The sequence below is a fragment of the Fodinibius sediminis genome, from assembly GCF_900182555.1.
GTDB lineage: Bacteria > Bacteroidota > Rhodothermia > Balneolales > Balneolaceae > Fodinibius > Fodinibius sediminis.
Genome location: NZ_FXTH01000013.1, coordinates 57672 through 115342 on the forward strand (window position 1 = coordinate 57672; position 57671 = coordinate 115342).

General features: G+C 49.3%; 50 protein-coding genes and 1 tRNA gene (2 of these 51 cut by a window edge). 37 read left to right on the forward strand and 14 right to left on the reverse strand.

The features are described 5' to 3' along the window. From FN808_RS14080 to FN808_RS14105, 8 genes are all read left to right on the forward strand, one after another. Positions 1-830, forward strand: the 3' portion of a protein-coding gene (locus FN808_RS14080) for a RagB/SusD family nutrient uptake outer membrane protein (RefSeq protein WP_142715253.1). The gene continues 658 nt to the left of window position 1, outside the view; only the last 830 of its 1488 coding nucleotides appear in the window; its start codon lies off the left edge, out of view; the stop codon is at positions 828-830. 304 nt (positions 831-1134) lie between these two features. Continuing rightward, entirely contained in the window at positions 1135-1272 is a 138-nt protein-coding gene (locus tag FN808_RS18955) for a hypothetical protein (protein ID WP_185958418.1), read from the forward strand. Between the two features lie 538 nt (positions 1273-1810). After that, on the forward strand, positions 1811-3367 hold the full coding sequence (locus tag FN808_RS14085) for a sulfatase family protein (RefSeq protein ID WP_221930060.1): 1557 nt from the start codon (positions 1811-1813) through the stop codon (positions 3365-3367). A 1070-nt stretch (positions 3368-4437) separates the two neighbouring features. Beyond that, on the forward strand, positions 4438-7188 hold the full coding sequence (locus FN808_RS14090) for a DUF1553 domain-containing protein (RefSeq protein WP_142715254.1): 2751 nt from the start codon (positions 4438-4440) through the stop codon (positions 7186-7188). Positions 7189-7200: 12 nt separating this feature from the next. Further along, the gene (locus tag FN808_RS14095; protein ID WP_142715255.1) at positions 7201-8685 is read left to right on the forward strand and encodes a DUF1501 domain-containing protein; all 1485 of its coding nucleotides are present in this window, start codon (positions 7201-7203) and stop codon (positions 8683-8685) included. 114 nt (positions 8686-8799) lie between these two features. Next, the gene (locus FN808_RS19135; RefSeq protein ID WP_221930061.1) at positions 8800-9240 is read left to right on the forward strand and encodes a sugar phosphate isomerase/epimerase; all 441 of its coding nucleotides are present in this window, start codon (positions 8800-8802) and stop codon (positions 9238-9240) included. A gap of 97 nt (positions 9241-9337) precedes the next feature. Then, positions 9338-9724 carry a hypothetical protein gene (locus FN808_RS19140; protein ID WP_221930062.1) on the forward strand — a complete coding sequence of 129 codons (387 nt, stop codon included), beginning with the start codon at positions 9338-9340 and terminating at the stop codon, positions 9722-9724. Positions 9725-10230: 506 nt separating this feature from the next. Beyond that, positions 10231-10602, forward strand: a complete 372-nt coding sequence (locus FN808_RS14105; protein ID WP_142715256.1) for a c-type cytochrome domain-containing protein — start codon at positions 10231-10233, stop codon at positions 10600-10602. A gap of 752 nt (positions 10603-11354) precedes the next feature. On the opposite strand, the gene FN808_RS14110 is transcribed toward FN808_RS14105, so the two are convergent. The 3 genes from FN808_RS14110 to FN808_RS14120 form a co-directional block, all read right to left on the reverse strand. Further along, a tRNA-Leu gene (locus tag FN808_RS14110) sits at positions 11355-11439 on the reverse strand. Between the two features lie 170 nt (positions 11440-11609). After that, entirely contained in the window at positions 11610-12167 is a 558-nt protein-coding gene (locus FN808_RS14115) for a DUF4168 domain-containing protein (RefSeq protein ID WP_185958419.1), read from the reverse strand. A 112-nt stretch (positions 12168-12279) separates the two neighbouring features. Next, on the reverse strand, positions 12280-12645 hold the full coding sequence (locus FN808_RS14120; protein WP_142715258.1) for a DUF3127 domain-containing protein: 366 nt from the start codon (positions 12643-12645) through the stop codon (positions 12280-12282). 192 nt (positions 12646-12837) lie between these two features. Between FN808_RS14120 and FN808_RS14125 the strand changes: the two genes are divergently transcribed. Further along, positions 12838-14076 (forward strand): glycosyltransferase family 4 protein, encoded by a 1239-nt coding sequence (locus FN808_RS14125; protein ID WP_142715259.1) that lies wholly within the window; start codon positions 12838-12840, stop codon positions 14074-14076. 76 nt (positions 14077-14152) lie between these two features. Beyond that, positions 14153-14341 carry a hypothetical protein gene (locus tag FN808_RS14130; protein ID WP_142715260.1) on the forward strand — a complete coding sequence of 63 codons (189 nt, stop codon included), beginning with the start codon at positions 14153-14155 and terminating at the stop codon, positions 14339-14341. A gap of 519 nt (positions 14342-14860) precedes the next feature. Here FN808_RS14130 and galE read toward each other — a convergent pair. Beyond that, the gene (gene galE, locus FN808_RS14135) at positions 14861-15868 is read right to left on the reverse strand and encodes a UDP-glucose 4-epimerase GalE (protein ID WP_142715261.1); all 1008 of its coding nucleotides are present in this window, start codon (positions 15866-15868) and stop codon (positions 14861-14863) included. Between the two features lie 59 nt (positions 15869-15927). Continuing rightward, positions 15928-16296: an acyl-CoA thioesterase gene (locus FN808_RS14140; RefSeq protein ID WP_142715262.1), complete on the reverse strand. Its 369-nt coding sequence runs from the start codon at positions 16294-16296 to the stop codon at positions 15928-15930. Between the two features lie 520 nt (positions 16297-16816). Here FN808_RS14140 and FN808_RS14145 point away from each other — a divergent pair. From FN808_RS14145 to FN808_RS14180, 8 genes are all read left to right on the forward strand, one after another. After that, the gene (locus FN808_RS14145) at positions 16817-17272 is read left to right on the forward strand and encodes a dimethylsulfonioproprionate lyase family protein (RefSeq protein WP_142715263.1); all 456 of its coding nucleotides are present in this window, start codon (positions 16817-16819) and stop codon (positions 17270-17272) included. A gap of 31 nt (positions 17273-17303) precedes the next feature. Further along, positions 17304-18464: a Gfo/Idh/MocA family protein gene (locus FN808_RS14150; protein ID WP_221930063.1), complete on the forward strand. Its 1161-nt coding sequence runs from the start codon at positions 17304-17306 to the stop codon at positions 18462-18464. Positions 18465-18637: 173 nt separating this feature from the next. Further along, positions 18638-20035, forward strand: a complete 1398-nt coding sequence (locus FN808_RS14155; protein ID WP_142715264.1) for a glycoside hydrolase family 88 protein — start codon at positions 18638-18640, stop codon at positions 20033-20035. After that, positions 20032-20802, forward strand: coding sequence for a 3-ketoacyl-ACP reductase (locus FN808_RS14160; RefSeq protein ID WP_142715265.1), 771 nt, complete (start codon positions 20032-20034; stop codon positions 20800-20802). The genes FN808_RS14155 and FN808_RS14160 overlap by 4 nt, the downstream gene beginning before the upstream one ends. A gap of 47 nt (positions 20803-20849) precedes the next feature. Next, positions 20850-22412 (forward strand): SLC13 family permease, encoded by a 1563-nt coding sequence (locus FN808_RS14165; RefSeq protein WP_246068366.1) that lies wholly within the window; start codon positions 20850-20852, stop codon positions 22410-22412. 21 nt (positions 22413-22433) lie between these two features. Next, positions 22434-23657, forward strand: a complete 1224-nt coding sequence (locus tag FN808_RS14170) for a DUF6807 domain-containing protein (RefSeq protein ID WP_142715266.1) — start codon at positions 22434-22436, stop codon at positions 23655-23657. Between the two features lie 155 nt (positions 23658-23812). Beyond that, a complete protein-coding gene (locus FN808_RS14175; protein WP_185958420.1) occupies positions 23813-26566 on the forward strand; it encodes a c-type cytochrome in 2754 nt (917 codons plus the stop codon). Positions 26567-26803: 237 nt separating this feature from the next. Continuing rightward, positions 26804-29077: an alpha/beta hydrolase family protein gene (locus FN808_RS14180; RefSeq protein ID WP_142715268.1), complete on the forward strand. Its 2274-nt coding sequence runs from the start codon at positions 26804-26806 to the stop codon at positions 29075-29077. A 51-nt stretch (positions 29078-29128) separates the two neighbouring features. Here FN808_RS14180 and FN808_RS14185 read toward each other — a convergent pair whose 3' ends face one another. The 4 genes from FN808_RS14185 to FN808_RS14200 all read right to left on the reverse strand — a co-directional run bounded on the left by FN808_RS14185 (position 29129) and on the right by FN808_RS14200 (position 32150). Beyond that, on the reverse strand, positions 29129-29620 hold the full coding sequence (locus tag FN808_RS14185) for a hypothetical protein (RefSeq protein ID WP_142715269.1): 492 nt from the start codon (positions 29618-29620) through the stop codon (positions 29129-29131). 68 nt (positions 29621-29688) lie between these two features. After that, entirely contained in the window at positions 29689-30315 is a 627-nt protein-coding gene (locus FN808_RS14190; RefSeq protein WP_142715270.1) for a tetratricopeptide repeat protein, read from the reverse strand. Positions 30316-30366: 51 nt separating this feature from the next. Continuing rightward, the gene (locus FN808_RS14195) at positions 30367-30990 is read right to left on the reverse strand and encodes a class I SAM-dependent methyltransferase (RefSeq protein ID WP_142715271.1); all 624 of its coding nucleotides are present in this window, start codon (positions 30988-30990) and stop codon (positions 30367-30369) included. Beyond that, a complete protein-coding gene (locus FN808_RS14200) occupies positions 30987-32150 on the reverse strand; it encodes a BtaA family protein (RefSeq protein WP_185958421.1) in 1164 nt (387 codons plus the stop codon). Before FN808_RS14200 ends, FN808_RS14195 begins: the two co-directional genes overlap by 4 nt. 231 nt (positions 32151-32381) lie before the next feature. On the opposite strand from FN808_RS14200, the gene FN808_RS14205 reads away from it, so the two are divergent. From FN808_RS14205 to FN808_RS14225, 5 genes are all read left to right on the forward strand, one after another. Then, positions 32382-32609, forward strand: coding sequence for a hypothetical protein (locus FN808_RS14205; protein WP_142715273.1), 228 nt, complete (start codon positions 32382-32384; stop codon positions 32607-32609). A gap of 70 nt (positions 32610-32679) precedes the next feature. After that, positions 32680-33799, forward strand: a protein-coding gene (gene prfB, locus FN808_RS14210) for a peptide chain release factor 2 (RefSeq protein WP_142715347.1) whose coding sequence is annotated in 2 segments (ribosomal slippage) — positions 32680-32739 and positions 32741-33799 — 1119 coding nt in all. Because the reading frame shifts where the segments join, the coding sequence is not laid out codon by codon here. Continuing rightward, a complete protein-coding gene (gene coaE, locus FN808_RS14215; RefSeq protein WP_142715274.1) occupies positions 33796-34404 on the forward strand; it encodes a dephospho-CoA kinase in 609 nt (202 codons plus the stop codon). Before prfB ends, coaE begins: the two co-directional genes overlap by 4 nt. Before the next feature lie 48 nt (positions 34405-34452). Beyond that, on the forward strand, positions 34453-35484 hold the full coding sequence (gene fbp, locus FN808_RS14220) for a class 1 fructose-bisphosphatase (protein WP_142715275.1): 1032 nt from the start codon (positions 34453-34455) through the stop codon (positions 35482-35484). An 11-nt stretch (positions 35485-35495) separates the two neighbouring features. Further along, entirely contained in the window at positions 35496-36254 is a 759-nt protein-coding gene (locus FN808_RS14225; RefSeq protein ID WP_142715276.1) for an SGNH/GDSL hydrolase family protein, read from the forward strand. A gap of 46 nt (positions 36255-36300) precedes the next feature. Here the strand turns inward: FN808_RS14225 and FN808_RS14230 are convergent, their stop codons facing one another. After that, on the reverse strand, positions 36301-36795 hold the full coding sequence (locus FN808_RS14230; RefSeq protein ID WP_142715277.1) for a DUF192 domain-containing protein: 495 nt from the start codon (positions 36793-36795) through the stop codon (positions 36301-36303). 284 nt (positions 36796-37079) lie between these two features. On the opposite strand from FN808_RS14230, the gene rimP reads away from it, so the two are divergent. From rimP to FN808_RS14270, 8 genes are all read left to right on the forward strand, one after another. Further along, a complete protein-coding gene (rimP, locus tag FN808_RS14235; RefSeq protein ID WP_142715278.1) occupies positions 37080-37541 on the forward strand; it encodes a ribosome maturation factor RimP in 462 nt (153 codons plus the stop codon). A gap of 24 nt (positions 37542-37565) precedes the next feature. Further along, complete coding sequence (gene nusA, locus FN808_RS14240; RefSeq protein WP_142715279.1) at positions 37566-38819, forward strand: transcription termination factor NusA; 1254 nt, start codon at positions 37566-37568, stop codon at positions 38817-38819. Between the two features lie 116 nt (positions 38820-38935). After that, complete coding sequence (infB, locus tag FN808_RS14245) at positions 38936-41845, forward strand: translation initiation factor IF-2 (RefSeq protein ID WP_142715280.1); 2910 nt, start codon at positions 38936-38938, stop codon at positions 41843-41845. Between the two features lie 35 nt (positions 41846-41880). Beyond that, positions 41881-42255, forward strand: coding sequence for a 30S ribosome-binding factor RbfA (gene rbfA / locus FN808_RS14250; protein WP_142715281.1), 375 nt, complete (start codon positions 41881-41883; stop codon positions 42253-42255). A 65-nt stretch (positions 42256-42320) separates the two neighbouring features. Continuing rightward, entirely contained in the window at positions 42321-43256 is a 936-nt protein-coding gene (locus FN808_RS14255) for a bifunctional riboflavin kinase/FAD synthetase (protein ID WP_142715282.1), read from the forward strand. Positions 43257-43353: 97 nt separating this feature from the next. Then, positions 43354-43623: a 30S ribosomal protein S15 gene (rpsO, locus tag FN808_RS14260; RefSeq protein ID WP_142715283.1), complete on the forward strand. Its 270-nt coding sequence runs from the start codon at positions 43354-43356 to the stop codon at positions 43621-43623. 170 nt (positions 43624-43793) lie between these two features. After that, complete coding sequence (gene pnp, locus FN808_RS14265; protein WP_142715284.1) at positions 43794-45914, forward strand: polyribonucleotide nucleotidyltransferase; 2121 nt, start codon at positions 43794-43796, stop codon at positions 45912-45914. Between the two features lie 91 nt (positions 45915-46005). After that, the gene (locus FN808_RS14270; protein WP_142715285.1) at positions 46006-47265 is read left to right on the forward strand and encodes a M16 family metallopeptidase; all 1260 of its coding nucleotides are present in this window, start codon (positions 46006-46008) and stop codon (positions 47263-47265) included. Between the two features lie 96 nt (positions 47266-47361). Here the strand turns inward: FN808_RS14270 and FN808_RS14275 are convergent, their stop codons facing one another. The 3 genes from FN808_RS14275 to FN808_RS14285 form a co-directional block, all read right to left on the reverse strand. Next, positions 47362-48087 (reverse strand): TorF family putative porin, encoded by a 726-nt coding sequence (locus FN808_RS14275; RefSeq protein WP_142715286.1) that lies wholly within the window; start codon positions 48085-48087, stop codon positions 47362-47364. A 156-nt stretch (positions 48088-48243) separates the two neighbouring features. Beyond that, positions 48244-49587: an ammonium transporter gene (locus tag FN808_RS14280; RefSeq protein WP_142715287.1), complete on the reverse strand. Its 1344-nt coding sequence runs from the start codon at positions 49585-49587 to the stop codon at positions 48244-48246. Between the two features lie 377 nt (positions 49588-49964). Further along, the gene (locus FN808_RS14285; RefSeq protein WP_142715288.1) at positions 49965-51278 is read right to left on the reverse strand and encodes a pyridoxal phosphate-dependent aminotransferase; all 1314 of its coding nucleotides are present in this window, start codon (positions 51276-51278) and stop codon (positions 49965-49967) included. Positions 51279-51593: 315 nt separating this feature from the next. On the opposite strand from FN808_RS14285, the gene FN808_RS14290 reads away from it, so the two are divergent. From FN808_RS14290 to FN808_RS14305, 4 genes are all read left to right on the forward strand, one after another. Further along, positions 51594-53090 carry an asparagine--tRNA ligase gene (locus tag FN808_RS14290; protein ID WP_142715289.1) on the forward strand — a complete coding sequence of 499 codons (1497 nt, stop codon included), beginning with the start codon at positions 51594-51596 and terminating at the stop codon, positions 53088-53090. A gap of 29 nt (positions 53091-53119) precedes the next feature. Next, positions 53120-54187, forward strand: coding sequence for a DNA polymerase III subunit delta (holA, locus tag FN808_RS14295; RefSeq protein ID WP_142715290.1), 1068 nt, complete (start codon positions 53120-53122; stop codon positions 54185-54187). A gap of 62 nt (positions 54188-54249) precedes the next feature. Next, positions 54250-54864 (forward strand): sigma-70 family RNA polymerase sigma factor, encoded by a 615-nt coding sequence (locus tag FN808_RS14300; protein WP_142715291.1) that lies wholly within the window; start codon positions 54250-54252, stop codon positions 54862-54864. Positions 54865-54918: 54 nt separating this feature from the next. Further along, on the forward strand, positions 54919-55164 hold the full coding sequence (locus FN808_RS14305; protein ID WP_142715292.1) for an anti-sigma factor: 246 nt from the start codon (positions 54919-54921) through the stop codon (positions 55162-55164). Here FN808_RS14305 and FN808_RS14310 read toward each other — a convergent pair. Continuing rightward, a complete protein-coding gene (locus FN808_RS14310; RefSeq protein ID WP_142715293.1) occupies positions 55148-56116 on the reverse strand; it encodes a phosphoribosylaminoimidazolesuccinocarboxamide synthase in 969 nt (322 codons plus the stop codon). The genes FN808_RS14305 and FN808_RS14310 overlap by 17 nt on opposite strands. Before the next feature lie 178 nt (positions 56117-56294). Between FN808_RS14310 and FN808_RS14315 the strand changes: the two genes are divergently transcribed. Continuing rightward, the gene (locus tag FN808_RS14315) at positions 56295-57272 is read left to right on the forward strand and encodes a phytoene/squalene synthase family protein (protein ID WP_142715294.1); all 978 of its coding nucleotides are present in this window, start codon (positions 56295-56297) and stop codon (positions 57270-57272) included. A 94-nt stretch (positions 57273-57366) separates the two neighbouring features. Continuing rightward, positions 57367-57671, forward strand: partial view of an esterase family protein gene (locus tag FN808_RS14320; RefSeq protein ID WP_142715295.1) — the start only. It continues 409 nt past the right edge of the window; only the first 305 of its 714 coding nucleotides appear in the window; its start codon is at positions 57367-57369; its stop codon lies beyond the right edge, outside the window.

A 57671-nucleotide genomic window follows, 5' to 3' on the forward strand; every position in this document is an offset into this window, starting at 1 on the left:
CCTATCTGTATGCTGGAAACTATGCCATGGCTGAAACAGCATTGGATAAAGTCATTAACTCCGGGGAATATTCGTTGGTCGATGATTACTCCCAGTTGTGGGTGGCCGACAATAATCCGGAGTCGATATTTGAAGTTCAATATGCTGATATCGGTGGAAGCACATGGTCGGGTCAGGACGGACCTGGGGTCAACGAATCCAACCTTCGATTACGGTTGAATTTACCACAGGGCCGAGGGGGCTTCGCAAATCTGCTCCCTACGCAGGATCATGTAGATGAATACGAGGAGTATTCCGGACCGTCCGCAATCAACGGCAGGGATCCCCGCCTGTTTTATAATGTTTTCAGGGAAGGGGATCCATTTGGTGACACGCAATACAGTGAGAACTGGACGCCTTTGGGGTATACCATGAAAAAGGGCATGTTACCCTATACGGGTCCCGAGGATGCCAACGATCGAAATATCCCCATTATTCGATTGGGAGATGTCATCCTTATGGCTGCAGAGGCAGCGAATCAAAATGATAAACCCGGGAAAGCGATCGAGTATTTGAACCGGATACGGAACCGGCCAAGCGTGGATATGCCTGAGTATCCTACAGCAGAGTATCCCGTTAGCAATAAGCAGGAAATATTCGAAGCCATTGTTCATGAAAGAAGGGTGGAACTGGCTTTTGAATACCAGCGGCTGCACGATTTGAGGCGGTGGGGACTTGCTGAGGAGGAACTGGGACCGCTGGGGTATCAGTCTCCCAAACATCGCTATTTCCCCATTCCACAGTCGGAAGTGGACATCAATTCAGAACTGGATCAAAATCCCGATTACTGACCTCCTTTGCAATTTGCATTGGGGAAGAAAGGAGCGACAGATTAATGTCTTTTGCGTTGAACAACTGCGAGCTCCCTTTTTGGGACCACTCAAAGGCAGGGGATTTCGGTTAAGGTAACCGTTTACGGAGGGGGTACTCCGGAACTTTGTGAGATGGCCTGTGATTGTAACCGCATTTCCCCAGGTCAGCTTGTTGGTTGGTATTGCCCATAAATTAAGGTATGAAAGCGGGGCATAATACTGTGGGAGTGTCGTGTTGAGGGGGGCGATGCTTGCCCTGCGATGCACCTGCCTGTATGTAACTATGACTCAGCTGATGACAGAGGTTGCCGCTTTTTCCCACGGCACCTTGCAGGGTATTATGTACCGGGTTCAGCTATGCAAACAGGCGTTTGAGACGGGCTCTTTCTGGCCGTGGGATTGGTTTAACCATGATGCCTAACTCCCTAAATCTGGCCAAACAATGAAAAGGAGAGGATATTTAACAGGTAAAGCTTGTGACATAACAAGCAGTTTGTTGGGGAATGACTGGTGTAAAGAGAATTCTAATGGACCATCATCTTCTTCCGTATCGGTATTAGGACATAAGCAGCATAACGTATCTATAACAAAATCAATCAATTGTATGGATGCGGCGTTTTTTTAATATTGACGCTACTGTTTTTTTTCGCTGGGGGGTTTGGGGTCAATTAAAGGTGACTTCCGCTCAGGGAGATGCAGATATTTTAACTAATACTGGAGACAAGGCTCCTTTCGCGTTAAATAATGGGGGCTGCTGCGTGTGGGGAGAAAGGGTTGTCAAGGGTAGACCATATGGTTTATATCAAATGGCCCAAAGAATCCGCTCATTCCCAACAGTGCCATTGAGGTCTGCATAGCTTTCGTTAGAAGAGAAACAGCTTGCTGACTTAATTGGGAGTCTTGACTGCTGGTACGCTTGTAATACAAGTTGTGATACTTTTATTTATTAAAGCCAAAATATGATGTTGTTACCCTTAGAAAAGGCTGGAGTACTGTTGGCAGTATTCCTTATTCAGACATTCAGCGTACAAGCACAAGCAAACCATAAGTCTTCTCCCAATATTGTGATCATCCTGGCTGATGATTTGGGATACGGAGACGTATCCTCCTATAATGAGAACGCTGCTTTTACCACTCCCCATATTGATCAACTGGCAGAGCAGGGGGTTCGGTTTACCGATGCCCACACCAGTTCTTCAGTCTGTACACCCACACGTTATGGATTGTTGACGGGCAGGTATAACTGGCGATCCGAATTGAAGCAAGGGGTGTTGAGCGGCTACTCCAGGTCTCTGTTAACGAAAAATAGGCTGACGCTGGCCGATCTGCTCCGCAAGGAAGATTACCGGACCGCGTTCATTGGAAAATGGCATCTGGGATGGAACTGGCAACTGGAGAAGCAAAACAAGAATATTGACAAGCTAGATAGCAGACCGGAGGTGGACTTCAGTCAACCTATTTCAATGGGACCCGGGGACCATGGGTTTATTTATTCGTACGGATTTTCGGGCTCCCTGGACATGCCCCCTTACGTGTATGTGGAAAACAGCCGGCCGACAACCATTCCGAAAGATACGACCGTAAATTATGATGAAAAAGGATTTTGGCGAAAAGGGCTGACGGGATCAGATTTCAGTCATACCGATGTGCTGCCGCATCTAACGGAGAAATCCATGCAGTATATCCGGAAACAGGCGGATAATCAGCCTTTTCTGCTATATTTTGCTCTTCCCGCTCCGCATACCCCTATTTTACCGACCACGGAATTTATCGGGACCAGCAATGCCAACCTCTATGGCGATTTTGTCCTGCAAGTAGATGGTGTGGTGGGACAAATAACCCAGGCATTGGAAGAAGAAGGTATTTTGGAAGAAACACTGATTATTTTTGCAAGCGATAACGGCGCCTCACCGCGCGCAGACTTCGAAGAACTTGCGAGAGCCGGTCATGACCCGAGCTATATTTACCGTGGCCATAAAGCCGACATCTATGAGGGCGGGCACCGGATCCCGTTTATCGCCCACTGGCCCGAGATGATAGAGGAAGGATTCATCACTGATGAGACGGTCAGTACAGTTGACATTATGGCTACTGTGGCAGATATAGCAGGAACTTCGCTGCCCGACGATGCGGGAGAGGATAGTTACAGCTTTTTGCCTGTTTTATTACATAAAAACTATAGCAAACCGCTGCGGGAGGCGACGGTTTTTCATTCTATTTCCGGCCGTTTTGCCCTCCGGAAAGGACCGTGGAAGCTTATCCTGTGGCCGGGTTCCGGTGGCTGGAGCTTCCCGAGAACGAAAGAAGATCTCCAGGGACGACCGGATTTTCAGCTGTACAACTTAGAGGAAGACCCCGGCGAGGAGCACAACCTTGTTGACCAGTATCCCGGAAAAGTAAAGGAGCTAAAAGCGCTGATGGAAAAATATGTCAAGGAGGGACGAAGCACACCGGGCGATCCCCGGCCAAATGACGGGGATCAACAGTGGCCCCAGCTTGAGTGGATGGATAAATAAATCTTGCCAAGCTGAAGGTATTAGTTCAGGTTTTTCTTTTGTGATTTGGCCACTACCTGTTGACAAGAGTTATGGTAACAGTTGATTTCCCCCAGTTTGTGAAGGAGGAGATCTGCTGCAGGGTTTTTAAATACAGCACATTAAAAAGTGAATCCTATGTAATATTAAAGTCGTTCCTCTCTGTCACCGGCCCGCATGAGTTTGCCTGGTGAACACTGTGACTGAAAATAACCTATTGTATGAGACGGCCTTGTTGGTTGATAAAAGATGTATTTTAGACCGAATGGGCTTTGTTTTTTAATTTTAAGTATCGTTATAATTAACAGGGATTTCTGTTTTTGAAGGAGATGATATTCCAAAGCCATCGGATGGCGAAATGAAATGTGTTATACGGGCAGTATTTTTTTGCTTCCATCGAGGTGTTAGTGCTGCTATATCTTCATTTTCGGTGGAACGGCATCTATTGAACTAAAACAGGGATTGGTTAGTCCGAATATTTCGAATATAGTATTACTTCTAACCTACTGGTGAACAGGTAATTAAAGTATAACATGCATTATGACGCCGATAAATACGCATGAATATAGAATGAGATGTATAAAGACAGTTTCCAGGGGTTTTTTGGGCAGGCCAGGAACCTCCTGTTTTATAAGTAAATAATATGCTCATATTAAGATCAATTATAATTTATAGATTTAAGGGCATATATAATTATATATCAGATGAAATATTCAGAAAAACCTCGTTGGTACCTATGGATGAATAAGTATTGGACTGGGACAAATCTTAAAAAGACATATTGTTCCATAAATATTTATATAATAGATAATCAGAATCGATGAATTATCATGCATTGATGCTAAAAGGGTTTCATATTTAATAGCCTTTTATGAGATGGGTTGATTTTTTTTGAAGGGTAGATTATTTGATTATATAGTGATTCTGTAATTATGAAATAGAGGCCTAAGCGGTAGTACAGTAACCCAACGGGAAATCAGTAATCGTCTGTAAAGATGGTTATATAGAGGAAAAGGGTAAGGGCTGTCAAACTTGATGCAATACAATAAATTATGATAGGGATTCCGTCGGATCAAAAATATGGTATTTATCTTTTCCTGGGACTTGCTGTCTTATGCAGTGGGATTTATACGTTTGTCGGACCTGAAGAACAGGTTGATTACAACAGGGACATCAAGCCCATTTTCAATAAGAACTGCATTACCTGCCACGGAGGGGTAAAAAAATCGGGAGAATTCAGCCTGCTTTTCCAGGAGGAGGCCTATAGTAAAAATGAGTCGGGGAAACGGGCGATTATACCGGGAAATCCCGGGGAAAGTGAAATGATCCGTCGCATCACGCATCATGATCCAGAGGTGCGTATGCCCCCGGAGGGGGATCCGCTGCCTGAAAAACAGGTTGCATTGCTGAATAGATGGATCGAACAGGGCGCACAATGGGGGGACCATTGGGCCTATCAGAAGCCGGAGGCCGCAGAGCCGCCAAAGGTCGATGGTAACTGGCCCAAAAATGGGATCGATCGGTTTGTACTTCAAAAATTGAACGAAAAAGAACTCGAACCATCTCCGCGTGCGGATAAACGAACCCTGCTGCGAAGGGTGACGCTTGATTTGACCGGGCTCCCGCCTACGCGGCAGGAAGTGGATGATTTTTTGAATGACCATAGCCCGGATGCCTACGAGAAGGTGGTTGATCGACTCCTTGATTCACCGCATTATGGAGAGCGCTGGGCGGCTATGTGGATGGATCTGGCTCGTTATGCTGATTCCAAGGGATACGAGAAGGATGGACATCGCAGCATCTGGCAATACCGTGACTGGCTGATCAAGGCCTTTAACGAGGACAAACCGTTTGATGAGTTTACAATCGAGCAGCTGGCGGGCGACTTGCTTCCCGATCCCACTAAAAGTCAACGTATTGCGACGGCCTTTCATCGCAATACAGTGAATAATGATGAAGGGGGGACGAATGACGAAGAGTTTCGAGTGGCAGCCGTCATCGACCGGGTAAATACTACCTGGAACGTTTGGCAAGGGACGACAATGGAGTGCGTGCAGTGCCATGCCCATCCGTATGATCCCATTCGTCATGAGGACTTCTATAAATCGTATGCCTATTTTAATAATTCTGCTGATGAGGATGTCCCCAGCGAAGCACCTAACCTCAAAACATTTGACCGGGAAGAGGATCAGCAGCGACTGGATGACATAAAGCAGTGGATTGACAAACAGATCAAAAATCCGGAGGAATCAACGAAAAAAGTTCAAGATTTTACGAACCTGATTCGCCTGATGGAACCAAAGATTCACGCTCACTCATTCGACCAGATCAAGAACGGAACCATTACCTCTTCCAACAGTTATCTGGCCGTGGAGCATGGTGGACATGCCCGGATCGCGGATGTGGATTTGACCGGCAAGGATCGCATGTTTATCAGCTACCGGACCAGCAGGACAACCGGCAATGTGAAGATTCATAAAGGGGGGCCAGAGGGAGAGATAATCGGTCGGTGGGATGTCCGGGAGGATGACGGACCACGGGATTTTGATATCACTTCTATTCCCATCACTCCACAAACAGGGAAGCATAACCTCTATTTTGTATTCACGGATCCCGGAAACAAGGGATATGTCAATAATATTGAATGGGTGCTATTTCACCAGTCGCTTCCCGGCAAGAGTAAAGCGGGCTATGAAGAGACCCGGGAGAAATTTAGTTCACTGCTCAATACAAATGAGGTGATTGAGACACCGGTGATGGTTGAGCTTGAGGGTAATCATGCTCGAACAACCCGCATCTTTGAGCGGGGCAACTGGATGGTTCATGGAGATACGGTTCGTCCAGGGGTACCCGAGGTCTTGAATCCCATGCCGGACGAATATCCGGAAAATCGGCTGGGGCTGGCACGCTGGCTGGTGAGCGGGGAAAATCCACTTACGGCCCGGGTGACCGTAAATCGGCTTTGGGCCAAGCTCTTTGGGACAGGTATCGTAGAAACCGTCTCTGACTTTGGCTCACAGGGCTACTTGCCCTCGCATCCAGGGCTGCTCGACTGGCTGGCCCTGCAGTTTATGAACAATCATGATTGGAGCTTCAAGAAACAGTTGAAACAGCTGGTGATGTCGGCGACCTATCAACAGGCCTCCGATATATCGCCTGAACTGCGGGAGCTTGATCCTGATAACCGATTATTGGCTCGAGGTCCAAGAATACGGCTTACAGCTGAACAGGTTCGCGACCAGGCTTTGGCCGTGGGGGGATTATTGAGTGATAAAATGTATGGACCCAGTGTGATGCCACCGCAGCCAGATGGATTGTGGCAGGTGGTCTATAGTGGACTTCAATGGAAGACAAGTGAGGGGGAAGACAAGTATCGACGTGCATTATATACCTACTGGCGACGGACCAATCCCTATCCCTCCTTGATCGCTTTTGACGCTCCAAGCCGGGAAGTATGCGTAGCGCAAAGGGTCAATACGAATACACCCCTTCAGGCCTTGGTTACCTTGAATGATCCGGTTTATGTGGAGGCTGCCCGGGGATTGGCTGAGCGAATTATGAAAAACGCCCCGGAGAGTGCTGAAGAGCAATTGAAAATTGGCTACCGGCTTGCCATGATGCGGGATATTGATCCAGCCAAGCTGAAGGCTCTGAAGACACTCTACAGCGATACGAAAGTGCATTTTCAGCAGCATCCCAAAGAAGCGAAAGAACTAACAGGCAAGAGCAATCTACAACTGGCTACTCTGACCGTTGTATCAAGTGCTATTATGAACTTGGATGAATTTATTACCAAATCTTAACCGGGAAATGATATGAGTATTTTTGATGAGCTGCGCCACAGGAAACTGGAATCACAGACACGCCGACACTTTTTAAAAAATTGTTCGCTGGGCCTGGGGGGACTTGCATTTGCCGCGATGACAGGATGCAATCCCTTTTCTTCCTCAAAAGGCCGGCAAAAGTCTCAGACCAACGAACACCCGCTGGCCCCAAAACCACCTCATTTTGCTCCCAAGGCGAAACGGGTTATTTATTTGCATATGGCGGGAGCTCCCTCCCAGCTGGAATTGTTTGATTACAAGCCTGAGCTTCAGAAGCTGCATGGTAAGGATTGCCCTCCTTCCTTGTTGGAAGGAAAGGAATTCGCCTTTATTGAAGGAGTACCCAAGATGATGGGGCCTCAGGCTAATTTTAAAAAACGGGGGGAGTCGGGGGTGATGGTATCAGATTTATTGCCCCATTTTTCCTCCATCGTAGATGATGTTGCGATTATAAAATCGATGCATACTGATGAGTTCAATCATGCCCCGGCCCAGCTTCTAATGTTGACGGGCGGTCCGCGGTTGGGACGTCCCAGCATGGGGTCATGGGTAACCTATGGGTTAGGCAGTGAAAATGACAATCTGCCCGGCTTTATGGTGCTGGTTTCGGGAGGGAAAACGCCAAGTGCGGGTAAAAGTGCATGGGGAAGTGGTTTTTTGCCTTCGGTTTATCAAGGCGTGCAATGTCGCTCGAAAGGTGATCCCATATTGTATGCATCTAATCCGGATGGGATAGACAAGAGTTTACGCAAAAAAGCAATCGAGGCGATTAACAATATCAACAGAAGAGAGTATGAAGAAGTGGGGGATGCCGAAATATTGACCCGCATATCCCAATATGAGATGGCTTTTCGGATGCAGACGTCGGTGCCCGAGGTAATGAATATTGAGGATGAACCTGGGTATATTCATGAGATGTACGGTACTGAACCGGGCAAGACTTCTTTTGCCAATAACTGCCTGTTGGCTCGGAGATTGATAGAAAAGGATGTTCGCTTTGTCCAGCTGTTCGACTGGGGCTGGGATTCTCATGGGACCAACGCCGAAACCGGTATCGATGCCGGTTTCCGTGATAAATGCCGAGAGGTCGACCAGCCGATGACCGCCCTGGTCAAAGACCTGAAACAGCGCGGACTGCTGGAAGAAACCCTTGTGGTATGGGGCGGTGAATTCGGACGTACGCCGATGCAGGAAAACAGGGATGGGCAGGAAATGCCGTTTATGGGCCGAGATCATCACACCGAAGCGTTTAGTGTCTGGATGGCCGGTGGAGGTGTCAAAGGAGGTATGACTTATGGTGAGACCGATGAAATAGGGTACACCGGTGTCAAGGATCGGGTACATATTCATGACCTGCAGGCTACCATACTCCACCAGATGGGACTTGACCACGAAGAATTGACGTATTTCCATCAGGGGCGTGATTTTAGGCTCACCGATGTGCATGGTCATGTGGTACAGGATATCCTGGCATGAAAGTAACCATTGGATGCCAAGGGTAAAGGCAGGTAACTTTTGGTTTCGCTTTTCCTATATCATAAAACAAGGGGCTTCCCCATTACGCTAACGCTAAGCAATTAATAATTGAAAATGAGCATTGACCGTAAAACATTTATCTCTAATTTAGCCTTGGGAGGGGCTGGTGTATTGATGGGGCAATCCGCTGAGGATAGTCAGAATCAGGCGGCATTTGCCGTTCCCGATGAGTTCTCGATTACCTATCTGGCCACCCGGTGGGGCTTCCCGGGAACATTCGAAGAATTCTGTGCTTCTGCAAAAGAAGCCGGGTACCACGGCATTGAAGTTTGGGTGCCGGGTAATAAGAAAGAGCAAGAAGAGTTATTGCACCTCATCGATCAGTATGAGCTTAAAGCAGGTCTTTTGGTTGGGGCAGGGAGCAGTATCTTCAGGGAGCACTTCACTGAATTCAAGAAAGATTTAGACAGGGCTGCAGCGCTGAACCCATTGTTTATCAACTGTCACTCGGGGCGTGATTTTTTCCCTTTTGAACAAAACAGGCAGATATATTGACTATACTGTTCAACTGAGTCAGTCAACAGGCATTGACATATATCATGAAACCCACCGGTCAAGGATGCTTTTTGCGGCGCATATTGCCCGACAGTTTATGGATCAGCTTCCAGGACTGCGGCTCACATTAGATATATCGCACTGGTGTAATGTGCATGAGTCGTTGCTGGATGACCAGCCCGAGGCGGTGCAGATGGCTCTGAAGCGAACCGATCATATACATTCTCGGGTCGGCCATCCGGAAGGGCCGCAGGTTACGGACCCCCGGGCCCCGGAATGGAAGCAGGCGGTAGAGAGGCACTTTTCCTGGTGGGATACGGTGGTAAAACAGAAGATCGATGCAGGGAAGAACCTTAGCATGACACCGGAGTTTGGCCCGCCGACGTACATGCCTGCCGTGCCCTATACCGGACAACCCCTGGGCAACCAGTGGGAGATTAACAAACATATGATGGACCTGTGGAAGCAGCGTTACGGCCAATAACAGGTAGAAAAATGCGAAGAAAGATATGAGCGTGGTCCATGGAGCAAGAAGTTTCTGATTTCGCATCATTTTGGGGTGTTTCCATCCGCTGATACTGCACCTGCCCATTGGGTTTTTGATAATGGCGACTATCCTGGAAGCGGTTTCGCGTTTTAACCAATTTAGGCGATACCATCAAGCAATGGAATTAATAATGGAATTAATATCAAAGTTAGGAGCCATATAAGCGGCAATAGCTGCTATTCTTGGGCTCAGGAAGGCGGATATGGCGAACAGCTGCTAATGATCCACTAGTGGTCGGGTGGCCACTGGCATCAGAGGGAGCCTACCTGTTAAAACGGTACGGTAGAAATGGATCCTCTGTAGTTGTGGATCGGGTCTGCCTGTCCCGCGTGGCAATGATGATATTGGCATCGGGCATAACTGGTCACTACGGGGGATTATTAACGCATGGTAGTGGTTACCTAACTCTGTATATGCCCAACGGCTTGTGAACTGTCGTCGGGTTGTCACCCAAAGAGGAAGAGGGGTTCAAAAAAATTACCAATCTTGAAAAAGCAGCAGTCTATAATGATATCATTCTCTCCATACTGGAGACGCGTTGTACGTCCTGCCACAATCAGAGCAAGAAGAAGGGAGAGCTGCAAATGTACACGCGCCAGCTGCAGATGAAAGGAGAGCAAGGCGGGCCCATCGTTGTAGCAGGTGAAGCTAGTAAAAGTGAAATGACAAAGCGAATCAACCTTCGCGAGAGTCATGATGATCATATGCTCCCGGCAGGAAAGTGTTCCCTGACCAGCGAGCATATAAAACTGTTGGAGTGGTGGGTCAACAATGCCGCCCCGTTTGAGAAAAAGATAGCAGGGTTGGTAATTTGATGCCCGACCTTCAGGAATGCTTCAAACGGGGCTGCAAGGAGCAAGGACTACGGGAGCCGGGTAGAGTAAAGCGGACTACTTATCCGGGCGGCTTAGAGAGCGATACAGGGGCAGGGATGTAAGTAGTATCGAGGGAACCTATGACAATGTAAATATTGCCGTTACAGGCTTTGGTAGTTGGGGCTACAGCATAAACTGTAACCGAGACTTTGAACCGGCAGAGGCCCAACTGGCTGCAATAGCCCAGACATCATGTTTGCGGTTCCATTTATAGAGGGTAGAGATCGTTTTGACCGGTTGCTGGAAAAGCATAACAAACGAACCAACCGATCCCCGACAATGTGCAACCACTGCCTTCACTGAGATGATACGGGACTATAAGGCCGAGGATATGGGTTGTAGGCAGGGAAATCTTTTGCGAGGTGCTGCGGCCCCAGGAACAAAGCATATTAAGCCAGGTTCTGATGAATTGATTATATTCCAAGACTCTCTTTTGATAAATTAGGCTCTGCATTGTGAAAAGGTGCAGGGCCTTTCCCTGCGAACCAAGCCGCCAAGCAATATTAAAAGGACACGGTAGCCCCGGGGGCTTTTTTATTTACGCACAGGATCCGGCCACTACAAGAGTGAAAGTAATAGGAGGGGTAACTTAGTATTGTATGACCCAAATCGTACCCAAATTTCTATTTTTGAATTTTTTGAGATGTGGAAAAACTATTGAGCAATGCCGTAACTTATTGACAGGGAAGGAGTACCTGAGGGGGGACTCGAACCCCCACGACCGCAATGGCCACCGGATTTTGAATCCGGCGCGTCTACCAATTCCGCCACTCAGGCTTCACATAAAGCGAGCTTTTCAGAAACCAAATATAAGGCATTGGTCCGTACTTGTACAACACCGATTTTATTTTTTATAAGTCAACGTGGATGAGAAGCGGGGAGAACAAATAAAAAGCCCGCTGCCTCAGGTGACAGCGGGCTTTTGGTGAAATAGGTGAGTCAGCCGGTTAGTTTCCGGCAGGAGCTTCCGGCATACCCTGCTGCGTCCGGTTCTGCATTTTACTTTGAATTTTCTGACGCAACTCGGGATCCTGTTGTGCTGCCTGGCTGATCTGCTGAAATCGCTGGATTTCCATCCCGGCTTCTTCCACAGCGGCAATAACTTCCTGCTGAATTTCTCCCTGTACCTGCTGAAGGGAGTCGGAAACGTTCTGAAACTTCTCCATCTGCTCGTCGCTGATGTTCGTGCTATCCTGTGCTTGTTGTCCCATTTGGTTGGATTGAGCAATTTTTTGATAGGTCTCGATATTAAGACCTTCACTTTCTATCACGCCAATCATGGTTTCCCGGGCTTTCATCTGCACTTCCCGGGCACCCATTGCCGCGTCCACGAATGTCTCCGCCTCTTCATCAGAAACTTCGATATCGGGGGCTGGCTGCTGAAGCTGTCCCATGGGATTAGGGGATTGCTGCTGTTGCTGGGGCGACGGTGAAGTTGAATCCTCCGCATCATTTTGACAGCCTATTAGGGCAAGTACCACGGCAAGGATCGAAAAATATTTCAAGATATGAGTCATTATTATAAAATAAGAGTTCGTTTTATTGCTTTTCGTATGAGCCCAACGAATGGATGCTTCATTTATTCCCTGTTTACACCGTTGGTTGCAAAGCGTGAATCTAGAAGGGGATGTCATCGTCTGTTTCGGAAAGATCGATGGTCGGTTCTTCATCATTAAAAGGGATATCACTGTTCGGCGATCCGGTCTGTGCGCCTGCTCCCTTCTCAATTTTCCAGGCTTTGACATCGGTATACCAGTTCCCCTTGTATTCGCGGCTCTGAATATCGATGTGTGCTACCAGCTCTTCTCCTTCCTCTACATTAGCCTGGTCGATCTGATCGCCCCACTGGGTAATACAAACCTTTTTTGGGTATTGTCCCCCGGTTTCCAGGATAAAGTCTCGTTTACGCCAGGGACCATTCTTGCCGGTTCCCGATTGTTCTTCTAATATCTTTTTTACGGTACCTTTTATTTGTAAATCCATGAAATCTGTTATGCAGTCGTTCTGTTTGCCATAAGCTTAAGGATAAGGCCTCCACTCCCGGCATGCAACCATTAACGGCATTATTAAAAAATCTTTTTCCTCGTTGCCCCGTGGAACTGGATGAACTCGGGCAAATAAAATGGTAGTTTGTACCGCTCAATCAGATCAATTCATTTTAACATCATCAAAACGATGTCTCAGTCTGTTTTAATACTGGGTTCGGTATGGCCGGAACCGGGTTCCTCGGCAGCCGGACGCCGTATGATGCAGCTCATTTCGTTATTTCAGCAAGAGGGGTGGAAGATTATCTTCGGAACGACAGCTGCTGAAAGCCCCCATGCGGCTGATCTTGAAGGACGTGGTATTCGCAGCCTCGCTTTGTCTGTCAACAGTTCCAGCTTTGATGATATTCTTCACTCCCTGAACCCTTCCATGGTACTGTTTGACCGGTTCATAATGGAGGAACAGTTTGGCTGGCGGGTAGCCGAGCAGTGTCCGGATGCACTGCGCATCCTGGATACCGAGGATTTGCACTGCCTGCGTCGTGCACGCGGACGGGCAGTGAAAGCGGGTAGGCCTTTCAGGCTACAAGAACTGTTACAGGATGATTCGGCTAAACGAGAGGTAGCCAGTATATTACGATGTGACCTTTCGCTCATTATTTCCAGTTTTGAAATGGACTTGCTGCAGGGGATGTTTGGAGTTGATGGGGCACTGCTGCACTACTTGCCGTTCTTGCTGGAACCGTTGGATGAAGACTCGCAGCGACGCTGGCCCTCTTTCGCGGAGCGCCGCCACTTTGTGACGATAGGCAATTTCCGGCATCCGCCCAACTGGGATGCTGTGCGGTATTTAAAACAGGATATCTGGCCGCTGATCCGAAGGAGACTCCCGGAGGAAGAATTGCATATTTATGGAGCCTACCCCTCACAGAAAGTGTGGCAGCTTCACAAACCGGAGGAAGGGTTTGTTATTCAAGGACGGGCGGAGGATGCAGCAGCTGTAGTTCGGCAGGCCAGGGTTTCTCTTGCACCGCTGCGGTTTGGGGCGGGGCTCAAAGGCAAGCTGGTTGAAGCCATGCAGTGTGGAACACCCAGTGTGACGACAACCGTGGGAGCGGAAGGGATGGCCGGGGATCTGCCATGGAGCGGAGATATCGCTGAAAAGAAACGGGATATTGCCTCCGCCGCTGTTAAGCTCTACACCGACCGGAATGTATGGCAGGAAGCCCAGCAAAAGGGAAGGGATATTATCAACCGGAGGTTTACCGGTGATGATTTTTCCGAGCGGTTTATCGATCGGTTGCGGTCCATTCAAAAGAATATGGAAGCACACCGGCAAAGCAATTTCATGGGGAGCCTGCTGATGCATCATACTGCTGCCAGCACCAAGTACATGTCTAAATGGATTGAAGAGAAAAACAGGAAATAGTCCCGGTGAAAAATTTCCGCGGATGCATATTGACAAGGGGCCAAGCCGGAGACGGTTACTAACTTCAGGTGAATTTATGATACTCATTTTAATTGCATTTGCTGTTGGCGTAGTGATGCTTGTCTGGTTTTGGAAAGTACCTGTGCAGGGGTTGGTCAGGGCTTTGGAAAGGGGAGGGAGCAGTACGTTTGAAGCCTATATGGTTGTTGTTCTTTTGGGGGGTGGACTGGCTGCTTTTGTCTTCGTAATATACAGTATAATGTAACATTATAACAATGGTGATTAAAAAGATAGGTCTATCTATTAAAGTATATTATAGATACTGAAATAGTTATCTTTCTTCGCTGCATTCATACCGATGGATGGGCGATTATATTGCCTGTTGGCCGTTTGGCTGCAGGATAATAAAGAAGACTTCGAAACAGACAAGTTATATAGATAATATCTATGAGTGTTAAATATTTAAAAATAAATCATTTAAAACTTTTACATAAAGTAAAATATAGGGGACAGCTTGTTCGGTAAAATTCTGTTATACGTTGAGGGCAACAGGTCAATACAGCGGTAAGGAAAACTTCAGTGGAGGTAGCTTCTGCGGATGATGCTTATCCGGTAAATGAAAATTCAGCGGGGAGGCAGGTATAATCTGAATGTAGGAACAAGGCCCTGGGATGAAAGCTTGCTCTACGGTATTCATGCTGTAGGGCAAAGGTAGACCGTTACCTGTCCAGGCGGGCTACCTTGGAATTTGGAACCTGACGGGACGACAGGTGATATCAGCTTGCTAATAACCGCTGGGATTCTGGGACTGCCAGCGCCAGGAGTCCTTGCACATATCGACCAGGGATCGCGAGGCTTTCCAGCCCAGCTCTTCTTGGGCTTTGGTCGGGTCTGCATAACAGCTGGCGATATCCCCGGGTCGGCGATCGGTGATCTGGTAGGGCACTTTTTTCCCCGACGCTTCTTCGAAGGCTTTGATGACATCAAGTACGCTGTATCCCTGGCCCGTACCAAGATTGTAGGTGACGACCCCGGGCTTCTCAGATAATTTTTCCAGGGCCTTGAGGTGACCGATCGCCAGATCCACCACATGAATATAATCGCGCACCCCGGTGCCGTCGTGAGTGGGATAATCATCGCCGAAGACCGAAAGTTTCTCAAGTTTGCCTACAGCCACCTGCGTAATGTATGGCATCAGGTTATTTGGAATGTCGTTGGGATCCTCACCAATGCGTCCGCTGGGATGAGCCCCGACAGGGTTAAAATAACGGAGCAGGGCAATGTTCCAGCTTGGATTGGCGACATGCAGGTCGCGCAGTATTTTTTCTATAAACAGTTTTGTTCGCCCATAGGGATTGGTGGCGGTAACCGGGAAGTCTTCTTTAATGGGAACCGTGTGGGGATCCCCGTAGACCGTGGCCGATGAACTGAAAACCAGTTCGGACACCCCGTATTTCTGCATGATTTCGCACAGGTAAAGGGTGCCGGTTACATTATTATGATAGTAGGAGAGCGGCTTGCTTACCGACTCACCTACGGCTTTATACCCCGCAAAGTGAATGACAGCATCGATATCATGGTTTGTAAAAATGTTATCAAGGGCTTGTTTATCCAGTAGGTCGGCTTTGTAGAACGTCAGTGATCTGCCGGTGATCTCCTGGACTCGCTGCAGGGCCGTTTCTTTACTGTTGCTGAGATTGTCGACGACGATGACTTCATCGCCGCGTGAGAGGAGCTCTGCGACGGTGTGGCTGCCTATGTATCCGGCACCACCTGTAACTAAAATATTCATATGGGGTATTACTGGTTTTAGTTCGGATTAGGTATTCTGGATTGAGGGAACCTCTTGACTTAATTCTGTGGCTCGCTTACGCCGTGAGGTTCCGGCCGGCCGTCTTCTCCAAGATGTACAAAGACGATTTTGTCAATTTTTATAATGGTATCTTTGTTGAATTTGTTTCGAACTTCACAGCGAATGGTGATGGAACTCTTGCCGAATGAGACGGTCTCCATGCCGATTTCAATGATGTCACCAATTCTTGCGGAACTGACAAAATCAATTTCAGTCATATATTTGGTGACGATATTTCCTTTTCCAAGCTGGCATGTAACATAGATGGCAGCCTCTTCATCAATCCAGCTCAATACGGATCCGCCAAACAGGGTACCGGAGGCGTTGAGATCTTCCGGTTTAATCAGTTTTCGGCTATAAAAGCGCATAATAGATTAGGTTCTGAGGTTTGAGTGAATCCAATAATAACCAATAATGAGGATAATGCTTAGTAAAACTCTGTCAATTTGCTAAACGCTGAAGAGGGTATTTCTGCATCAGCTTTCGGTATTTGCTCTGCTTGGTTTTGAAGGAAATTGGGGCACAGATGATGAAAAATTTGTGGCTATTTATTTGCATAGAATGAGGTAAAATGTTTATTTGCGTCGTGCAACCGATTGCATCTTACAGGCAGTCTGGTTGGAAGATCCTGTCTTGGGCATCGCCTTGACAGGACGGCTGGGGTATGGTACAGGGGACACGCCCCGCGCATTACAATTGGAAGCGGCAGGGATCAAGAATGAATTTCTTCGCCAATCTGCTGCAGTCGGTGAAATGATAGTTTAAAACTGATGGGATTGAAGGGATGCTGACATTGACTTCAGAAGGGTAAGCATGGTTAAGCTGATTCTGAGACGCCTCTCTTTACTGGATCTTGAGATCACAATTATCCAAACAATATACAACCATATGATTATATCTGATTTAAACGAGACCGAAGGACGCCGGTTCCCGGCACGAAGACTGACCAAAAATATTGTGGGTGGGAGCTCCTCTATAGAGGCAGAGAATTTTTCGCTCGGCATGGTAACCCTGGATCCCAAGGGGGGGCAGGTGCCGTGGCATAACCATGAACAGGAGGAGATCTACCTGGTTCTTGAAGGGACAGGTGAAATATGTGTGGGGGAGGAGCGCAAGGAGATCCAGCCCGGTCAGACGGTATATATTTCCTCCAATGAATTTCATCAGTTGACCAATATCGGCGAGGAGCCGCTCAAGTTTATTTACTGTTACGGTCCGGCCGGGGATGTGGCCCACTGGCGGCAGGAACTGGAGGGAACCCTGCCCAGAGAAGGCCAGGAAGTGCCCTCGCTTCCCAAGGGAGCCTGGCCCCAGTGCACCGAAGCCGCTGATGAATACAAATAAGGAATTAAAAAATTAAAGGACGGAATCCGGAATGAGTGAAGAGCTGACTACGCACACAGTAGGAATAATCATGAATGGAGTGACCGGGAGAATGGGGACCAACCAGCATCTGCTGCGTTCTATTCTGCCCATCATGGAGCAGGGGGGCGTCAAGATCAGTGAGGATGAAGTGATTATGCCTGATCCTGTTCTGGTGGGACGAAATCCGGTGAAATTGCAGAAACTTTCTGACAGGACCGGCATTGAAGCATGGACGACAGACCTGGATGCGGTGCTGGAGGATGAACGCTACTCCCTTTATTTTGATGCCCAGCGAACGGATCTGCGGTTTAAAAGCGTAAAGAAAGCCGTGGCTGCCGGCAAGCATATCTACTGTGAGAAACCCACGGCACTAACAACCGAAGAGGCGGTCAGGCTTCACCATATTGCTGAAGAGGGAGGAGTGAAACACGGGGTGGTGCAGGATAAATTATGGCTTCCCGGCCTGGTGAGATTGAAGCAGCTCAGAGAGGAAGGCTTTTTTGGAGAAATCCTTTCGGTCAAGGCTGATTTTGGCTACTGGGTTTTCGAAGGGGATACCGTCTCCCCGCAGCGCCCGTCCTGGAACTACCGGAAGGAGGATGGAGGGGGGATCATTCTCGATATGTTCTGCCACTGGCGATATGTGCTTGATAACCTTTTTGGTGAGGTCAAATCGGTTTCCTGTCTCGGTACGACCCATATTGGCAGGCGCTACGAAGACGATGGGACCCCTTACGAGGCGACGGCCGACGATGCGGCCTATGCCATCTTTGAGCTGGAAGGCGGTGTCGTTGCACAATTTAATTCATCCTGGACAACCAGGGTCCGCCGCGATGATTTGGTTACTTTTCAGGTTGACGGCACCAGGGGGTCGGCAGTGGCAGGCCTTCGGGATGTATGGATTCAGCCCGGCTCTGCGACGCCAAAACCGGTTTGGAATCCTGATGTGGAATCTGATCATGACTTCCATAAAGACTGGATGCAGATGCCCGATCAGCAGGATTTTGACAATGCATTTAAGGTGCAGTGGGAGTTGTTTCTGCGACATGTGGTTAAAGATGAACCGTTCCGGTGGAACCTCCTCGAAGCAGCGAAGGGAGTACAGCTGGCTGAGATAGGTTATGAGGCGTCCGAAAAACGGGCATGGATTGACGTACCGTCACTGAAGTAAAAGCGAAATCAGAACGCTGTTCCTTCGGGCAGCACGCGAGGAAGCCGGGCAGTGAGCTGGAACTGGGATATACCCCTGGCAAGGGCTGTTCTGCATGCACAGCATACCACAAGGGAATGGGCGGAACAGCTGACGAAAAATGGCAATTTGAATTCAGAAGAAATAAAGAAAGGATGAAGATTCAACAAGATCTTGGGGTTAAGGATCTGCAGCAATCCCTGCAGCGGTTTTGGCAGGTTTCTGCACAGAAGATTCGATCGATTCGCAGGGAGTACGATACCTCCCGGGGATCACCGGTGTTTACCGAGGATGGAGCATATACTACGCGGGGCTGGACCGAGTGGACACAGGGATTTCAATTCGGATCGGAAATTCTACAGTTTGATGCAACAGGTGAGAAAGAGTTCTTGGAATGGGGACGGGAGGCAACACTGAATAAAATGGCCCCTCATATTACCCATATGGGCGTTCACGATCACGGATTTAATAATGTGAGCACCTACGGGGCGTTGTGGCGCCTGTGCCGGGAAGGGCGTATTGAAGCTTCGCAGTGGGAACGAAATTTCTATAACCTGGCCCTTAAAAGTACAGGTGCGGTTCAGGCCAGCCGGTGGACACCAACGGCCAGCGGAGAGGGCTTTATCCATTCCTTTAACGGTCCGCATTCACTTTTTGTGGATACGGTTCGAACCCTGCGGGCACTGGCGCTCAGCTACCAGCTGGGACACCTGCTGTATGGAGAACATGACGAGCAGATTTCCCTGCTGGGACGCTTGATCGAACACGCCCGTTCCACGGCCAACTATAATATTTATTACGGGGAGGGAAGAGATAATTATGACCAGCGGGGGCGAACCGCACACGAAGCGGTATTTAATGTCACCGACGGACAGTATCGCTGTCCAAATTCTCAGCAGGGGTTCTCCCCTTTTTCTACCTGGACCCGCGGACTGTCGTGGGCGATGTGCGGTTTTTCCGAACAGCTGGAGTTTCTGGATATACTGCAGGATGAAGAGCTGGATCCCTACGGTGGACGGAAGGCTATTGAGGCAATGATGCGCAAAGCTGCTTCTGCAACCTGTGATTTCTATATTGAGAATTCTTCTCTGGATGGAATTCCGTACTGGGATACGGGGGCGCCCCAGTTGCATAAGCTGGGCGACTATACTGGTGCGCCGGCTGATCCCTACAATGACTATGAACCCGTCGACAGTTCGGCAGCAGCGATAGGGGCCCAGGGATTGCTCAGGCTGGGGGATTATTTGAAAGCCAAGGGCGAGCAGGACCAGGGCCGTCGGTACTGGCATGCAGGTCTCACTGTTGCGCAGACATTACTGGAGGAACCTTACTTAAGTACTGAAGAAAGCCACCAGGGACTCCTGCTTCATTCCGTGTACCACCGGCCCAATGGCTGGGACTACATCCCGCCCGACCAAAATATTCCCTGCGGGGAGTCAAGTATGTGGGGCGATTACCATATGCGGGAATTGGCTTTGTACCTCTCGCGCATGGCAAGCGGAAGCACCTATTACACTTTTTTTACTGGAACGGAACAAAAGGAGGCCCGATGAATTCTGTTGCTTTAATTACGGGAGGCTCGCGCGGAATAGGCAGGGGCATCGCCCGTAAGCTGTGCGAGAATGGTTATGATGTTGCTGTCAACGGTGTTCGGGAGGAAGACCGCGTCGGCGATGTGCTGGAGGAGCTTCGTTCTTTCGGTACCGAGGTGATATACTGCCGCGGCGATGTCGGTTCCAGGACCGGCCGGGATGCGATAATGGATAAGATGCGTTCGCATTTTGGGCGGATGAATGTGCTTGTAAATAATGCAGGGGTTGCGCCCAGGGAACGCAAGGATCCCCTGGAGGCAACGGAGGAAAGCTTTGACCGCGTGATGCGAATTAATTTGAAGGGTCCTTATTTCCTGACGCAGGCAGTAGCCCGCTGGATGGTTGAACAGAAAGAAAAATCAGCGTCCTATGCAGGTACCATTGTCAATGTGGGATCGATATCAGCGACCATTGTCTCCCCGAACAGGGGTGAGTACTGTATTTCGAAAGCAGGGCTGGCCATGCACAACAAAATATGGGCTGTGCGCCTGGCCGAGTATGATATCCCGGTATACGAGGTTCGTCCCGGTATTATTAAAACAGATATGACGTCGGCGGTGACGGATAAATACGATCGACTGATTGCCGACGGACTGACCGTACAGCCGCGCTGGGGATATCCTGAAGATGTCGGAAAAGGCGTGCTGTCGCTGGTGCAGGGAGACTTTCCCTATTCCAGCGGCGAAGTCATTATGATTGACGGGGGACTCTCAGTACAGCGTTTATAACAAAGGGGATATGTCATAAACAATCGAAAATTAAAGATAACAGGGAAATGCAGCAGGAAGTCTCAGAAAAAGAAAAGGACAGTCAGCAACCGGATGACCAAAAATTTGACATGGGGGAGTCCGCAGGAGAGTCGTTCGGCATCATTAAATGGGCAGGCTTTATAGGAGGCCTGGCATTATTCCTGCTGATGCTTTTTTCATCGACTCCCCAGGGATTGAGCCTGGCCGGATGGCGTACCGCGGCGGTGGCGGTATTGATGGCTACCTGGTGGGTGGCGGAGGTTATTCCCATTTCCGGTACGGCGCTTCTGCCTCTCGTGCTGTTCCCCGTGTTCGGCGTGGCTGACATTGAAACAACCGCTGCTCCTTATGCCGACCCGATGATTTACCTCTTTTTAGGCGGTTTTATTATTGCCATTGCCATGCAGCGATGGGATCTGCACCGGAGAATAGCACTGAATATTATCGGTTTCATCGGAACTAAGCCGAGAAATATTATAGCGGGCTTCATCATTTCATCTGCCTTCATGAGTATGTGGGTAAGTAATACCGCCGCTACGATGATGATGCTGCCCATAGCTCTTTCGGTTATTCAACTGGCAAAAAATGCAGACGAGAGCGGGGCCGTACAGCCGGAATATCGTAATTTTGCTCTCACCCTGATGCTTGCAATTGCTTATGCTGCCAATGTAGGCGGACTGGGTACCGTCATCGGTACCCCTACGAATGCACTCATGATTGCTTTTGTGAATGATGCCTATGCCATGGAAATTACCTTCGCCCAGTGGATGTCGGTAGGTATCCCGCTGGTTCTGGTCGGTCTGCCGGTGATTTTTTATGTACTGACAAACTGGGTTTTTCCCATGCGTCTTCAACGTCTTCCGGGAGGAAAAGCCTACATCGAGGAGGAGGTAAATCGGCTCGGTAAGATTTCAAGGCCGGAAATCATGGTTGCTGCGGTATTCGTACTTACTGCCATGCTCTGGATGTCGCGTCCGCTGCTGGTGCAGCTGATCCCAGGCCTTTCGGATGCAGGGATCGCCATTTTCGGCGCACTGCTGCTTTTTCTTATCCCGGTGAACCTGCGTAAAGGCATATTCTTGATGAGATGGCGGGATGTAGAGGAGCTTCCATGGGGCGTGCTGATTCTTTTTGGAGGCGGGCTGACGCTGGCTGGCGCCATACAACGCACCGGATTGGCCGAATGGGTTGGCGGTTATTTTGAAGTGCTTGGCGGATGGCCGGTCATCCTCAGTATTCTGGTGATCTCCATGGTTATTATCATGTTTACAGAACTGGCCAGCAACTCGGCAACGGCGGCGGCTTTTCTGCCGGTCATCGGTTCGGTGGCCATTGGAATCGGGCAGAACCCATTGCTGTTTGCTGTGCCGGTAACGATGGTCGCCAGCTGCGCCTTCATGCTTCCCGTTGCTACACCTCCTAATGCCATTGTCTACGGAAGCGGCGTGATGACCATACCAGAAATGTCAAAAGCGGGCCTTGCACTGAATCTCTGTTTCGTTATCCTGATTACCCTCATGACCTACTTTGTGTTTTCAGCTATCCTGGGAATCAGGATTGGCCACGTACCTGCTCTCATTCTCCCTTAACCTGAAAATAACGATAAGAATATGCAGCTCGGAAAAACAGTTTATTCATGCCTGGCCGTCGTCCTCTGGCTGGCCGTCGTCGCTAATGGCTTGCTGGCCCAGGATTACAATGTAACAGTTTCAGCCGGTGGATTTGACCGCCAGGAAACTATCGTGTCCTTTTTGTTCCCGGATGAGTTAGCAGAAGGGGTGTATCGGATGACAAGCGAAGGGGGAACATCTGTTTACCTTCAGGTCAACAATCGGAACAGGGGTACATTTATTTTGGATGAGCTTGCGGCGGGTTCTTCGCGCACCTATCGGATGTCGGCTGATCCTGTGGCAACGCAAGGGGGGGAAGGCGTACAATTTTCCATTGAACCAAACACCATCACTTTCAAAGACGATGACCGCAGGGTGCTTTCCTATTACCATGGTACAAATGAACCACCCCGCGAGCTCGATGAGCGATATAAACGCGGAGGTTACATCCATCCTGTATATTCGCCTGGAGGAACCGTGCTTTCCAATGATCTGGATACAGACATGCACCCTCACCATTATGGCATCTGGTCGGCCTGGACCAATACGGAATTTCAGGGACGAACGCCTGACTTCTGGAATGTGCACGACAATACCGCGCGAATTGACCACGACTCTCTTGAAGTGGCGTGGCAGGGCCCGGTATATGGAGGGCTGAAGGCTAAAAACCACTATGTTGACCTCTCTTCTTCTGCTCCGGTTATTGCGCTCAATGAGGAGTGGAAAATGACGATCTATGATGCTTCAGAGAAGGGGGAATACCTGCTTTTTGATCTTGATGTGACGCATTCCGTCAATACTGCTCAGCCCCTTGTCTTGCCGGAATACCATTATGGCGGCATGGCTTTCAGGGGGCACAGGAATTGGGATAACCCGGACAATGTGACGTTCCTGACATCGCAGGGCTATGGACGAATCGAGGCAAACGAAACGCGGGCCCGGTGGGCTCACATGGGGGGGATGGTGGATGGGAAAAAAGCGGGCATTGCTGTGCTGAGTCATCCCGGTAATTTCCGCTCCCCGCAACCGGTTCGCATTCATCCCGAGACACCATATTTCGTATATGCCCCCATGCAGCTTGGCAGAATGTCGATCGTGCCGGGTTCGCCTTATGTGATGCGTTACCGCTATGTGACGTACGATGGGGATCCCGATCCGGAGCAGCTGAACCGGATGTGGAATGATTACGCCTACCCGCCGGGCGTAACGGTTGAAAACAAATAAATGGAAAGGTTTCCCGCCATTTTTTACAGCGCATGTGAATAAACAAGTAATGAAATTCAGAGAAGTTGGATAGAATGCATAGATTTTTTGCCCGCTTTTTTCGTGGCACTGGTGATGGCAGGACCATAGGCTCGACTGATAGCTGGAAATTTTTAATGGATAAGACCGTGGCTGCTTTGTTGCTCGCAATGGTTCTGGTGGGCGGGTGTACTCCGGAGCCGCCGGCTATCAGGGAGGTTGATTTTGAAAATGCGGAATTTGCTCCCTTTGTGGAACCGGACTTTCCTTTTATCACTACCTCTCTTGATGCAAGGGCGCTCGGACCTTCCTTTCCCGGCAACAACCTGGTTCCACGCTGCCTGGCGCTGCGTCTCGGGGAGGAGGCGTATGCCTGTTTTGATACGGACATGCTGCGCTGGTCGGTAGCCTGGACGGGCGAATTTCTTCCCATGGTCACGATGGGACAGATTTCTTATAATGATTTTCATAATAAATCCAATGAGCTTCCTGAAATTCTCGGTGATCCAAAGTTTGCAACGGGGCTTTATCCCGGTTGGTCCGGTGCCGACTCCCGGTTTTCGGATCCCCGCCCCCCGCGGAAAGATCTGGATGCGCCGACCTGGGGGGCTCTTCCGGAAGAAATAGGACAGTGGAATGGAGTATATCTGCAGGGGCAGCAGGTCGTGATGTCGTACAGGGTGAAGCAGGCAGAAGTATTCGAAAAACCCGGCAGTATCAAAGTGGGAGATGAAGTCGCTTTTAGCCGAACCATACAGCTGGGGGAGCGGGACGAAGTCCTTTCCTTGGTGGCCGCGGAGGTGGCTAATGGCACCCACAGTGAAATTACGGATCACTCGGCTTTCATCTACCATGGGGAGAATCAGGATTCAGTCACAGCCATTGGATTGCCACATGCCAGCGAGGAGGTTCGCCTGGATATTACTGAAGATCGTTACGCTTCGGTTGAGGTTTCTCCAGGGGCTGATTTGACATTTTCCCTTGTGGTGTGGAGCGGCCCTGCCGCCCAGCAAGATCGGTTTCAACGGATGCTTAAGGAGGCCGATACGTCGATGCCTGATTTTCGCGGGGGTGGCCCGCCCCATTGGACGGAAACGGTCTCCACAAGGGGGCAGCTATCTCCGGATACCTCTGCTTATGTGGTTGATCAGCTTACTCTTCCGATTCCTAATCCCTGGAACCGGAATGTCCGGGTGGTGGATGTGGCCTTCTTTGAAGACAACCGTGCCGCTGTCGTTACCTTTTCGGGAGATATATGGATCGTAGAGGGCATTGACGAGGATCTGGAACACCTGACCTGGCGACGATATGCTTCGGGGTTGTATGAGACCCAGAGCGTGGAAGTAGTCGAAGGTACCGTGTACGCCTACGGAAAGGGCGGCATAACCAGGTTTCATGATTTGAATGAAGATGGCACCGCCGACTATTATGAGAGTTTTTCAAACCAGATGGCCCAATCTATTGAAACGCGCGAGTGGGCCACAGATATGGTTGCTGCGCCGGAAGGCGGTTTCTATGTTGCCAAGGCGGGGGGACTGGATATGGGACCGAGCGCATCCTATCCCCCGGTTGCCAGTGGATTCCGGGCCGGTTCCCGTCACAGCGGTTCGGTGCTGAAAGTTTCGGCCGATGGTTCTGTTCGTATGTATGCAACCGGGCTTCGGGGACCTTACCTGGGGATGAACCCCGAGACGGGGGCATTGACGGCTTCCGACCAGCAGGGGCATTTCGTACCGTCTACCCCGCTTCTTCATATTGATGAAGGAGACTATTTTGGCGTACCGGCTACCTCGCATCTTCCGCCGGAATCGGAGTCGCCTGCCGTAACGCCGCCCCTGGTTTGGTTTCCCCACAGTGTGGACCGGTCGGGGATTAGCCAGGTCTGGGTAAACAGCAAGCGGATGGGGCCGCTGAACGGGGATCTGGTTCACCTTTCTTACGGGCGACCAGGTTTGTTTAAAATCCTTATTGACAGTACAAGTGAGGCGATGCAGGGAGGCATTGTTGATATACCGGCGGCATACCCGGCCCCGACCATGAAAGGAGCTATTAGTCCGCAGGATAGACAGCTTTATGTTGGTGGTTTTTCCCTTTGGGGAACCAACGCAAGCGGCATTAGTGCACTGATCCGGCTCCGCTACACGGGCCGGCCGAGTTTGCTCCCCCAGGAGTTCCAAGCCCGTGAAGAAGGGGTAGTGCTCCGCTTTGATGCGATACTGGATGAAGAGTCGGCCACCAATCCGGGAAACTATCAGGCAAGAAGATGGAATTACAAGCGTACAGAGGAATATGGATCCGGGCACTTCAAGCTGGATGGAACGGCTGGTGAAGAGGTGATGCCGGTTTTTTCCGCCCATCTGTCCGATGATAGGAAGGCCGTATTTCTGGCGATGCCGAAAATGGAGAAAGTCATGCAGATGCAGGTTTCCTTCGATCTCGAAACGGCGGATGGTGCCCCCATAAGCGATGACTTGTGGTTTACAGTCACGGATATTGAAAAGCTGGACCAGGTTGCCGCAGGCTTTGGCGAGGTTGATCTGGATGCCCTTTCTATTGAGGAAGATACCTCATTGGCCGCTGGCAGGCCCGCCGAACCTGCTTCAGCCGGGGAAGGAGAAGAGCTGTTTCAGCAGCTGGGATGTATGGGATGCCATTCCACGGATGGAACAACCGAGGGCATGCTCGGTCCGACGCTGCAGGGGCTATTCGGGAAGGAGCAGCATTTTGAAGACGGGTCTTCTACAACAGTGGATGAAGCCTATATCAGGGAGGCCTTGATGGAACCCGGAAAGAAAATTGTTGAAGGATATGCCGGGGAAATGCCCTCATTTCTGGGCATACTGTCAGAAAAGGAAGTTGAGTCCATTATTTTGTATATAGAAACATTATAGGAGGGTAACGGCCTGCTTGGCGTTTGTTAAAGCCGGGCCTGGGTCAAGTTATCAGATAGAGCGACCGGTCCTCCTCACTGTGGCTGTGAGCGTTGAGCACAGGCAGACGCATGGAGGGAAGATCAGAAATACAACAGCTGTTATTACCCAATGGGTTAAAAAGATACATATAATGATAATATCGTAAGACTGAGGCGAATAGGTTTCAGTTATGAACAGAGAGAGGTACAGATAATTATGATAAAAATAGATGGAGTACTTATAGCATTCCTAAGAGCAAGCTTCCCCATGCATTCCCGGAGCCAATTCCAGGGCAGGACCCTGAAGACGGTGATCCTGTTGTTCTCCTTTGCTTTTTGCTGCAGTGGTCCACTGTCAGCACAGGATGAGCTCAATGTTATTCGGGGTGAATCTTCCAATAACAGCTGGATTCAGTTTACGGATGCTCCCAATGCATTATATCACCATCTTGCGGGGCAGGCCTTTGAGATGTTGGACAAACGGGCCTCTGCCGTCTCGGAACTTGAGACCGTATCGGACTGGAAGAGGCGCCGGCAAAGTGTACGGGAGCGTCTGGAACAGGTTGTGGGCCCATTCCCTCCCAAGACGCCGTTGAATGCCAGGGTGGTGCGGACAATTCAAAAAAATGACTACAAAGTGGAGCATGTTATTTTTGAGTCACAACCGGAATTTTATGTAACCTCCTCTCTTTTCCTTCCTCGGAACCGGCCGGAAGAAGCTCCGGCTGTCATATATCTCAGCGGACATACTCCGGATGGGTACCGGGATGAAACTTATCAGCATAAGATCATAAATCTTGTGAAAAAGGGATTCATTGTTTTTGCCATCGACCCGCTGGGTCAGGGAGAACGGATGCAGTACCTGGACCCGGAAACGGGAGAATCTGTCGTGGGGAGTGCTACACGGGAACATTCATACGCCGGCGCCCAGGCTTTTCTAACCGGGAACTCGCTGGCCCGATATATGATTTGGGATGGTATCCGAGCCGTGGACTATCTGTTGACCCGGGATGAGGTAGATTCGAATCGCATTGGCGTGACGGGGCGTTCGGGGGGCGGAACGCAGTCGGCTTATCTTGCAGCTTTTGATGAACGCATTCATGCAGCTGCCCCGGAGGCCTATATAACCAGTTTCAAGCGGTTGCTGCAATCTATTGGTCCCCAGGATGCCGAACAGAATTTTTATCACGGTATTGCTTCAGGCCTGGATCATGCAGACCTGTTGGAAGTGCGGGCGCCCAAACCTGCACTTGTGATTACCACGACGGAAGATTTTTTCAGCATCCAGGGAGCCCGCGAGACGGCGCGGGAGGTGAGCAAGGCCTACAAGGCCTATGGCAAGCCGGAGAATTTCAATATGGTTGAGGATGGGGGAGGCCATGGCTCTACCCGGAACAACAGGGAAGCGATGTATGCCTTTTTTCAAGAGCATTTGGATAATCCGGGAGATCCCAGTGATCAGGAGGTTACAGTTTTAAATGAGGAAGAAATTAGGGTCACTCGTACCGGCCAGGTGGCTACTTCGTTTGGTGGGGAGAACGTCTTTAGTCTGAACCGGAAGCAAGCCCGTGAAAAGATCAGTAAGCTGCGGGAATCGCGGCAGAATCTTGGTGTACATCTTCCCGCGGTGCTGGCTTCTGCCAAAGATCTTGCAGGTTACCAGCCGCCGGCAGCGGTTGATAACCCGGTCTTTACCGGCCGTATTCCGCGGGATGGCTATGTGATAGAAAAGTACTTTGTGAAAGGAGAGGGTGCCTATCCCGTCCCTTACCTCCTTTTAAAACCTGATCATCCCAATGGCAGGGGAATACTTTATTTACATCCCGACGGCAAGGCAGCAGAAGCATCGGTCGGAGGAGAAATGGAGTGGTTGGCAGAAAAGGGGTTCACCGTGCTGGCCCCTGACCTGGTGGGAACCGGTGAGACAGGTCCCGGAGCACTGGCTAATTATATGACTCAAGTCAAGAATTTTGGTGCCACTTCTTTTGATGACTGGACAGCAGCTGTACTTGTAGGCCGGAGTATCGCGGGAGTGCAGGCAGCAGACGCCGTCCGCCTTACGGGGCTGCTGGCACAGCAGTCCGGAATACAAGCCGTCTATGGGGTGGCCCGGCAAGAGGTGGCACCGGTCCTTTTGCATGCAGCCGCCTTTGAATCCGTGATAGAGCGGGTGGCGCTTATTGAACCGTATGCTTCCTATGAAGGTATTACCCAAACCGAGTTCTACAATCCCGTGTTTCATAGTAGTACCGTAGCAGGCTCACTGCCGGCATATGATCTGCCGGATCTGGCTGCCACGCTTGCTCCCCGGAAACTGTTGATGGCGGGGATGACCGATGCAGCTGGTGGGTCTTTGTCGAAACAGCATCTCGACGAGGGGATGGCTGTAGTCCGTGCCGCTTATGACAAGCAGAAGGCTTTGGGGCGATTGACTATCACGGGGCATCCGGAAACAGACTTGCAGGGACTGCTTGAGGATTGGATAAAATAAAAGCCGCACCCGGAAAGACAGGTGCGGCTTTTATTCGTTTTAATCAGAATGTTAGAAGTAGAATGTACCGGTGATCGCTGCAGCAGTGAAGATGCTGTCATCATTGTTATCATCGATGAGGAAGTTAAGCTGTCCTTCCACGCCAAGGCTGAAATGTTCGTCCAGAAAATATTCGCCACCGCCGGAAGCTCCGATTAGAAAATCAGAGTCATCATCGTCAACAGGTTCGTCAAAGGACGTATGCTGAAGGATGCCTTGGGCACCGATATAGGTGGCAAAATCATCACCCAGCGACTGGTAAAACCGGGGATTGATCCCGACGTTCAGCGTAGTAAAATCGTCTTCCTCATGCGTGAAGCCGACAACCGGGGCAATAACAATGCTTTCAGAGGCCCAGATGGGTATTTTAATATTGGTCTGGCTGCTTTGCAGTGAGGCAGAGAGCCCGACGGTGCCGCTGTCAGGCCGGTCTTGTGCAAAGGCCGTTGTGGTTCCCATTAAAATGGCAGCGATAAGTAATAATGTTTTTGTAGCTGTTTTCATAAGAAGCAATGATTTGATTATTAATTACGACAGCTTCTTATAATGATGAAAATGGGGTTATGTTCCCGTCAGGAATTACGGAGGGCATTGCGGCAGTATGCCATATCTTCCTGGGCCGGCTCATAGTCGGGCGCAATGGCCAGACATTGTTCATAGTATGCTATGGCCTCTTCATACTGGCCAATATGCTTAAGCATTAGGCCAATGTTGTTGTAGGCTTCGTAAAAGTCGGGATTAAGTTCTATGGCTTTCCTGTAGCATCGGCCGGCTTCTACGGTATTGTTCGAACGGAGGTGGTGATTACCGAGATTGAAATAACCCATTGCTCCATCAGGATTTATCTCAGTGATATACTCAAAAAGTTCGCGCGCGCGTTCGGTTTCTTCAGCAAGCTCATAAATATCAGCCAGGTTGTTAAGGGCTGGGACATAATCCGGCTGGATTTCCAGCGCATCCAGATAGTGATTAACCGCCTGGTCAATCTTTTTAAGCTCAAAAAAGGTATTGGCAAGATTGAAGTGTGTTTTATAGTCCTGAGGGGCTGCCTTCAGCGACTGTCGGTAGGCTTCAACCGCCTCTTGATAATTACCCAGCATGTGATGGCCGATTCCCAGCTCATTGAGCAGGGATGGGTCGTTTGGGCTTTCTTCCAACTCCGTTAGTATTTCGTCGATCTGCTCTTCAATCTGATTCATAGCTACCCAAAATACAAAAAGATGCGTTATATCTCACGCGAAATGTCACTTCTATGGCTTGCCTATAAATTGAAAGTAGGTCCATAATCCGAAATAAGCCCGATGGATTTCTACTGTCAGAGGGTGGAAATATTTCTTCAGAAGGGGCAGGGCGTGTCCGCTCAGATCAGCATGATTTATGTCCATCCAGTGTCGAAACCACCGAAACGGAGTCGTGTTGAAATCAACAACCGCAAGATAACCATTGGGTTTCATGTCCTTGAGTATGGAGTCGAAGACCTGCTGCGTACGGTCTTCAAGCATGGTAAGTGAGTAAGAGAGCAGAATTAGATCGAAGGAGTCACCACTAAAGCTTTCAGCATTGTAGGACTCCAGCCTGAGTTCTGCCCGTGTTGAGGATCCAAGACGCTGGCCTGCTTTTGCCAGCATGTTTGGCGAAAGGTCGATTCCCATGATCCGGGCATCCGGGAAGTAATATTCAAGGCGGGCGATATTCTGGCCGGTACCACAGCCAATTTCGAGTATGCGGGCTTGCGGGGGTAAATCGGGTAGCATGCTGAGGAGCTCTTCCCGGCCAAAGAGGAAGCTCCAGCGTGTCGCATCGTAAATGGGAGCATGCAGCCGGTAATACCGTGCTAGCTTGCTGGTGTCGTGGGAGCCGAAAGAGTTTGTCATTGTACGATACCTAAGTGAGTGCTTCCGTAAGTGCCAACACGGTCTTTGGTGTGCAACCGTTTTGTCAAAGCGGGCTGAAATTCAAGACGTCTATGGACAAAAGGGGGTAAAAAGTCAGTGGAGGTTCCTGCTGAGCGGAATAAAATCCGGGTTCCCCGTACAGAATTATTCAGGATATGATGCCATACCTCGGCAAGCTGATCCGGATCCTTTATCATCCAGTCGAGGTGGTCAAGCAGTACAAAGTGAGTATAGCGACCCGGGTTTTTCAGGAGAAATTGGAGTAGAGAGGAGGTATATGTTCTTATTATGTGTTCTTGCTGCTTAATACGTTCATAATGTTTTCTCAGCAGGTAGTTGGGACAGCAATCGGGCGTATAGGATCCAGTCAGGTAAACACGCCAGAAATAGTTGTCCTGAATCGGTCGCCTGGTGAAAATATGGCGTAATACCCTGTGGATATATCCTGAGATGCCTCCGTCTTCTTTTTCGTTTATAAGTTCCCGTTGGCAGGCCGGCACTCCCAGCATGTTCATAGTGATCTGCTGATCGGCGAGCCATTTAAAAAAGCCGCTCCACAGGGAGTCTTCAACTTTATAAAAATAATAGGTCTGTTCTTTAATACTCTGGGCATCAAGAAGTTTATTGATTTTTACATGGAGCCCCTTCCGCTGTATTTTCTTGCGGATCATGAATGCCACTTTGCCCGATGTTCCGTGGTAGTAGAAGCTGGGAACCGCGGGAGAGGGGCTGAAAAAATTTATGTTACGATCCCAGTAACGCCGGGTCGGGGCTCCGAGCCGCGGCCTGAGGTGGTGATGGTAGGTGCGGGCAGCCTCTTCTTTTATGCCTTCTCCGAAAAAGTCCCACAGCAGGGAGAAATCACCGTTTTGAAAGAGGGCTCGTTTCAACTCGAAGAGCGCATTCTGGGCCTGGTTTTCATCTACGCAGTGAATTTCCCGGGGAGCGTCAAGCAGGTAATCGAAGGCATTACAACCGGCACTTGTAAGCATTACGAGGTTGCTTTGTTCATTGATTTGCAGCATCTCCCGATCCAGCCGTGGATCCTCCCAGCAGGTATTGTACACCAACTTGTTGGATGTGACGGAGTTGAAGAGCCGGTCTTGCAGGTTTTTTACAATGTTTGTGAACTTTTCCATGGTTTTCAAAACTAAAAGGTCCATATGTATATTATGTGAAAGAATTGTAACCCTTTTGTAAAAAGGGCCGGCCGGTGAAACCAACAGTTTTTGTCCGTATCACTGGCCTGAGAAGGGAAATAGTCGTATGCTAGTCAGGTAATAGTCCGCTCGCACGGGGTTGGAAAAATTACCATGCAATCCACGTTGAAATTTGTATCTTTCAGCTGAACCGCAAATAAAATGTTTGTTATGGCTAGCGACGATCAGAACAAGGAATCCGTGTCCGAGGAGAAAGCGAAAAAATATGAACAGATTCTTGGCCGCCTGAAAAAAGAGCGCAAGGCGGTGGAGGATATGGTGAACCGTGATTACCGGGAGGCTCGGCGCTATGTTCGTTCTCACCCGGAAGAAGGCGTACTGGCCGCTTTCGTGGGGGGGATAGCCCTTGGGTATGTCATTGGAAAACTTAGCAGGTAAATTATAAAATACATTGTCTGCCAATAAGTTATAACTAATAAACCAAAGAATTGCCGTGAATATTACGACTATCAACGCCGATCATCTGGATGAATTATTTGAGCGTGTGGATGCGCTCAGGGGGTATCTTTGACTATGGTCAGCGCAAAGTTAGAATCATAGAACTGCAGGAACAGACACAGGACCCCAATTTTTGGGATGATCCCGACGAGGCCCGCCGCATCATGAAGAAGCTGGACCACGAGAAGACAATGGTGGCGCAGTGGGATGAACTGGACGAGCTACGCGAGAGTATCAAGGTCTACCAGCAGTTTATGGATGAAGGGGAAGATGTTGAAGGGGAGCTCAAGAAGGAGATCGACAGCCTGGAGCACAAACTGGAGGCCCTGGAGCTCAAGAATATGCTGAGAGGCGAGGACGATCACCGGGATGCGATTCTTACCTTTAATCCGGGTGCGGGAGGCACAGAAAGCCAGGATTGGGCAGAGATGCTTTACCGAATGTATACCCGCTGGGCAAAGAAAAATGACTTCCAGATTTCGGTTATTGAGTATCAGCAGGGAGACGTTGCAGGGTTGAAAAGCGCGACGGTGGAGGTCAGTGGCGAGTTTGCCTATGGGTACCTCAAGGCGGAAAGCGGGGTGCACCGGCTGGTTCGCATTTCGCCTTTTGACAGTAATTCGCGGCGCCATACGTCTTTTTGTTCTGTTTTCGTATCTCCGGTCATTGATGATACCATCGAAGTCGATATCAATGAGGGAGATGTGGAGCTTCAGCGTTTCCACTCGAGCGGTGCCGGGGGACAGAATGTTAACAAGGTGGAAACCGGGGTTCGCCTGATATGGGAGGGGAAACTCTCGGATGGTTCTGAGGAGCGCGTGGTGGCGGAATGCCAACAGGAACGCTCGCAGTTGCAAAACCGTGAAAAGGCGATGGTACTGCTGAAGTCCAAGATTTACGAGCTTGAAAAGCAGATCAAGGAGCATGAAAAGCAGAAGCTGGAAGATTCCAAGAGCAAAATTGAATGGGGCTCACAGATTCGATCCTATGTCTTCCATCCCTATAATATGGTGAAAGATCATCGTACCGATTATGAAACCTCGGACGTGGATGGCGTCATGGATGGAGATATTGATGAATTTATCAATGAATACCTTCTTTCTATTTCGGCAACAGAAAAAACGGAATGATGGTAACTGTGGGCATTACCGGCGGTATCGGCAGCGGTAAATCAACGGTCTGTGATGTTTGGTCCGGCATGGGGGGGTATGTTCTCAATGCCGATGAGCTGGCAAAAGAACTGATGGTCAATGACCAGGAGATTCGCAGGCAGCTGGTTAATATTTTTGGCGAACAGACATATACAGAAAGTGGAGCATTAAATCGTACCTACCTGGCAAAGGAGGCTTTCCAGAAGGGACGGGTGCGGGAGTTGAATGCTATAGTGCATCCCAGGATGCCGGCCGCTGTTAAGAAGCATATGAGAGCGGCCGAGGAGCAGGGGTTCGAGGTGGGGATCTATGAGGCGGCCTTGCTGCTGGAAAGCCGCCAACTTGATTTTTTTGATTATCTGGTGCTGGTGCTGGCTGACGAGGAAAAACGCCTGCGGTGGGTCCGCCAGCGCGATGGGACCAGCGTCGGGGAGGTCCAGGACCGTATTGACAAGCAGCGGGATTATGCAAAAGCAGAGAATCAGGTGGATATTGTCATACGGAACGAGGGAACGCTCGAGGAGTTAAAGGAGAAGGCAGCAGATGTGTTCCGGGGCTTTTTAGCGGTTCGGGATATGCGCTGAGCCTGAAAACACACAGCAGTATTACCAATGTAAAACAGGGTGGGAGGTATGGCATATCAGAAGAAAAGCCGGGTTGTTACTTTAGAAGAGTATATTATCCAGGCCCAGAATAAATTTCCAGGGGCCACCGGCGAGTTGTCACAGCTGCTGAGGGATATCGGCCTGGCTTCAAAAATTATATCCAGGGAGGTAAACAAGGCTGGTATTACAAACATTCTCGGGGAAGATGGCAGTAAAAATGTACATGGAGAATCTGTAAAGAAACTGGATATTTTTGCCGACGAGCAGCTTATCAATGCACTGAACCGATCAGAGATTACCTGCATGGTCATCTCTGAAGAGAATGACGGTATTGTGGAGCTGGATAATGACGGGGGAAAGTATATTGTATATATGGATCCGCTCGACGGTTCTTCTAATATCGATGTCAACGTGTCTATCGGCAGCATTTTTTCCATTTATATTCGCCAGCATCCGGGGTCAGACAGGCTGTCCGAACAGGAGGCGCTGCAGCCGGGCATCAAACAGGTGGCAGCGGGCTATGTGCTGTACGGATCCAGTACTATGCTGGCCTATACAACCGGACTGGGGGTATCGGTTTTTACCCTCGACCCCAGCATAGGAGAATTTATCCTCTCGGATGGGGATGTGCACATTCCCGATTATGGAACCATCTACAGCGTGAATGAAGGAAGCTATCATTCCTGGGACCAGGGACTCAAACAGTATGTGAAATACTGCCAGGTGGAAGACTCCCCAACCCGGCGCCCCTACAAGGCACGTTATATCGGTTCGATGGTGGCCGACGTACACCGAACGCTGGTTAAGGGGGGGATCTTCATTTATCCCAACAGCAGTCTATATCCGAGCGGCAAGCTGCGGCTGATGTATGAATGCAATCCGCTCAGCTTTCTGATTGAACAGGCGGGGGGAATGGCCATTGACGGCCGGGGGCGTATTCTCGAAATTCATCCGGAGTCTATCCACCAGAGAACGCCCATTTTTATAGGATCACGGGATAATGTGTTGAAAGTCAAAGAATTTTTGGATAAATATCCCGCTGAATCAACAAAAGTTTAAACGCAGAGTTTATGGATTACAGTCGACGAAGTTTTTTGCGAGAAATCACGACGGCCTCACTTGGTGCGGCAGGCGCTTACTGGTTGCCGACATTGGCTCCTGAAAAGACAGCCGGGAACAAGGCATTTGATGCCATCCCCCAAGAAGGGAGAGTTCTTTTTCAGGGAGACTCCATCACGGATGCCGGGCGGGATCGTGAAGCGGAGGCAGCCAATACAGGCCTTGGCAGAGGCTATGCCTTCCTGGCAGCGGCCCAGCTGAGAAAGACCCTGGCCGAGCGCAATGTCCAGTGCTTTAATCGGGGTATCAGTGGTCACAAAGTGTTTCAGCTGGCGGATCGCTGGCAGACGGATACCTATGATCTGGATCCTGATCTTCTGAGTATTCTTATTGGCGTCAATGACTTCTGGCATACCCTCAATGACTATGATGGCACGGTCGAGGTGTATGAGCGGGATTTCAGAAACCTCCTTATCCAAACCAGGGAACAGCTGCCGGACGCCCGCCTGATCATTGGAGAACCGTTCGTAATTCTTGAAGGATCTGCTGTGAGTGAGGAGGAGTGGATGCCCGACTTCAGGGAATACCAGCAGGTGGCTAAGGAGATTGCCATGGAATTTGAGGCCGGTTTCATTCCCTATCAATCCGTCTTTAATGAAGCTTCCAAGCATGTGGAGTCCACCTACTGGACGGCAGATGGGGTGCATCCCACGCTGGCGGGCTCGCAGTTAATGGCGGAAGCGTGGCTGCAGACCGCCCAGCGCCTCTAAGTTTTTGAAACATCGCTTCGGCCGAGAGGTACAGGCAAGATAGATGTTAAAGGGCAACCTTCATGCCTTCCTGGATATCGTGGGATACGCAGTAGCCGGCGTTAACCTCTATAACATACTGAGCCGGTTGGCTGGAGGTCAGGTTTTTTTCGGAAAATGGCTGGGTGCTGTGGTGGATGCGCACGATCTCTTTGTTGGCGTTGACAAAAATGATGTCGAGAGGGAGGGGCGTATTGGCCATCCAGAAACTGCGCGGCTTGTTTTCATCGAAAATGAACAGCATCCCCTTGGAGGCGGGCAGGTTTTGTACATCCATCAGTCCCTGGCTCCGTTCCTTGTCATCATCTGCGAGGGCGGCCTCGATCGTTGAAATCGTATCTCCCTGGACCGTTAAAAAAGAAACGGTCGTTACATACTCAAGCGTGCGACTCCCGCGGCTCCCATTTTCGGGCTTAGGATCGGGTTGGTCCGTAGATTGAGAACAGCTTCCGATCGTGAGAGCAAGGGATGCTGCGACAATAGCTGGTAACAAATATTTCATCAGGTATTTGATATGTATTTTTAGGTTTCTGGCCGGAAGGAATGGCGTACGGCATGATAAAAATATTTAATAACAAATGGAATCTGTTGACTTTGTCCCGCCCATGGCATTAATAATATACTAATATCCACTCATAAACCGTTATTCCTGCGTTGCCTGCAGGCGCACTGGTCTTGATCACAAAGTGCAGGGTTGTTTTTTTAGCGGATTAACGGTATCTTTGATTGCTTTAAGTGAGCGCCGAAAGGTTCTCACTTTTTTTTGTACCTGTAATCACGAAAATTGTGTCAAACAACGTAATAGATAAAATTTCTGAGCTGGCGGAGTCCGTACTCTCGACCACTGATTTTTTTCTGGTTGATGTAGAAATCAAAGGCGGGGATATCCCTGAAATATGGGTTTCGGTCGACGGTGAAGAGCGCGGCGTTAATATGGATGAATGTGCTGAAATAAGCAATGAGCTCAGCTTCCTGATGGAGGCTCATGACCTTTTTTCCGGCCGCTACCGCATCAATGTATCCTCGCCGGGGTTGGATCGTCCGTTGGTTGACCGGCGGCAGTATCCCAAGAACAGGGGGCGTCGCGCACGCGTTTCCTACAGGCAGGACGGAGAGGACCTGAAGGTGGAAGGAACCCTGCAGGATGTTTCCGACAAAGGCATCGTGGTTAAGATAAATGAACAAACGACCGTGGAGCTGCCTTTTGATGATCTGGTAGAAACAAAAATTATTCCTTCTTTTAAATAACTTTAAGCAGATAGGAGCTTACTGATGTCAAACAACGTATCGAAACAGATTATTCAATCTTTTGCCGAAATTGCAAAGGATAAAGATATTGACAAAGATTTATTGTTGTCCATACTTGAGGATGTTTTTCGGACGATGATCCGCAAAAAGTATGGTTCTGACGAGGCCTTTGAAGTTATTTTGAATGCTGACCGGGGCGAGATTCAGATCCTGCACATCCGGGAAGTGGTGCCTGCCGAGGAACTGACTGACGAAGTACAGGAGATTACCATTGAGGAAGCCCGGAAACATGATCCAGACCTGGAGCTCTACGATGAGTTTGCCCAGGAGCTTTCCATTCAGGATTTTGGCCGCCGAGCCGTTATGATGGCCCGACAGCAGCTGGCCCAGCGGATCCGTGAGATCGAAAAAGACAATATCTTTGAAGAATATTCTGACCGTGTGGGTGAGATTGTACTTGGAGACGTCTATCAGATTCGAAGCCGGGAGATGCTGGTGAACCACAATGGCGTGGAACTGGTACTGCCCAAGCAGGAACAGATTTACAAGGATCGTTACCGCAAGGGGGATACGATCCGGGCAGTTGTGAAGGAGGTTAAGCGTTACAACGGCAACCCGTCGGTTATCATATCCCGGACGTCTCCACTGTTTTTGGAGCGGTTGTTTGAAAACGAAATTCCCGAAGTTTTTGACGGTATTATTGATCTGGTGCGTATAGCCCGTGAGCCCGGCGACCGCTCCAAGGTGGCTGTGATGTCGCACGATGAGCGGGTTGATCCCGTCGGGGCCTGCGTAGGTATGAAAGGGATCCGTATCCATGCCATTGTGCGTGAGCTTCAGAACGAGAATATTGATGTCATCAATTACACCGATGACAAGTACGAATTTATCAAGCGGGCCCTGCAGCCCGCCAAGGTATTGAGCGTGGATCTCAGTGAAGATGGCAAACTGGCCAAGGTGCTGGTGCCGGCTGATGAGGTATCCAAGGCGATCGGCAAGGGCGGCGTGAACATTCGTCTGGCATCAAAGCTCACAGATTGCGAAATTGATGTCTACCGTGAGGTGGAGGAAGAAGACGATATTGACCTGCAGGAATTTGAAATCGATTTCGGACCCGAGGTCATACAGCTTCTTCACGACATTGGTTGTGATACGGCCCGACAGGTTCTGGAGCTCGATGAGGAAGAAATAGTCCGCCGAACGGAAGGGAAGATCACTGATGACCAGGCGGAGCGCATCATCGATATTATTGCATATGAATTTGAAGATGAGGAGTAAGAAGGAAGGGAACTAAGATTTCTCTTCAGCGAGTTTTACCTTATACTTACAGGGGAAGGCTTCAAGACTCCCATCGCAGTTAACATACGAAATATACTTTACAGAAATACATTTATATGTCGCCAAACGATAAACCCAAACGGTTATTTAAAGTTGCATCCGAATTCAACGTATCTACCTCTTCGATTGTAGGTTCGCTATCGGATCAAGGCTTTGAAGTGGCCAATAAGCCGAATACCAAGATCACACCTGAAATGTATGAGGTGCTGGAAGAGGTATACGGCGTAGACAAAGCCAATAGCCAGCAGCATGAAAAAGCCAGGGAGGAATATGCCAGTCGACGTGACCAGATTCGGGCCAGCCGAAATGAAAGTGTTTCAATAGAAGATACGCTTGAGCCGTTGGAAGAAGAGCTTCCGCTGGAACCGGAGGATGAGGAGCCGGAAGAGATCGCCGGACTTACACCCCTCGACGAGTCTGAGGAAGAAGCGGAAGGGCAGCCGGAATTGGAGCCCGAAGAGCCGGAAACAGTTGAAGCCGAAGAAAAACCGGAACCTGTCGAAGAAAAGTCCAGGGAAGAAACGACGGCTGAAGAGGAATCTGTGGAAGAACCCGCAGTGGAAGCCGGGGAAGAAGAAGTTCCTGATGAAGCCGAAGAGGAAACCGAAGTTGCAGCGGAAACCGGGGAGGAACCGGAAGATGAGATCGAAGAGGACGAGGAGTTCGAGGAAGATGAAGAAGCGTACGAAGATGAGGAAGCCTACGAGGATGAAGACGAAGAGGAGGACGAAGAGTTCGATGAAGACGAAGAAGAGTACGAAGAGGAGGACGAAGAGTTCGAGGAAGATGAGGAAGATGAGGAAGATGAGGAAGATGAGGATGAAGAAACGAAGGAAGAGGGCGTAATCCGTGGACGCGCAGGACGCTTGAAGGGCACCAAGGTTGTAGGAAAAGTCAAGATTGATGAGAGCAAGCCCAAACGCCGTAAGAAAAGGAAGCGCAAGAAAGATCGCCGTGAGGATGATTCTGACAAGGGGAAAAAGAAATCCAAAAAGAAGAGTAAGAAGAAAAAGTCTCGCCGCCGCAGCAAGCGTGTTGACGAGGAGGATGTAGAACAGAAAATGAAAGAGACACTGCGAAAAATGCAGTCGTCTGAAACGGTTGGAAGCCGTCGTCAGAAACGCCGTCGCCAGCGTAAGGAAGAACGCGAAGAGGAAGAGCAGCTGCAGGCGGAAATGGAAGAGCTGGAAGAAAGTATCCTGGAAGTGGCCGAGTTCATTACGGTAAGTGATTTGGCCGAGCTGATGGGTGTGAAAGCGAATGAGGTGATTACAACCTGCATGAACCTGGGTATGATGGTTTCCATCAACCAGCGTCTGGATGCCAGCACCATTGAACTGGTGACCGAAGAATTTGGCTACGAAGTGGAGTTTGTCGATGCGGATGAAGCAATTGAGGAGATACAGCTGGAGGAGGATAGTCCGGAAGATCTGGAACCGCGGGCGCCCATCATTACTGTCATGGGGCACGTTGATCACGGAAAAACATCATTGCTGGATTACATTCGTAAATCACAGGTTGCCGAGGGCGAAGCCGGCGGGATTACCCAGCACGTTGGTGCATACGAAGTGCAGACGGATGACGGAAGACCGATAACTTTCCTGGATACCCCGGGACACGAGGCATTTACGGCCATGCGATCGCGTGGGGCCCAGGCAACCGATATTGTTATTTTGGTGGTGGCCGCGGACGATGCGGTCATGCCGCAGACGATCGAGGCTATCAACCACGCCAAGGCCGGAGGGGTTCCCATCATCGTTGCTATCAACAAGATGGATAAGCCGGGAGCAAATCCGGACAAGATCAAGCAACAGCTGGCCGAATACGATGTTATTGTGGAGGAATACGGAGGGAAAAACCAGGCCGCCGAAGTTTCCGCAAAGACCGGTGAGGGAATTCCTGAACTGTTGGAGAAAGTCCTGATTGAAGCCGAACTGATGGAGTTGAAGGCTAATCCAAATCGTACGGCCAACGGGGTGGTACTGGAAGCCCGTGTAGACAAAGGAAAGGGTATCGTTGCTAATGTGCTGGTACAGAATGGAACGCTGGAGGTAGGCGATGCTTACGTGGCAGGTCCCTGTTTCGGTCGTGTTCGCGCCATGGAGAACGAGCTTGGAAACCGGGTTGAAAATGCCGGACCTTCAGTGCCGGTACAGTTGACTGGTTTCGATGATATCCCGCAGGCCGGCGACAAGCTGGTTGTGCTGGAGGATGAAAAGAAAGCCAAGGAAATTGCAAACCAGCGCCAGCAGATCCGCCGCGAGCAGGAGCTGCGCAAATCCAAGCACTTGACCCTCGACGACCTGTCGCGACGACTGGCTCTCGGTGAGGTTTCTGATCTGAATATTATTATCAAGGCCGATGTTGACGGCTCCATTGAAGCACTTTCGGGCGCACTCCAGAAACTCAGTAATGACGAGGTTTCTGTAAATATTATCCACACGGGTGCCGGCGCCATTACCGAGTCGGACGTATTGCTGGCCTCAGCTTCCGATGCTATTATCATCGGATTCCAGGTACGTCCTACCGCCAACGCGCGGGCCGTGGCCGATAATGAAGAGATTGATATTCGACTCTTCAGCGTGATCTATGATGCCGTTGACGAAGTCAAGGATGCCATGGAAGGCATGCTTTCACCGGAAATCAGTGAAAAACTGAGTGGAAATGCTGAAGTCCGTGAAATCTTCAAGGTTTCCAAGGTGGGAACCATCGCCGGATGTTACGTCACCGATGGCAAGATCAATCGGAATAACCCGGTGCGTGTGGTGCGTGATGGGGTTGTTATCTATGATGGCGAAATAGATGCGCTCAAGCGCTTTAAAGACGATGTCAAGGAAGTGCAAACAGGCTATGAATGCGGCATAAGCATTGTGAATTACAACGATATCAAAGTGGGGGATGTCATTGAGAACTACGAAATCGTCGAAGAGCGTCGTAGCCTCGAGGATGTAAGGGATAACGATTAATCTATCCATCTAACGCATAAGAATCTGGTATTGTCATGAGCATTCGCACCGAACGACTGGGGGCTGTGATTCAGGAAGACCTCGGTAAAATCATCCAGAAAAGCTATCAGTCAAGCGGTTCTTTCATAACGGTTACCAAGGTAGAGGTGACTCCTGACCTGCTGATTGCAAAGGTCCATCTCAGCGTCTATGCACCGGGCAAGGACGAGGATGCTATTTTTGATCACCTGCAGGAAAAAAAAGCAAGTATCCGCAAGGACCTTGCGCAGAAAATCCGGCACCAGGTACGCCGCATTCCTGAGCTTCTGTTCATTAATGACCAGACGGCCGAGTATGTAGAGAAAATGGAAAATCTGTTCCAGGAAATCCGCCGGGAACGAGAAGAGCGCCATGGTGATGAGGAACAGTAGTGAAAGCCATGGCCGGCGCAAGCATGTGATCCCCGATCTAAACAGCTAACAGATGTATTGATGCGATGGCTGAGCTCATTTTGCTGAAGAATGTGAAACGAAACTCCAACACCGTTCTGACGGTTGGCACCTTTGACGGAGTGCATGCCGGACATCGTGCCATTCTGGACACGGTTGTTGAAAAAGCGAAGGAACGCGGGGCACGAAGCGTATTGGTCACTTTTGATCCCCATCCCAGGGACATTATAAACCCCGGTGATGCAGGTATCAAACTGTTGACAACTATCCAGGAGCGCTCAGAGATTCTGAATGAACTGGGCATCGACGAGATGGTGGTCATTCCCTTCGATCGAGATTTTTCTTTGCTCAGCTCCGAGGAATTCGTCCGCAATGTCATTTTTGAAAAGATTGGCGTAAGCGAATTTGTCATTGGTTATGACCACCAGTTCGGTCGGAACAGGGAGGGAACTATTGAAACAATAGAAAAGCTGGGAAAAGAGCTGGGCTTCGATTCCTATGTGGTTTCCCGGCGGGAGATCGGGGAGCAGACCGTAAGCAGTACGGCCATCCGCAAAGCTATTGCCGAAGAGGGCAATGTGGAACAGGCTTCCGATTTTTTACAGCGGCCATACCGGCTCAATGGGACGGTCGTACACGGGGACAAGCGGGGGAAGGAGATTGGATATCCCACCGCCAACATCAAGCCGGAACATCCAAAGAAAGTCATTCCCAGGGATGGAGTCTATGCCGTGCGAATGCGGGTCATGGGCAATTGGTTCAAGGGGATGATGAATATTGGCACCCGGCCTACCTTCGAAGGCAAGGTACGCACACTTGAAGTCAACCTCTTTGACTTTGACGAGAATATCTACGGAAAGGAGGTGCAAGTGCGCTTTTTTTACCGGATCAGGGATGAGCTCAAGTTTGATGGGGTCAATGAACTTTTACAGCAGCTTCAAAACGATGAACAGCAGGCTAAGGAATTACTTGCAGGGCATTAAATATTGCAAAGGATTTGTTAATAACTTATCTTTGACTGCTATTTAGTTTAGAAAAACAGGCAGTTTGAAGTAAAGCAAATTAGAACATAATTATCACATGGCGATAACAAAAGAACGCAAAGAAGAAATTATCGAAAAATTTGGCGGAACCAGCGACAATACCGGATCCTCCGAAGCTCAGATTGCAATTTTTACTGAGCGCATCAACGACTTGACAGAGCATCTAAAAGATCACAAGCAGGACCATGCGTCCCGACGTGGTTTGTTAAAACTGGTAGGGAAAAGAAGAAAGCTACTCAATTATCTCAAGAAGAAAGATATTGAGAAATATCGGGAGCTCATCAGTGAGCTGGGAATTCGCAAGTAAGCAGACGTAGGGAGGCACGCTCAAAACGTGCCTCTTTGTTATATAATTTAGTTAGCATTTCGTGTGGTAAATCCTTCATCTACCTTTTTGTTGGTATTGGAAATATAGCCATTCCACACATGTTGAAGAGATGACAGCATTTATCAAATTTAAATTGAACAGATATTAATATGAAAGAAGATTTTAGAAGTGTAGAATTTGCACCCGGGAAATCACTATCCATCGAAACCGGCCGTATCGCCAAACAAGCAGACGGGGCAGTGGTTGTTCGTATGGGGGATACCATGGTATTGTGTACCGCCGTCAGTGCCAAAGAACCTAACCCGGGACAGAGTTTTTTCCCGCTTACAGTCGATTTGCGTGAGAGTTTCTCAGCGGGGGGTAAGTTTCCCGGCGGATTTATCAAACGGGAAGGACGCCCCAACGATAAAGAAATTATATCCAGCCGGTTAATTGACCGCAGCCTTCGGCCCCTCTTTCCGGATGGCTACCGCTGCGATACTCAGATTATCTGCTCAGTCCTTTCCTCCGATGGAGAGCACAACGGCGATGTTCTGGGTGGTGTAGGAGCTTCGGCAGCACTCCATATTTCGGATGTGCCATTTGCCGGACCGATTGCCGAGGTCAGAGTAGGTCGGATTGATGGTGAGTTTGTTATTAATCCCACCATCAGTGAAATGGAGAACAGTGACATTGATATGGTCATTGGTGGTACGGCCGAAAGCGTTCTGATGATGGAAGGGGAAATGGAAGAGATCTCAGAGAAGGAGATGCTTGATGCCATCAAAGAAGCACACAAAGCCATTAAGAAACTCTGTGCATTTCAGGAAGAGCTGCGGGAGGAATTTGGCAAACCCAAACGGGAATTTGTTCCCGATCCCGTCGACGAAGACCTTGAAACCAGGGTACATGAACTGGCGGATGAAAAAATTCGAGAGGTTGTAAGTACCGGGCTGGGCAAAGAGGACTACGGCGACAAGCTGGATGAAGTCAAAGAAGCCGTGGTTAATGAGCTTACGGAACAGGAAGAATATGCCGAGGAAGGCGGAACGATTAAAGAGATTCTCAGCAAAATTGAGAAAGAGGAGCTTCGCAAGCTTATCCTCGAAAAAAATCGCCGTATTGACGGGCGATCCCCGGAAGATATTCGCGATATCTGGACACAGGTTGGCTACTTGGCCCGAACCCATGGTTCAGCAATCTTTACCCGTGGAGAGACCCAGGCGCTGGTTTCGGTAACACTGGGAACCAAACAGGATGCCCAGGCTATCGATACCCTGCTGACCGAGGAGGACAAGACGTTTTTCCTTCACTATAATTTCCCCAACTACAGTGTCGGTGAAGCAGGATTTATGAGAGGGCCGGGCCGACGTGAAATTGGTCATGGACACCTGGCGGAACGATCCATCAGTAAGCTGATGCCTTCTTTTGATGAGTTTGGATATGTGATACGGGTGATCTCGGATATCACAGAATCCAATGGTTCTTCCTCAATGGCTTCGGTCTGTGGAGGATCAATGGCTCTTATGGATGCGGGCGTGCCGCTTAAGAAGCCGGTAGCCGGCATTGCAATGGGAATGATTGTCGGAGATGACAAATCTGTTGTACTCTCCGATATCCGCGGTGAAGAGGATTTCATGGGCGACATGGACTTCAAGACTGCCGGAAGCCGCGATGGCATCACTGCTTGCCAGATGGATATGAAGGTCAGCGGTATCTCCTATGAGAAACTGGAGGAAGCTCTGGAACAGGCCCGCGAGGGACGCATGCACATCCTGGGTAAAATGGAAGAATCCATCTCTGAACCGAGTGAGCATATTTCTGAATTTGCTCCGCAGTTCATTAACATGGAGATTGATGCCGATGAAATCGGTTCCGTTATTGGACCGGGTGGAAAAGTGATTCAGACCCTGCAGAAGGAGACAGATACCGAGATTTGGGTAGAAGAGGATGAGGAGCGCAATAAAGGTAAGATTACGATTACCGCGGACGCCCTGTCCAAGGCCGAGGAAGCGAAGAAGCGTATTGAAGGCATTGTCGGACACCTCGAAGAGGGAGCGACCTATCACGGAACGGTGAAGGCCATTAAAGACTATGGTGCTTTTGTTGAAATTGTACCTGGAAAGGACGGCCTTTTGCATGTTTCTGAAATAAATCACAGCCACGTTAAAAATGTGAGTGATGTACTGTCGGTAGGCGATGAGATAGACGTTAAACTGCTCAAGATTGAGCACGGCAACAAGCTGCGTTTATCCCGTAAAGCACTGCTTTCCAAAGAGGACGAAGAGTAACTTTATAGCTTCTCTTTCCAAGACATCCAGTATAATAAAGCGCCATCTCGTGTTGCGGGATGGCGCTTTTTTTAACCCTATATTATGAAATATGAGTCAACAAGATCAACAGCAGGACCTGGTTAACAAGACGGAACTCGATAATGGCCTGACCATTGTAACGGAACATTTTGAAAGTGTGAAAAGTGTGTCTGTGGGTATCTGGGCAAAAACCGGGAGCCGCAACGAAACACCCCGGCAGTCGGGAGTCACCCATTTCCTGGAGCATATGCTTTTTAAGGGTACAGAAACACGCTCCTCCTACGATATTGCCATGAGCATGGAGTCGGTGGGGGGCTATCTGAATGCTTTTACCTCATCCGAGTATACCTGCTATTATTCACGCTGCCTCAATACTCAGCTTGACCGCGCCCTGGATGTCCTTTCTGATATGGTCCTCCATCCTTCATTTCCGGAGGAGGAGATCCGGAAAGAGAAGAAGGTTGTCATTGAAGAGATGAAGATGTACCGTGACAGCCCGAATGATTTTCTTTTTGAACAATTCGTGAGTCATGCCTTCCAGGGCCATCCTCTCGGCCAACCTACGCTTGGTTTTGAAGACACAGTGTCTGCTTTCAGCCGTCAGGACCTGTACGACTATATGGAGGGGCGCTATCAGCCTTCCAACCTGCTGCTGGCGGTAGCAGGTAATGTAGAGCATGACCGGGTGGTAAGACTGGTGTCGGGGGTCTTTGAAGACATCCCTTCTGAGGGTTTGAAAGAGCTGGACCAGACGCTGCCAGACTATGAGATTGATCAGCTTGAATTGACAAAACCTATAGAGCAAACGCACCTGATCACGGGTCGCCGGGGCCTTGACTACAACCATGATGACCGGTATCGGCTGTTGCTGGCGAATACCGTGCTGGGCGGTGGAATGAGTTCAAGATTGCATCAAAATGTACGGGAGAAATATGGCTATTGCTATACTATTACCTCCTTCAATCAATCATACAGGGATACCGGTTTATACGGTATCTATGTGGGGACAGACGAAGACTATGTAGACCATGTACGTGAGCTTATCCAGGATGAGTTGGATAAACTGAAACAGGATCCAATCCCGGAGCAGGAGCTTGCAGAAGCAAAATCCCAGCTGAAAGGGAAACTGCTGCTTTCGCTGGAGAGCATGAGCAACCGCATGTCGCGGCTTGCCAAGAGTGAAATCTACTATAACCGTTTTGTCACTATGGATGAATTAATCCAGAAGATTGACGAAGTGCAGGCTGATGAAATTCAATATTTTGCGCAGGACTTTTTTGCCGGGGAAATGTTTTCTGAAGCTATCCTGTCTCCTGAGCACCAGAACTAATACCTTTTGCTTCATTATATAAAAGGATCCATCCCGGGATGCCAAAGCCAACGTATTGGAACTGGAATGGATCACTTTTATGGCTGGCTACAGCCGCTACAAGCTCAGGCCAACGACAATATAAAATTGTTCGGTATACGGATTCAGTATGGCTGCACCGCTGAGGGGCAGGCTGAAGCGTTCGGTAACGACTATCTCTTTGGCTGCCCCGATGCCGATATTTACAATTTTAAAATCTCCGTCTGACGTATGCCAGCCGTCTCCACCGCCTATGAAGAGCTCAGCGGAACCGGGAGCGTAGCCGATTTGGTAGTACATATCGCCGCCGGCCGATCCTGCTCCACCGGGCGATTCATTGACGATATAATTTGCGGAAAGGGAAAAATCGTCGATCACATAGCCTCCGTTGAGCTCAACGGCATGGCTGGAGATATCACCATTATCAGGGGCGCTAGTATACGAGAAGAAGGGTGTGCCCGGATAGTAATAATCGGTGATACCCAGGCTCAGCCCGAAGTCAAAACGATAACTTGTATACAGGTCCATCTCCTGGAAGCCGGTACTGGCTTCATTCGAACTTGTAATGCCATCAATAGCCTGTGATCCCCAGGCTCCTATAGCAAAACCGTTGGTACTGAATTCGATGTAAGGTTGAATGGAGGGGCCGGAATAGGCTACGCCGCGCCATACATAGGTGCTGTATAAATCCACCCCCGGATTTATGTTCTGGGCATTTGCAGGCTGAATAAGAGCTCCGAAGAGAAGCATAAGTGATGCGAAGAAAAAACAGGTAATCGTTTCTGTATTTGTAGGAATGGTCATGATATAAAATTTAAATATTGTGAAAATGGGAACATCTTTTGAAGACCGGCGGGAAATATACCCTGCCTGGTATACTCCCGTCAGTCGGTCGATGTAATTGGGTATTGTGATTTGCGATATAGAAGGTCAACCGCGATCGGTTTGCTAATTCTTAATTTAAACCTCGCCCGGGATGAATTCGTCGGTCCCTACAAACTCGGGGTAGGCACGGTTGTCGTGCTCATGCAGGTCAAGGCCTTTGGCTTCAAGCTGGCCGTTTACGCGAAGCCCTACCGTGTTGCTGATAATACTGAAGAGCACATAACTGACGCCAAATGTCCAGACGAAAGCTGCGGCTATACCGATTAGCTGCACACCCAGAACGGATGGATCAAAGCCCCCGGTGCCAAAGATGCCGCTGGTAGTGTCAAAGAGTCCGGCTGCAAATGTGCCCCATGCTCCGCAGACGCCGTGTACGGCAATGGCCCCTACCGGATCATCCACATATTTGTCGAGAAATTCTGTTGCATAGACCACCACAACACCTGCAATAGCCCCGGTAATAATGGCAGACCCCGGACTAAGAGTTGCACAACCCGCAGTAATGGCTACCAGGCCACCCAGCACGCCGTTTAGAGTCATGGGCGCATCAGGTTTGCCAAATTGCACCCATGTAACAAACATAGCCAGGGTCGCACCTGCACCGGCGGCAAGAAAGGTATTCATGGCGATTAATGCGATATCCGTATTCCCCGTTGTCGTGGAACCGGCATTGAACCCAAACCATCCGAACCAGAGAATAAAAACGCCCAGGGCTGCCAGAGGCAGGCTGTGACCGGGAATGTGGTTTGGTTTGCCCTGATCGTCGTACTTACCGACCCGGGGACCAACGACAAGGGCTCCGGCTAACGCCGCCCATCCGCCGACAGAGTGTACCACCGTTGAGCCAGCGAAGTCTATGAATCCAAGGTTCTCCAACCATCCGCTTCCATTGAACAGGCTTCCCCAAGCCCAGGAGCCGAAGATGGGGTAGATGACAGCGGTGATGATAATCGAAAAGATCAGGTAACCTGTGAATTTAGTTCGTTCTGCAACGGCTCCCGATACGATGGTTGCCGCGGTGGCGGCAAAAACAGCCTGGAACAGAAAGAACGCCCAGGTCCAGGTGGTATCCTGGCCTTCGATTCCGCTCAGAAAAAATCCGTCGGTTCCAATCCACCCGCCAGCGCTGGTTCCAAACATCAGGCCAAAGCCTACAGCAAAAAAAACGAGTCCGCCCGCCCCAACATCCATGAAATTCTTCATGATGATATTGACAGCATTTTTGGATCGTGTAAACCCGGTTTCAAGTAGTGAGAAACCGGCTTGCATGAAGAAGACCAGAATTGCGGCGATAATGGTCCATACATAATTGAGATTGGTTTGGGTTGCAGCCTCCGCAGCAGCTGCTGAATCAATTGCGAAAGCACTTGTTGCTCCTGCAAAGAGAAAAGCTAAAGTGATAGTGCAATATTTAGTCATTTGGATATGCCTGTATTTTTAATTTAGGTTAATGATATAAAAGAGTTAATAAATGTTACTCTTTATCGAACAGGCACAAAGTATTTTACGATAATATAATAATCAACTTAAATAATTAATTTTATAAACTAAATAAATTAAAAAAATAAAGTAAATTTAATTAAATATTAAATAATAAAGGTTTATAAAATTATATAACTAATTTATGTATTTATTGTATGTTGATCAGGTCTGCTTGTTCAATCACACGGTTGAAAAGGTGGCGGGCCGTCAAGATCGATTTTCATCGGCATTTTCCGGTGGGGGCAATCGGTTTAGGTTATTGATGAACCAGGGATATATACCGGGGTCGGGGGGGAGAGGGGGCTCCGCAATGCTTAGCTGGACAGGTAGGCACCTATGCTCTCAGCAATAGTGTGCAGCGTCCGTCGCCTTTTGTCATCGTCGGTTTCAAGCAGTGTCAGGCGAAATCCATTCTTATCACTGGCAAATCCGGTAAGGGGGACGACGCAAATGCCGGTAGAGGCCAGCAGGTAGTATACAAATCGTTTGTCCAGGGATATTTCCTCCAGATTGTCGTTCAGCAGGTCACGGATCCCATCATCCCCAATCGTCAGCTGCTGGTGATCTTCCAGAACGTTTTCTTCAAAAAGAACCGTCATGTAGAATGCTCCCTGTGGTTTTATGACCCGGATGCCTTCTACTTCGGATAAAATACGATAGGCCTCTTCGGCACGATTGGCGTATAGGTTCCGCCGTGCGGTCAGGTGCTTGGGATAGCGGGGATCGCCCATTACAAGGGGAATGGAAAGCTGGGGAAGGTTCGTGGAACTGACTTCCAGCATCTTGGCATTGATGAGCGTGTCGATATAGGTTTTAAATGCAGGGTACTTATCCTGATTGTATACTTCCATCCATCCACACCGCGCTCCGGGCCAGGGGTACTCTTTGGAGATGCCCCGCAAAGCGATGCCGGGGACGTCACCGATAACCTGGCTGAGGGCAGCGGTATCCGAGCCGTTATAGATGATGTTGGCATAGATTTCATCACAAATCATGAACAGCCGGTGCTCGCGGGCAATATCCACCATCTCTTTGAGAATCTTCCGCGGGTAGACAGCTCCCGTTGGGTTATCAGGATTGATCAGCAGCAGACCGGCGATGGAGTCGTTGTATTTGACCTTTTTGCGCAGGTCTTCGATATCCGGCATCCAGTTGTTATCCGGATCAAGTTTGTAGGTCAGGTGCTTGTAGCCGGAGTGGGCTGCCTCGGCCGAAGAGTGGGTAGAGTAGGCCGGCGAAGGACCAATTACACGTGCTTCCTTCTTCAGGTAGCCAAACACTTTTCCAACGGCATCCCCCAGCCCGTTGAAGAAGGTGATGTCATCGGCAGAAATTTCACAGCCACCACGCTGGTTTGCCAGATCTGCCAGAAATTCGCGGGCCTGGGGGTTTCCCTGCGTACTGCTGTAACCATAGCTGTAATCCTCTTCCACCAATTTGATGATGATTTCCTTGATCCAGCCGGCAATTTTTTCACCCTTTTCTATGGGGTCGCCGATATTTTCCCATGTAATCGGCAGCCCCAGGTCCTGGAACTGGTGGGCTAAGCGAACGATCTCGCGTATCTCGTAGGTAAGCTGGCCTGAGCCGTCATGTAAGAATTTGCGACGTAATTTTCCGTCTTGCATGGTATAACTGGTGGAGCTGATGCTGAATTTATAAACAAGTTGCAAGGTTAATAAGTATGATGCGCAAATGAAAGTTTAATTCACCTTTTGTTGCAAATAATCACAGGCTTCTGCTGCCGCTTATTTACGGGTCCCAGGCGTGGTTTGAATGGAATCTGGTACCGGTGAAGAGCATCGAAGATCTACCCCGATTCTTTTGATTGTAGTTGTTATAACTGCTATCCTTGGGTACACTTTTTTATTAGTCGCTGACCGAAGGTTATAATCACGTCAAAGAGGTTTAAAACAGGTTAAACAATTAAATATGCAGTTCTGATGGTTTATATATCTAATCTTTCCGATCATGAAGACCAAAAAGTAACGCTCAAAGGATGGATTTATAATTCCCGCAGCAGCAAGAATCTTTTTTTCCTGGAGGTCCGTGATGGATCAGGCATCTGCCAGTGCGTGGTAGCCAAAGACAGTGTTTCTGAAGAGGCCTGGGAGGCTGCGGATTCGCTGCGTCAGGAAAGCTCCCTGGAGATTACCGGAATTGTGGTTGAGGATGAGCGCAGCATTGGCGGGTATGAATTGCAGGTTACCAATTTGGAGGTAATTCAGATTGCCGAAGATTATCCCATCACCCCCAAGGAGCACGGCGTCGATTTTCTGATGGAGAACCGGCATCTCTGGCTGCGAAGCCAACGGCAGTGGGCGGCGATGCGCGTACGCAACGAAATTATCTATGCTATACATATGTTCTTCCAGGAGCGGGGGTTTGTGCAGATGGATGCCCCCATTTTTACAGGAAATGCGGCCGAGGGTACGACCAACCTTTTTGAGACGGCCTACTTTGATGAGGAGGCCTACCTTACCCAGTCGGGACAGCTCTATGGGGAGGCCATGGCGATGGCCCACGGCCTGATTTACACTTTTGGACCAACCTTCAGGGCCGAAAAGAGCAAGACCCGCCGCCACTTAACGGAGTTCTGGATGATCGAGCCGGAAATGGCGTTTTATGACCTCAATATGAATATGGAACTGGCGGAGGATTTTATAAAATTTGTCGTTAATCGGGTGTTGGAGCGGCGTCACAGCGAGCTTGAGATTCTGGAACGCGATACTGAGAAGCTGAAGAAAACAGTTGCTGACGACTTTCCGCGCATTTCCTATACTGAAGCGGTGGAGACACTCAGAAGCGATAAGATGGCAAAGATGCTTGATCAGATGGTCGAAGATCGAGAGCAGAAGCGGGAGGAACTTAAGCAAGAGCGTGAAGAGCTTAAGAAAGAGCATGGGCAGGCCAAAAAATGGCGCAAGGCCCAGATCGACCAGCGTGTCAAAGATATTGGTGGCCGTCTGGACCAGATTGAAGAGGATCTGCGCAATATTCCGGACTGGCGTGATTCAGCTCTGAATTTTGAGTGGGGCGAAGATTTTGGAGGCAGTGACGAAACGCTGCTGACCATGCAGTACGATACGCCGGTCCTGGTGCACCGGTATCCTGCAGAGATAAAAGCTTTTTACATGAAGCGTGACCCGGAAGATGAGAAGCTGGCCCTGGCTGTCGACATGCTGGCTCCGGAGGGATACGGCGAGATTATAGGAGGCAGTGAACGCGAGGCAGACCTGGAAACACTGAGAAAGCGACTGACCGAGCACGGTCTTTCCGAAGAGGTCTTTGGATGGTACCTTGACCTCAGGAAATACGGGAGTGTACCGCATTCGGGCTTCGGTCTCGGACTGGAGCGAACGGTGGCCTGGCTCTGCGGGCTGGACCATGTGCGCGAGACAATCCCCTTTCCTCGCATGATGGGACGACTGACCCCCTGATTCCTAATCCATAACCGATAAACGAGCACTTGGCCAAGAAGACCAGTATAGAGCGGTATTCGGAGCTCCTGAAAGAATTAAAGTCAGGAGATCGGAAAGCTGTATATTTTTTCTTCGGTGAGGAGGAGTTCTTCCTGGACAAACTACAGGAAACGGTCGAAGGACTGGTGCCCGAGGATCAAAAGGACTTTAATTTTGATCTGCTCTATGGGCGGGATATAACAGTGGAAAAGCTCCTGTCCATAATCCGCAGCTATCCCATGATGGCGGAACAGCGGGTTGTAATTCTACGGGACTTCCACCAGCTGAGCAGCTACACCCCGGGTCAGGATAGCACTTACGAGGGCAGTGTGAACGATTTGATTCCGTATTTGCAGCAGCCCAACCCAAGTACGCTTTTCGTATGCATCGATCCCAAAAAGCCCGCTGGGAACACAAAGATTGGAAAAGCACTTAAAAAGAGTAAAGATACTGGTGTTCATGAATTTAAAGAGGTGCCCGATTACCGGTTGCCGGACTGGATTATCAGCTGGGCCCGGAGTGAGCATTCCAAAAAGATAGAGCCACCGGCGGCCCAGATGCTGGCGCAATATGTGGGCAACAGTTTGCAGTTACTGTCCACTGAAATAGATAAGGTGTGCACTTTTGTGGACACTTCCGATACGGTAAAAGAAAGCCATATAAAAAAAATAATCGGTCTTTATCGCGAATATTCGGTGTTTGAGCTCAAAGACGCCATGATTTCGCGGAATCTGGACAAGTCCCTGTTTATTGCGGAACAGATGTTGCAACACTCTAAGACGAACACGGGAGAAATTATTCGTTCCGTGGGGTTCTTTTATAATCTGTTTTCAAATATCTGGCAGATTCAGCGTCTGTCCGCACAGGGTAATAGCAAAAAACAAGTTCAAGACACGCTGGGTATCAGCAGCAGCTGGTACTTTAACAAGCTGTGGAAAGACGCTTCAGCCTTCAGGCTGTCGGAAATGCCACGAATATTTGAAGCACTGTTGGATGCCGACCGAGCAGCAAAAGGCTTTTCAACAATGGACCCCGCCACGATCCTTCTCCTGATGATAAAACGGATCATCGACTGATACCTCTGACGGTCGTCGATGAAAACTAAAATTGTCATTTGGAAAAAACTTAGGGTCAAACTATGGAAGCGATATCCAGAGCTAAACTGCAACAGCTTTCTGATGAAGATTTAATGGAGCATTTTCAATCTGGCTATGAGGAAGCATTTAATCTGTTAGTTGAAAGATATCAGGATCGATTACATAATTTTCTGTACCGCTATACACACAATCACCAGGACTGCGAGGATTTGGTGCAGGAAACCTTCTTCCGGGTTTTTCGAAGCCGACATTCCTACGAGCGCATCGCTAAGTTTTCTACCTGGATGTATACCATCGCGATAAACCTGGCGAAAAGTCTGTATAAGAAGAAAAAAAGAATGACAACGGTGACCATTCACAAGGATCCTGACGACTCGGAGGATCGCCCCATGAAACTCGAAGATGACCGTATCTTGCCTGACGACTCGCTGCACGAAAAGATGTGTATGGATGAGCTCGAGAAGGCCCTGATGGAACTGAGCGAAGACTTCCGTGAGGTCGTGGTGCTGCGTGATATTCAGCAGCTGTCGTATGAGGAAATTGCTGATATTGCGGACCTTCCCATGGGAACGGTAAAGTCACGTATCAACCGCGGACGAGCTCACCTGCAGGAACTCCTGGAAAATCACGTTTATCCGGGAACAATTTCTGCGTAGATCCGGTATGAGGGTAATAGATGAACTTGTTAAACATTTATTACCCTCTTTCTTATGGATCTCACTGAATTTGACCGTGATGAAATACTCACAAATTTTCTTACGGATTACATAGATGGAACGCTGGGCCGCGCGGAGCGTAGATCGTTTGAGGAGTACCTGGCGAACAACGTGAAAGAACGTAAGTTTGTACGTAAAGCCATCGAAGGCAAGAAAGCGTTGTCACAACTGGCAGAAGGCATGAAGTCTGCCGCAGGTAATACCAGTCTTTCCTCGCTCACAGCTACCGATGAGCACTAAAGATCTTTTCGAGTTCCCGGTTCAGATTTTCAAGCTGGATGGGAGTGGGGTCAAATGATTTCCCGGTAAGCTTGCCAAAAAGTTCGGCATACCGCTCAAAGACTTTTTTCCGCAATGTATCCGGCAGGTCGGGAAGCGTCTGTCCCTCTTTTCCCTGGAAATGGTGATCCATCAGCCATTCTCTGAGAAATTCCTTGGATAACTGTTTCTGGGGTTTCCCCTCTTTCAGGCGCTGTTCGTATTCATCCGCGTAGAAGTAGCGTGATGAATCAGCGGTGTGTACTTCATCTATAAGCGTGAGTTCACCATTATAGAGCCCAAACTCATATTTGGTATCCACCAGGATCAGTCCCTGTTCGCGGGCTATCTGCTGACCTCGTTCAAAGATCTGGAAGGCCCTGGTTCTGATTTCTTCCCAGAGGTCGGGAGCCACAATTTCGCGTTCCAGGATCTCCTGTTCGGAAATATCCTCGTCATGTCCCTCCTCTGCCTTGGTGGCTGGTGTCAGGATCGGTTCTTCAAATCGTTGGTTCTCGACCATCCCTTCGGGCAGGTCCACCCCGCAGAGTACCCGTTTGCCGGATTGGTAGACCCGGGCAGCATGGCCGGTGAGGCAGGCCCGGATTACAACTTCAATAGGTATGGGGGTGCATTTTTTGGCAATGGTCACATTGGGGTGGGGCACATCAATAATATGCGTGGAAACAAGATCGTCCACCTTGCCGAAGGAAAAGGCTGCCAGCTTATTGAGAATTTGTCCCTTATAGGGAATGGCTTGTTTCATGATATGGTCGAAGGCAGAAATGCGATCGGAAGCCACGATTCCCAGCTTATCCTCCCCGAGGGCATAGACGTCGCGGACCTTGCCACGATAAGGGGGCGCTCCCCCCGGCACGTCAGTTTGGATTATGCAATTGTCGAGCACTTCGCTTGTTATGGGAGAATTATCCACGGTAGAAATATTGGTTTAAATATTAACAGGCTGGAAAATCGAAAAAAGTTGATAAGAATTGAAATATATCTTGGATTTCTTCTCTATAGACAAATGTTAAGATTTAAAATCATAAAGGAACTATTCCCATCATTTTTTACATTGAATATGAGTAACTATTGAATGTAATATCATTTCGATGAATGATTTTCTGCGCATACCCTATACGCTGATCCGGCCGCTTTACCGGCGTACCTCCTTCCATCGGTCGGTGATTGACGAGGTCGGTGACGAGCGCCTGCAGCAAGCTTATGCCCGCTGCCGGCAGATCACGCGCAAACATGCCAAGACATTCTATATGGCTACGCGGTTTCTGCCAAACCACAAACAGCGCGGGATATTTGCTATCTACAGTCTCTGCCGATATGTCGATGATCTGGTGGATGAAGCGGAAGATCTGGTGGAAAATCATCAGCTGAGCCGTGGTGATATTGAGAGACGGTTGGATGCATGGAAACAGAAGCTGCGCGATACCTATGACGGGAAGTCGTTTGACAATCCCATTCTCATTGCTTTCTCGGATGTACTGCGGCGTCATCATATTCCCATCGAACTGCCCTTTGAGCTGATGGATGGGGTTTGCATGGATCTTTTTAAAAACAGGTACGCCTCCTTTGACGAATTGTATGACTATTCATTCAAGGTGGCTTCTATTGTTGGACTGATGACCACCCGGGTATTTGGGTACCGGTCCAACGAAGCCCTTGGATATGCGGTTGATCTCGGAATTGCTATGCAGCTGACAAATATTCTCAGGGACGTGGGGGAGGATCTTAAAAAGGATCGGATTTACCTGCCCCAGGATGAACTGAAAAAATTTGGAGTGAGCGAGTCCGATCTTTTTAATCATCAGCTCACGGAAGCCGTTCGTGCTTTGCTCTCTTACCAGATCGAGCGGGCACGGCGCTACTACGAACGCTCTGACAAGGGGATTGTTATGCTTTCCGAAGACAGCCGGCTGCCGGTGTACCTGGCTCATTACAACTACAGCCGCATTCTGAATAAGATCGAAGAGAATAATTATAACGTCTTTGATTTTCGTGCCTACCTCAATACCACCGAGAAACTCTTTATTATTCCCCAGCTTTTTTATCGAACAGCGATGTCGAGCTCATGATGGGGAATACTTTGCCTCACTATTTACACTAAAGAGTCCTAACTGTTATATTCCCTGTAAATATCGAGTGCTCATTAATTTTTAGAGGAATGTGATGAACAAGGAGATAAAAAAATGGCGGAGCCCCAGCCTGGGAAGGGATATGGAACTGGTCATCTATGGAACCTCGGGCACGCCTATCCTGGGCTTTCCCACACGAGGGGCCTCCTGTTACCAGTGGGGGGAATTCGGGATGGTAAATGCGATCTCTTACCAGATCGAAAATGGCTATAACCAGCTTTTTTGCGTTTCCTCGATTGACGGGGAAAGTTTTTTAAATAAACATGCCACTCCCCGGCAGCGGCTGGTGCGCCATCATCAGTATGAATTATACTTGGTAGAGGAAGTGGTGCCCTACAT

Bases quoted from the DNA above. Each gene is read 5' to 3' on its own strand.
- FN808_RS18955 (WP_185958418.1), top strand. From the start codon at position 1,135: ATGACTCAGCTGATGACAGAGGTTGCCGCTTTTTCCCACGGCACCTTG.
- FN808_RS14085 (WP_221930060.1), top strand. From the start codon at position 1,811: ATGATGTTGTTACCCTTAGAAAAGGCTGGAGTACTGTTGGCAGTATTC.
- FN808_RS14090 (WP_142715254.1), top strand. From the start codon at position 4,438: ATGATAGGGATTCCGTCGGATCAAAAATATGGTATTTATCTTTTCCTG.
- FN808_RS14095 (WP_142715255.1), top strand. From the start codon at position 7,201: ATGAGTATTTTTGATGAGCTGCGCCACAGGAAACTGGAATCACAGACA.
- FN808_RS19135 (WP_221930061.1), top strand. From the start codon at position 8,800: ATGAGCATTGACCGTAAAACATTTATCTCTAATTTAGCCTTGGGAGGG.
- FN808_RS19140 (WP_221930062.1), top strand. From the start codon at position 9,338: ATGGATCAGCTTCCAGGACTGCGGCTCACATTAGATATATCGCACTGG.
- FN808_RS14120 (WP_142715258.1), bottom strand. From the start codon at position 12,645: ATGGATTTACAAATAAAAGGTACCGTAAAAAAGATATTAGAAGAACAA.
- FN808_RS14125 (WP_142715259.1), top strand. From the start codon at position 12,838: ATGTCTCAGTCTGTTTTAATACTGGGTTCGGTATGGCCGGAACCGGGT.
- FN808_RS14130 (WP_142715260.1), top strand. From the start codon at position 14,153: ATGATACTCATTTTAATTGCATTTGCTGTTGGCGTAGTGATGCTTGTC.
- galE (WP_142715261.1), bottom strand. From the start codon at position 15,868: ATGAATATTTTAGTTACAGGTGGTGCCGGATACATAGGCAGCCACACC.
- FN808_RS14140 (WP_142715262.1), bottom strand. From the start codon at position 16,296: ATGCGCTTTTATAGCCGAAAACTGATTAAACCGGAAGATCTCAACGCC.
- FN808_RS14145 (WP_142715263.1), top strand. From the start codon at position 16,817: ATGATTATATCTGATTTAAACGAGACCGAAGGACGCCGGTTCCCGGCA.
- FN808_RS14150 (WP_221930063.1), top strand. From the start codon at position 17,304: ATGAGTGAAGAGCTGACTACGCACACAGTAGGAATAATCATGAATGGA.
- FN808_RS14155 (WP_142715264.1), top strand. From the start codon at position 18,638: ATGAAGATTCAACAAGATCTTGGGGTTAAGGATCTGCAGCAATCCCTG.
- FN808_RS14160 (WP_142715265.1), top strand. From the start codon at position 20,032: ATGAATTCTGTTGCTTTAATTACGGGAGGCTCGCGCGGAATAGGCAGG.
- FN808_RS14165 (WP_246068366.1), top strand. From the start codon at position 20,850: ATGCAGCAGGAAGTCTCAGAAAAAGAAAAGGACAGTCAGCAACCGGAT.
- FN808_RS14170 (WP_142715266.1), top strand. From the start codon at position 22,434: ATGCAGCTCGGAAAAACAGTTTATTCATGCCTGGCCGTCGTCCTCTGG.
- FN808_RS14175 (WP_185958420.1), top strand. From the start codon at position 23,813: ATGGATAAGACCGTGGCTGCTTTGTTGCTCGCAATGGTTCTGGTGGGC.
- FN808_RS14180 (WP_142715268.1), top strand. From the start codon at position 26,804: ATGATAAAAATAGATGGAGTACTTATAGCATTCCTAAGAGCAAGCTTC.
- FN808_RS14185 (WP_142715269.1), bottom strand. From the start codon at position 29,620: ATGAAAACAGCTACAAAAACATTATTACTTATCGCTGCCATTTTAATG.
- FN808_RS14190 (WP_142715270.1), bottom strand. From the start codon at position 30,315: ATGAATCAGATTGAAGAGCAGATCGACGAAATACTAACGGAGTTGGAA.
- FN808_RS14195 (WP_142715271.1), bottom strand. From the start codon at position 30,990: ATGACAAACTCTTTCGGCTCCCACGACACCAGCAAGCTAGCACGGTAT.
- FN808_RS14200 (WP_185958421.1), bottom strand. From the start codon at position 32,150: ATGGAAAAGTTCACAAACATTGTAAAAAACCTGCAAGACCGGCTCTTC.
- FN808_RS14205 (WP_142715273.1), top strand. From the start codon at position 32,382: ATGGCTAGCGACGATCAGAACAAGGAATCCGTGTCCGAGGAGAAAGCG.
- coaE (WP_142715274.1), top strand. From the start codon at position 33,796: ATGATGGTAACTGTGGGCATTACCGGCGGTATCGGCAGCGGTAAATCA.
- fbp (WP_142715275.1), top strand. From the start codon at position 34,453: ATGGCATATCAGAAGAAAAGCCGGGTTGTTACTTTAGAAGAGTATATT.
- FN808_RS14225 (WP_142715276.1), top strand. From the start codon at position 35,496: ATGGATTACAGTCGACGAAGTTTTTTGCGAGAAATCACGACGGCCTCA.
- FN808_RS14230 (WP_142715277.1), bottom strand. From the start codon at position 36,795: ATGAAATATTTGTTACCAGCTATTGTCGCAGCATCCCTTGCTCTCACG.
- nusA (WP_142715279.1), top strand. From the start codon at position 37,566: ATGTCAAACAACGTATCGAAACAGATTATTCAATCTTTTGCCGAAATT.
- infB (WP_142715280.1), top strand. From the start codon at position 38,936: ATGTCGCCAAACGATAAACCCAAACGGTTATTTAAAGTTGCATCCGAA.
- rbfA (WP_142715281.1), top strand. From the start codon at position 41,881: ATGAGCATTCGCACCGAACGACTGGGGGCTGTGATTCAGGAAGACCTC.
- FN808_RS14255 (WP_142715282.1), top strand. From the start codon at position 42,321: ATGGCTGAGCTCATTTTGCTGAAGAATGTGAAACGAAACTCCAACACC.
- rpsO (WP_142715283.1), top strand. From the start codon at position 43,354: ATGGCGATAACAAAAGAACGCAAAGAAGAAATTATCGAAAAATTTGGC.
- pnp (WP_142715284.1), top strand. From the start codon at position 43,794: ATGAAAGAAGATTTTAGAAGTGTAGAATTTGCACCCGGGAAATCACTA.
- FN808_RS14270 (WP_142715285.1), top strand. From the start codon at position 46,006: ATGAGTCAACAAGATCAACAGCAGGACCTGGTTAACAAGACGGAACTC.
- FN808_RS14275 (WP_142715286.1), bottom strand. From the start codon at position 48,087: ATGACCATTCCTACAAATACAGAAACGATTACCTGTTTTTTCTTCGCA.
- FN808_RS14280 (WP_142715287.1), bottom strand. From the start codon at position 49,587: ATGACTAAATATTGCACTATCACTTTAGCTTTTCTCTTTGCAGGAGCA.
- FN808_RS14285 (WP_142715288.1), bottom strand. From the start codon at position 51,278: ATGCAAGACGGAAAATTACGTCGCAAATTCTTACATGACGGCTCAGGC.
- FN808_RS14290 (WP_142715289.1), top strand. From the start codon at position 51,594: ATGGTTTATATATCTAATCTTTCCGATCATGAAGACCAAAAAGTAACG.
- FN808_RS14300 (WP_142715291.1), top strand. From the start codon at position 54,250: ATGGAAGCGATATCCAGAGCTAAACTGCAACAGCTTTCTGATGAAGAT.
- FN808_RS14305 (WP_142715292.1), top strand. From the start codon at position 54,919: ATGGATCTCACTGAATTTGACCGTGATGAAATACTCACAAATTTTCTT.
- FN808_RS14315 (WP_142715294.1), top strand. From the start codon at position 56,295: ATGAATGATTTTCTGCGCATACCCTATACGCTGATCCGGCCGCTTTAC.